Origin of the sequence: Capnocytophaga cynodegmi, assembly GCF_002302475.1 — a bacterium.
Classification (GTDB): domain Bacteria; phylum Bacteroidota; class Bacteroidia; order Flavobacteriales; family Flavobacteriaceae; genus Capnocytophaga; species Capnocytophaga cynodegmi.
Map to the genome: position 1 here is coordinate 1 of NZ_CP022378.1, position 57,671 is coordinate 57,671.

The 57,671-nt window shown below is 33.2% G+C and carries 51 protein-coding genes and 1 tRNA gene (1 of these 52 running past the window's edge); 25 read left to right on the forward strand and 27 right to left on the reverse strand.

The window, feature by feature from the left end; all coding sequences use genetic code 11:
• The 9 genes from dnaA to CGC48_RS00045 all read left to right on the forward strand — a co-directional run bounded on the left by dnaA (position 1) and on the right by CGC48_RS00045 (position 11,313).
• The gene (gene dnaA, locus CGC48_RS00005; RefSeq protein WP_095897264.1) at positions 1 to 1,419 is read left to right on the forward strand and encodes a chromosomal replication initiator protein DnaA; all 1,419 of its coding nucleotides are present in this window, start codon (positions 1 to 3) and stop codon (positions 1,417 to 1,419) included.
• A 128-nt stretch (positions 1,420 to 1,547) separates the two neighbouring features.
• The gene (locus tag CGC48_RS00010) at positions 1,548 to 2,012 is read left to right on the forward strand and encodes a low molecular weight protein-tyrosine-phosphatase (protein ID WP_095897265.1); all 465 of its coding nucleotides are present in this window, start codon (positions 1,548 to 1,550) and stop codon (positions 2,010 to 2,012) included.
• A 42-nt stretch (positions 2,013 to 2,054) separates the two neighbouring features.
• Complete coding sequence (locus CGC48_RS00015) at positions 2,055 to 2,756, forward strand: SAM-dependent methyltransferase (protein ID WP_095897266.1); 702 nt, start codon at positions 2,055 to 2,057, stop codon at positions 2,754 to 2,756.
• A 94-nt stretch (positions 2,757 to 2,850) separates the two neighbouring features.
• Entirely contained in the window at positions 2,851 to 3,501 is a 651-nt protein-coding gene (locus CGC48_RS00020) for a phosphatidylserine decarboxylase family protein (RefSeq protein ID WP_095897267.1), read from the forward strand.
• A gap of 60 nt (positions 3,502 to 3,561) precedes the next feature.
• The gene (locus CGC48_RS00025; RefSeq protein ID WP_041991565.1) at positions 3,562 to 4,281 is read left to right on the forward strand and encodes a YebC/PmpR family DNA-binding transcriptional regulator; all 720 of its coding nucleotides are present in this window, start codon (positions 3,562 to 3,564) and stop codon (positions 4,279 to 4,281) included.
• A 108-nt stretch (positions 4,282 to 4,389) separates the two neighbouring features.
• Positions 4,390 to 5,358 carry a polyprenyl synthetase family protein gene (locus tag CGC48_RS00030; protein WP_095897268.1) on the forward strand — a complete coding sequence of 323 codons (969 nt, stop codon included), beginning with the start codon at positions 4,390 to 4,392 and terminating at the stop codon, positions 5,356 to 5,358.
• A 38-nt stretch (positions 5,359 to 5,396) separates the two neighbouring features.
• Positions 5,397 to 6,263 carry an agmatinase gene (gene speB, locus CGC48_RS00035; RefSeq protein ID WP_098029705.1) on the forward strand — a complete coding sequence of 289 codons (867 nt, stop codon included), beginning with the start codon at positions 5,397 to 5,399 and terminating at the stop codon, positions 6,261 to 6,263.
• A gap of 291 nt (positions 6,264 to 6,554) precedes the next feature.
• On the forward strand, positions 6,555 to 9,674 hold the full coding sequence (locus CGC48_RS00040) for a SusC/RagA family TonB-linked outer membrane protein (RefSeq protein WP_095897269.1): 3,120 nt from the start codon (positions 6,555 to 6,557) through the stop codon (positions 9,672 to 9,674).
• Between the two features lie 10 nt (positions 9,675 to 9,684).
• Positions 9,685 to 11,313 carry a RagB/SusD family nutrient uptake outer membrane protein gene (locus CGC48_RS00045; protein ID WP_095897270.1) on the forward strand — a complete coding sequence of 543 codons (1,629 nt, stop codon included), beginning with the start codon at positions 9,685 to 9,687 and terminating at the stop codon, positions 11,311 to 11,313.
• Positions 11,314 to 11,354: 41 nt separating this feature from the next.
• Here the strand turns inward: CGC48_RS00045 and CGC48_RS00050 are convergent, their stop codons facing one another.
• From CGC48_RS00050 to ychF, 3 genes are all read right to left on the reverse strand, one after another.
• Positions 11,355 to 12,410: an endonuclease/exonuclease/phosphatase family protein gene (locus CGC48_RS00050; RefSeq protein WP_095897271.1), complete on the reverse strand. Its 1,056-nt coding sequence runs from the start codon at positions 12,408 to 12,410 to the stop codon at positions 11,355 to 11,357.
• 31 nt (positions 12,411 to 12,441) lie between these two features.
• Positions 12,442 to 14,001, reverse strand: coding sequence for a beta-N-acetylhexosaminidase (locus tag CGC48_RS00055; protein ID WP_095897272.1), 1,560 nt, complete (start codon positions 13,999 to 14,001; stop codon positions 12,442 to 12,444).
• 156 nt (positions 14,002 to 14,157) lie between these two features.
• Positions 14,158 to 15,249: a redox-regulated ATPase YchF gene (gene ychF / locus CGC48_RS00060; RefSeq protein ID WP_095897273.1), complete on the reverse strand. Its 1,092-nt coding sequence runs from the start codon at positions 15,247 to 15,249 to the stop codon at positions 14,158 to 14,160.
• 321 nt (positions 15,250 to 15,570) lie between these two features.
• Between ychF and CGC48_RS00065 the strand changes: the two genes are divergently transcribed.
• A complete protein-coding gene (locus tag CGC48_RS00065) occupies positions 15,571 to 15,999 on the forward strand; it encodes a hypothetical protein (RefSeq protein WP_095897274.1) in 429 nt (142 codons plus the stop codon).
• A gap of 66 nt (positions 16,000 to 16,065) precedes the next feature.
• On the opposite strand, the gene typA is transcribed toward CGC48_RS00065, so the two are convergent.
• On the reverse strand, positions 16,066 to 17,874 hold the full coding sequence (typA, locus tag CGC48_RS00070) for a translational GTPase TypA (RefSeq protein ID WP_095897275.1): 1,809 nt from the start codon (positions 17,872 to 17,874) through the stop codon (positions 16,066 to 16,068).
• A 267-nt stretch (positions 17,875 to 18,141) separates the two neighbouring features.
• On the opposite strand from typA, the gene gyrA reads away from it, so the two are divergent.
• The 4 genes from gyrA (at position 18,142) to CGC48_RS00090 (ending at position 23,511) form a co-directional block, all read left to right on the forward strand.
• Entirely contained in the window at positions 18,142 to 20,664 is a 2,523-nt protein-coding gene (gene gyrA / locus CGC48_RS00075; RefSeq protein WP_095897276.1) for a DNA gyrase subunit A, read from the forward strand.
• Between the two features lie 109 nt (positions 20,665 to 20,773).
• Positions 20,774 to 22,036, forward strand: coding sequence for a tetratricopeptide repeat protein (locus CGC48_RS00080; protein WP_095897277.1), 1,263 nt, complete (start codon positions 20,774 to 20,776; stop codon positions 22,034 to 22,036).
• Positions 22,037 to 22,182: 146 nt separating this feature from the next.
• On the forward strand, positions 22,183 to 22,533 hold the full coding sequence (gene panD, locus CGC48_RS00085; RefSeq protein WP_095897278.1) for an aspartate 1-decarboxylase: 351 nt from the start codon (positions 22,183 to 22,185) through the stop codon (positions 22,531 to 22,533).
• A gap of 24 nt (positions 22,534 to 22,557) precedes the next feature.
• Positions 22,558 to 23,511, forward strand: a complete 954-nt coding sequence (locus CGC48_RS00090) for a lysylphosphatidylglycerol synthase transmembrane domain-containing protein (protein WP_095897279.1) — start codon at positions 22,558 to 22,560, stop codon at positions 23,509 to 23,511.
• Here CGC48_RS00090 and CGC48_RS00095 read toward each other — a convergent pair.
• The 3 genes from CGC48_RS00095 to pyrE all read right to left on the reverse strand — a co-directional run bounded on the left by CGC48_RS00095 (position 23,508) and on the right by pyrE (position 25,838).
• Positions 23,508 to 24,656, reverse strand: a complete 1,149-nt coding sequence (locus tag CGC48_RS00095; protein WP_095897280.1) for a class I SAM-dependent methyltransferase — start codon at positions 24,654 to 24,656, stop codon at positions 23,508 to 23,510. The two genes, CGC48_RS00090 and CGC48_RS00095, sit on opposite strands and share 4 nt — an antisense overlap.
• 51 nt (positions 24,657 to 24,707) lie before the next feature.
• The gene (locus tag CGC48_RS00100) at positions 24,708 to 25,100 is read right to left on the reverse strand and encodes an orotate phosphoribosyltransferase (protein WP_095897281.1); all 393 of its coding nucleotides are present in this window, start codon (positions 25,098 to 25,100) and stop codon (positions 24,708 to 24,710) included.
• Positions 25,101 to 25,196: 96 nt separating this feature from the next.
• A complete protein-coding gene (gene pyrE, locus CGC48_RS00105) occupies positions 25,197 to 25,838 on the reverse strand; it encodes an orotate phosphoribosyltransferase (RefSeq protein ID WP_095897282.1) in 642 nt (213 codons plus the stop codon).
• Between the two features lie 9 nt (positions 25,839 to 25,847).
• On the opposite strand from pyrE, the gene CGC48_RS00110 reads away from it, so the two are divergent.
• From CGC48_RS00110 to CGC48_RS00125, 4 genes are all read left to right on the forward strand, one after another.
• The gene (locus tag CGC48_RS00110) at positions 25,848 to 26,432 is read left to right on the forward strand and encodes an NUDIX hydrolase (RefSeq protein WP_018279070.1); all 585 of its coding nucleotides are present in this window, start codon (positions 25,848 to 25,850) and stop codon (positions 26,430 to 26,432) included.
• Positions 26,433 to 26,475: 43 nt separating this feature from the next.
• Positions 26,476 to 26,850 (forward strand): fluoride efflux transporter CrcB, encoded by a 375-nt coding sequence (crcB, locus tag CGC48_RS00115; protein ID WP_095897283.1) that lies wholly within the window; start codon positions 26,476 to 26,478, stop codon positions 26,848 to 26,850.
• A gap of 17 nt (positions 26,851 to 26,867) precedes the next feature.
• Positions 26,868 to 28,454 (forward strand): apolipoprotein N-acyltransferase, encoded by a 1,587-nt coding sequence (gene lnt / locus CGC48_RS00120; protein WP_095897284.1) that lies wholly within the window; start codon positions 26,868 to 26,870, stop codon positions 28,452 to 28,454.
• 87 nt (positions 28,455 to 28,541) lie between these two features.
• Positions 28,542 to 29,417 carry a DUF6929 family protein gene (locus tag CGC48_RS00125; protein WP_095897285.1) on the forward strand — a complete coding sequence of 292 codons (876 nt, stop codon included), beginning with the start codon at positions 28,542 to 28,544 and terminating at the stop codon, positions 29,415 to 29,417.
• A gap of 6 nt (positions 29,418 to 29,423) precedes the next feature.
• Here CGC48_RS00125 and CGC48_RS00130 read toward each other — a convergent pair whose 3' ends face one another.
• From CGC48_RS00130 to CGC48_RS00170, 9 genes are all read right to left on the reverse strand, one after another.
• Positions 29,424 to 30,200 carry a hypothetical protein gene (locus CGC48_RS00130; protein WP_095897286.1) on the reverse strand — a complete coding sequence of 259 codons (777 nt, stop codon included), beginning with the start codon at positions 30,198 to 30,200 and terminating at the stop codon, positions 29,424 to 29,426.
• 180 nt (positions 30,201 to 30,380) lie between these two features.
• Positions 30,381 to 31,334 (reverse strand): transketolase family protein, encoded by a 954-nt coding sequence (locus tag CGC48_RS00135; RefSeq protein WP_026193825.1) that lies wholly within the window; start codon positions 31,332 to 31,334, stop codon positions 30,381 to 30,383.
• 5 nt (positions 31,335 to 31,339) lie between these two features.
• The gene (locus CGC48_RS00140) at positions 31,340 to 32,236 is read right to left on the reverse strand and encodes a hypothetical protein (protein ID WP_157909829.1); all 897 of its coding nucleotides are present in this window, start codon (positions 32,234 to 32,236) and stop codon (positions 31,340 to 31,342) included.
• A 353-nt stretch (positions 32,237 to 32,589) separates the two neighbouring features.
• Positions 32,590 to 32,979, reverse strand: coding sequence for an HU family DNA-binding protein (locus tag CGC48_RS00145; protein ID WP_095897288.1), 390 nt, complete (start codon positions 32,977 to 32,979; stop codon positions 32,590 to 32,592).
• Positions 32,980 to 33,115: 136 nt separating this feature from the next.
• A complete protein-coding gene (locus CGC48_RS00150; RefSeq protein WP_095897289.1) occupies positions 33,116 to 34,369 on the reverse strand; it encodes a pyridoxal phosphate-dependent aminotransferase in 1,254 nt (417 codons plus the stop codon).
• A 60-nt stretch (positions 34,370 to 34,429) separates the two neighbouring features.
• On the reverse strand, positions 34,430 to 34,861 hold the full coding sequence (locus CGC48_RS00155) for a hypothetical protein (RefSeq protein ID WP_157909830.1): 432 nt from the start codon (positions 34,859 to 34,861) through the stop codon (positions 34,430 to 34,432).
• Between the two features lie 18 nt (positions 34,862 to 34,879).
• Positions 34,880 to 36,301 carry a DUF389 domain-containing protein gene (locus CGC48_RS00160; protein ID WP_095897291.1) on the reverse strand — a complete coding sequence of 474 codons (1,422 nt, stop codon included), beginning with the start codon at positions 36,299 to 36,301 and terminating at the stop codon, positions 34,880 to 34,882.
• A 16-nt stretch (positions 36,302 to 36,317) separates the two neighbouring features.
• Positions 36,318 to 37,196: a mechanosensitive ion channel family protein gene (locus CGC48_RS00165; protein WP_095897292.1), complete on the reverse strand. Its 879-nt coding sequence runs from the start codon at positions 37,194 to 37,196 to the stop codon at positions 36,318 to 36,320.
• A gap of 33 nt (positions 37,197 to 37,229) precedes the next feature.
• Positions 37,230 to 38,075, reverse strand: coding sequence for a transketolase (locus tag CGC48_RS00170; RefSeq protein WP_095897293.1), 846 nt, complete (start codon positions 38,073 to 38,075; stop codon positions 37,230 to 37,232).
• A 211-nt stretch (positions 38,076 to 38,286) separates the two neighbouring features.
• On the opposite strand from CGC48_RS00170, the gene CGC48_RS00175 reads away from it, so the two are divergent.
• The 7 genes from CGC48_RS00175 (at position 38,287) to CGC48_RS00205 (ending at position 45,475) form a co-directional block, all read left to right on the forward strand.
• Positions 38,287 to 38,769, forward strand: coding sequence for an ABC transporter ATPase (locus CGC48_RS00175; protein WP_095897294.1), 483 nt, complete (start codon positions 38,287 to 38,289; stop codon positions 38,767 to 38,769).
• Positions 38,770 to 38,829: 60 nt separating this feature from the next.
• Positions 38,830 to 38,902: transfer RNA gene (locus CGC48_RS00180), tRNA-Pro, on the forward strand.
• A gap of 170 nt (positions 38,903 to 39,072) precedes the next feature.
• Positions 39,073 to 40,122, forward strand: a complete 1,050-nt coding sequence (gene queA, locus CGC48_RS00185) for a tRNA preQ1(34) S-adenosylmethionine ribosyltransferase-isomerase QueA (RefSeq protein ID WP_098029706.1) — start codon at positions 39,073 to 39,075, stop codon at positions 40,120 to 40,122.
• 244 nt (positions 40,123 to 40,366) lie between these two features.
• Entirely contained in the window at positions 40,367 to 42,121 is a 1,755-nt protein-coding gene (gene rpsA / locus CGC48_RS00190) for a 30S ribosomal protein S1 (RefSeq protein ID WP_095897295.1), read from the forward strand.
• Positions 42,122 to 42,299: 178 nt separating this feature from the next.
• The gene (locus CGC48_RS00195; protein WP_095897296.1) at positions 42,300 to 43,574 is read left to right on the forward strand and encodes a glycosyltransferase family 4 protein; all 1,275 of its coding nucleotides are present in this window, start codon (positions 42,300 to 42,302) and stop codon (positions 43,572 to 43,574) included.
• 1 nt (position 43,575) lies between these two features.
• Positions 43,576 to 44,919, forward strand: coding sequence for an MATE family efflux transporter (locus CGC48_RS00200; RefSeq protein ID WP_095897297.1), 1,344 nt, complete (start codon positions 43,576 to 43,578; stop codon positions 44,917 to 44,919).
• A gap of 13 nt (positions 44,920 to 44,932) precedes the next feature.
• Positions 44,933 to 45,475, forward strand: a complete 543-nt coding sequence (locus CGC48_RS00205; RefSeq protein ID WP_095897298.1) for an RsmD family RNA methyltransferase — start codon at positions 44,933 to 44,935, stop codon at positions 45,473 to 45,475.
• 56 nt (positions 45,476 to 45,531) lie between these two features.
• On the opposite strand, the gene CGC48_RS00210 is transcribed toward CGC48_RS00205, so the two are convergent.
• From CGC48_RS00210 to CGC48_RS00260, 11 genes are all read right to left on the reverse strand, one after another.
• On the reverse strand, positions 45,532 to 46,812 hold the full coding sequence (locus CGC48_RS00210) for a Glu/Leu/Phe/Val family dehydrogenase (protein WP_095897299.1): 1,281 nt from the start codon (positions 46,810 to 46,812) through the stop codon (positions 45,532 to 45,534).
• A gap of 182 nt (positions 46,813 to 46,994) precedes the next feature.
• On the reverse strand, positions 46,995 to 47,798 hold the full coding sequence (locus tag CGC48_RS00215; protein ID WP_098029707.1) for a CPBP family intramembrane glutamic endopeptidase: 804 nt from the start codon (positions 47,796 to 47,798) through the stop codon (positions 46,995 to 46,997).
• Positions 47,799 to 47,828: 30 nt separating this feature from the next.
• Positions 47,829 to 50,180, reverse strand: coding sequence for a TonB-dependent receptor (locus tag CGC48_RS00220; protein WP_095897300.1), 2,352 nt, complete (start codon positions 50,178 to 50,180; stop codon positions 47,829 to 47,831).
• A 289-nt stretch (positions 50,181 to 50,469) separates the two neighbouring features.
• The gene (locus CGC48_RS00225) at positions 50,470 to 51,606 is read right to left on the reverse strand and encodes a helix-turn-helix domain-containing protein (RefSeq protein ID WP_095897301.1); all 1,137 of its coding nucleotides are present in this window, start codon (positions 51,604 to 51,606) and stop codon (positions 50,470 to 50,472) included.
• 128 nt (positions 51,607 to 51,734) lie between these two features.
• Positions 51,735 to 52,793, reverse strand: coding sequence for a nucleoid-associated protein (locus tag CGC48_RS00230; protein ID WP_018278910.1), 1,059 nt, complete (start codon positions 52,791 to 52,793; stop codon positions 51,735 to 51,737).
• Between the two features lie 100 nt (positions 52,794 to 52,893).
• Entirely contained in the window at positions 52,894 to 53,403 is a 510-nt protein-coding gene (locus tag CGC48_RS00235) for an IS1096 element passenger TnpR family protein (protein WP_095897302.1), read from the reverse strand.
• A gap of 8 nt (positions 53,404 to 53,411) precedes the next feature.
• Complete coding sequence (gene folD / locus CGC48_RS00240) at positions 53,412 to 54,290, reverse strand: bifunctional methylenetetrahydrofolate dehydrogenase/methenyltetrahydrofolate cyclohydrolase FolD (RefSeq protein ID WP_095897303.1); 879 nt, start codon at positions 54,288 to 54,290, stop codon at positions 53,412 to 53,414.
• A gap of 74 nt (positions 54,291 to 54,364) precedes the next feature.
• Positions 54,365 to 54,787, reverse strand: a complete 423-nt coding sequence (locus tag CGC48_RS00245) for a DUF2750 domain-containing protein (protein WP_095897304.1) — start codon at positions 54,785 to 54,787, stop codon at positions 54,365 to 54,367.
• Between the two features lie 57 nt (positions 54,788 to 54,844).
• A complete protein-coding gene (gene ffh / locus CGC48_RS00250; RefSeq protein WP_041993324.1) occupies positions 54,845 to 56,176 on the reverse strand; it encodes a signal recognition particle protein in 1,332 nt (443 codons plus the stop codon).
• Positions 56,177 to 56,339: 163 nt separating this feature from the next.
• Positions 56,340 to 56,879 carry a DUF4199 domain-containing protein gene (locus CGC48_RS00255; protein WP_095897305.1) on the reverse strand — a complete coding sequence of 180 codons (540 nt, stop codon included), beginning with the start codon at positions 56,877 to 56,879 and terminating at the stop codon, positions 56,340 to 56,342.
• A 91-nt stretch (positions 56,880 to 56,970) separates the two neighbouring features.
• Positions 56,971 to 57,671 carry the final stretch of an efflux RND transporter permease subunit gene (locus CGC48_RS00260; protein WP_095897306.1) on the reverse strand. Its footprint extends 1,702 nt past the window's final position, so the window shows 701 of its 2,403 coding nt (coding positions 1,703–2,403); its start codon lies off the right edge, out of view — the gene reads right to left on this strand; its stop codon occupies positions 56,971 to 56,973.

A 57,671-nucleotide genomic window follows, 5' to 3' on the forward strand; every position in this document is an offset into this window, starting at 1 on the left:
ATGAAAGATTTAGCCGAAAAAGTTTGGGGTAGGTGTCTTGATTTTATTAAAGACAACATTGATGAGCAGCCATTTAATGTTTGGTTTGCTCCTATTGTGCCTGTGGGATTAGAAGGTAATACGCTTAAAATCAAAGTTCCAAGTAAGTTTTTCTACGAGTTTTTGGAAGAAAATTACATATCATTACTTAAATCGGCATTGACTTTTGCTCTGGGAGCTAATTCTAAATTAACGTACATCATAGATGCTTCTGTTAAGGAGCAAGTACCAAGTACAAACCGCCCTGAATTGGCAAAACAATCAGTAACTGTATCTGTTCAAAACAAAAATCCAGAGCTTAAAAATCCATTTATTATTCCTGGAATTCGCGAGATTACAATTGATCCACAGCTTAATCTCAATCAAAACTTTGACAATTTTGTTGAGGGAGCTTCCAATCGCTTGGCTCGTTCTGCAGGGATAGCTGTAGCTAACAAACCTGGTGGTACATCATTCAATCCTTTGTTCATTTTTGGCGGTGTGGGACTTGGAAAAACACATTTAGCTCACGCTATTGGCGTGGAAATCAAGGAGAAACATCCTAAGAAAAAGGTGTTGTATGTTTCCGCTGAAAAATTTACGCAACAGTTTGTAAATGCTACAATGTCAAAAGACAAGGATAAAAATACATTGAATGATTTTATCCATTTTTACCAGTTAATTGATGTGCTTATTGTTGATGATATCCAATTTTTATCATCAAAAATAAAAACTCAAGATGCATTTTTCCATATTTTCAATCATTTGCATCAAAATAATAAGCAGGTTATTTTGACATCAGACAAAGCTCCTGTGGATATGCAAGATATTGAGCAGCGACTGCTATCACGATTTAAGTGGGGACTATCCGCAGAGTTACAGGCTCCTGATTATGAAACTCGTTATAAAATTTTAAAAAATAAGTTCTACACAGATGGAGCTGAAATTAGTGATGAAATTATTGCATATTTAGCTCATAATGTAAGAACTAATGTACGTGAATTAGAAGGAGTTAGCAATTCATTGATAGCTCAAGCTGCTTTCAATCGTAAGGAATATTCAATTGAATTGGCTCAAAGCATTATTGAAAAATCTATAAAAAATCATAGAAAAGAAATAACTATTGACCAAATACAACAGATAGTTGTAGATTATTTTCAAGTAGATTTAGAAGCATTGCAATCAAAAACACGTAAAAGAAATATAGTACAGGCACGTCAGTTGGCGATGTTTTTTGCTAAGAAGTACACTAAAAATTCACTTACCACTATTGGTTCACAAATAGGGCAACGTGATCACGCAACTGTTTTACACGCTTGTAAGACGGTTGAAAATCTGGCGGAAACTGATCGTGAATTCAAAAAATATGTAGATGATTTGACTTTGAAAATATCCAATTAAAATTATATTCCCAAGTTCAAAAGCTTGGGATTTTTTATATGAAGAATTTGCAAAGAAGCGTAACTTAATTTGTTTTTCTTTATAAAAAATGTAACTTTGCGATGCTTAAACTTACTATAAAATTTTAAATGAAAACAAAAATATTAATGGTTTGCTTAGGGAATATTTGTCGTTCTCCATTAGCAGAAGGGGTTTTAAGGTCAAAACTTGATTCTGAGAAGTTTGAGGTAGATTCTGCAGGAACTTCAAACTACCACGTAGGAGCAGCTCCTGATCGTCGTTCCATAGAAGTCGCTCGTAAAAATGGAATTGATATCTCTAACCTAAAGGGGCGTCAAATTTCGGTTGATGATTTTGATAAATTTGATTACATTTTTGTAATGGACAGAAGCAATTATGCTAACGTTTGTGAATTGACAGAAAATGCCAAACATCGAGAAAAAGTTTCTTTTTTATTAGATACGCTTGGCAAAGCAACCTTGAAAGAAGTTCCCGATCCATACTATGGAGATAAAAATGATTTTCGAGCTGTATTTACTATGATTGACGAGGCTTGTGATGTGATAAGTGAAAAGTTAAAAAGTATTCACTAAAGTATCATTTTTAACTTATTCCATATTTAGTTTTCTGAATTTATGTCGAGTATCTATCTGATTCCTAATTTTTTAGGAGAGAGTTCCGCTGATATGGTTTTACCAAATCAGATTGAGAGTGTTGTTCGTTCATTGAAACACTTTATTGTGGAAAATGAAAAATCAGCAAGAAAGTTCATAAAACAAATTGCTCCCGATAAATCACAACAAGAGTTAGTCTTTTTTACTATTAATAAACATACTTCTCCAGATGAATTGCCTTCTTTTCTGGAGTCTTGTACAAATGGATTTTCGATGGGAATTATTTCAGAGGCAGGGTGTCCTGGAATTGCAGATCCAGGTGCGGAAATTGTCAAAATAGCTCATAAAAAGCAAATTAAAGTGATTCCTTTAGTAGGCCCTTCTTCTATATTATTGGCTATGATGGCAAGTGGACTAAATGGACAAAGTTTTGCTTTCAATGGTTATCTTCCAATTGATAAATCAGATCGAAGAAAAACATTGAAATCTCTCGAGAAAAAAGCAGTAGAGAGTAATCAAACTCAAATTTTTATTGAAACTCCTTACAGAAATGATAAAATGTTCGCTGATTTAAAAGAAATTTTACAGCCAACAACTATGTTATGTGTTGCTTGTGACATTAGTTTGGAAACTGAGGAAATAAAAACTCAAACTATAGCTCAGTGGCGAAAAACGAATATTTCCTTTCAAAAACGACCTGCTATTTTTATTATAGGTAGTTAAAAAATATTCGTATTTTTCAATTTTTTATTTATATATTTGCCGAAAAGTTTTTCTTCTTACACATTAAATTGATTTTTTTGAAAATTTTACATATATGTTTCATAAAGAAGGTTTTAAAATAATTCTTGTTACTTTTGCAATAACTGTGGGAGTTGCATTATTAGCTCATTTTTTTGTTGATATTTTTTGGCTACAGAAACTCATTCAAGCCGTCGCAATAGTATTATTGGTGTTAGTACTTCAGTTTTTTAGAAATCCTAAAAGATTTACGCAAAAGAATGATAATCATATAATTGCACCAGTAGATGGAAAAGTTGTGGTTATTGAAGAAGTTGAGGAAAAAGAATATTTTAAAGATAAGCGTTTGCAGGTTTCTATTTTTATGTCACCTATCAATGTACACGTAACTCGTTATGCTTTAGGGGGAAAAGTGATTTTTAGTAAGTATCACTCTGGAAAATATTTGGTAGCTTGGCACCCGAAGGCTTCTGAAGAAAATGAAAGAACTACAATTGTTGTTGAAAATCAAATATTTGGAAAGGTATTATATAGACAAATAGCAGGAGCTTTGGCTAAACGTATCGTGAATTATGCAAAAGAAGGAGATGTGGCTATTCAGGGAGCTGATGCTGGTTTCATTAAATTTGGCTCACGTGTGGATTTATTCCTCCCTTTAGGAACAAAGATAAATATCGAGCTAGGGCAAACTGTTAAGGGAGGCGTTGATGTAATAGCTGAAAAATAGGAAGTTAAACACAGAAATTATTTTTTAATTTAATTTTTTAGAAAAAAGTAAAAGAAATTTATGGGAAGAGCATTTGAGTTTAGAAAAGCCCGAAAGTTTAAGCGTTGGGCTGCGATGGCAAAAACATTTACACGTATTGGAAAGGACATCGTGATGGCAGTGAAAGAGGGAGGTCCTCATCCTGAGTCTAACTCAAGATTAAGAGCTGTAATTCAAAATGCTAAGGCGGCAAATATGCCAAAAGAAAATATAGAAAGAGCTATCAAAAAAGCGTCTGAAAAGGATACCGCAAATTACAAAGAGGTTCTTTTTGAAGGCTACGCTCCTCACGGAATTGCGATTTTGATTGAAACGGCGACCGATAACAACAATCGTACAGTAGCAAATATCCGTAGCTATTTTAATAAATGTAACGGAACTCTTGGTACTTCTGGTTCAGTTGAATTTATGTTCGACCATACCTGCAATTTTAGAGTAAATGCAGAAGGTATTGACCCAGAAGAACTTGAACTTGAAATGATTGACTTTGGAGCAGAGGAGGTTTTTGCTGATGAAGACGGAATTCATATCTACGCACCTTTTGAAAGTTTTGGGGCTATCCAGAAAGAACTGGAAGGTAGAAACATAGAAATTTTATCTTCTGGATTTGATCGTATCCCTCAGGTAACTAAGGAATTATCTGCTGAAGAACAAGCTGATGTAGAAAAGCTTCTTGAAAAAATAGAAGAGGACGATGACGTCCAAAATGTCTATCACACTATGAAAGAAGCTGAGGCTTGATTTTCTAATCAAATAAATTTGTGAATATTCAAAACTAATATACAAAAACTGTGAAAGATCGCTGTTTAGGCTTTCTTTGGCAGTTTTTATTTTATTACATATATAATTATGTCATTTATAGAAGATTATAAAAAGGTATTTTTAAATCATCTGGAAAAATCAGTCATTAAAACAAAACCTGAAAATCTATATGCACCAATGCATTATATTTTGGGATTAGAAGGAAAACGGATTCGTCCTATTTTAACATTAATGGGGGCAGATCTTTTTGGAATAGATTATAAAAAGGCTCTTCACGCAGCTTTGGCAGTAGAGGTTTTTCACAATTTCTCATTGGTTCACGATGATATTATGGATAATGCACCCTTAAGAAGAGGAAAACAAACAGTTCATAGCAAGTGGAATACTAATACGGCAATTCTATCAGGAGATGCAATGTTAATCATTGCCTATCAATTGTTTGAAAATTATAAACCAACTATTTTTCAGGAGTTAGCAAAATTGTTTAGCAAAACAGCTTTGGAAGTTTGTGAGGGACAGCAATTGGATATGGATTTTGAAACTCAGAATGATGTAACAACTGAGCAATATCTGTTGATGATAAAATATAAAACCGCTGTGTTAGTGGGAGCTGCTTTACAAATGGGAGCAATTGTGGCAGAAACTTCTGAGGAAAACAAGAAACTTGTGTATGACTTTGGGGTTCAGTTAGGATTGGCTTTTCAACTTCAAGATGATTATCTTGATGCATTTGGAGATAGCTCTTTTGGTAAACAAATAGGTGGTGATATAATGGAAAATAAGAAAACAATGCTTTATTTGAAAGCTCTGGAATTATCTGATAATGAAATGAAAAGTGAATTACATTTCTTGTATAATAATACAGAAGAAAACCCTGATAAAGTTGAAAGAGTAAAACAAATTTTCATAAAAACCAAAGCTACTGATTTTGTAAAAAAAGAAATTGAAAAACATACAAAAAAATCTTTGGAATCACTCGAAAGATTGAATATTCCTGAAAATAAGAAGATTGAAATCAGAAAATTTGCTATTGATTTGATGGATAGAAAAATATAAGTAAGAATTGCAATAAAATTATCTAAAATATGGAAAAGATAGAAAGAACATACGCAGGAATTCCTGAAGAAAATGCAACTTTTGAAAATTCGAAAGTAATGTTGGTGACAGTTCCTTACGACGGAACATCAACTTGGGGAAAAGGTGCAGATAAAGGTCCAGAACTTTTTTTAAATGCTTCTGAAAATATGGAACTCTATGATATTGAAACAAATTCAGAGCCGTATTTAAATGGAGTTTATATGGCAGGAGAAATTTCAGAAAATAGTTCTCCTGAAGCAATGACTGAGGCAGTTTATCAAAAAACGAAAGAACTCTTAAAACACGAAGATAAATTATTTACACTTTTCGGAGGGGAGCATTCTGTTTCAATTGGTTCAATTCGTGCAGTAGGGGAGAAGTATGAGAAACTAACAGTACTTCAGTTAGATGCTCACACAGATTTGCGTCCTGAATTTCACGGCTCTACATCTAATCACGCTTGTGCTGTTTTTGAGGCCAATCAAAAGCATAAGTTGGTACAAGTGGGCATTCGCTCAATGGATGCAGAGGAAAAACAATATTTGCCTAAAGGACGCGTATTTTTTGCTCACGAAATTGCTAAAAATAAAAATTGGATAGATGATGTACTGGACAAAGTTTCTGGAAATGTGTATATAACTATTGACTTAGATGCTTTTGACCCTTCAATAGCTCCATCAACGGGTACTCCAGAACCAGGCGGACTACAATGGTATCCCACATTGAAGTTGTTACGTAAAGTTTTCAAAAAATGCAATGTTGTAGCTTTTGATATTGTGGAACTTATGGATAGCCCAATGGCTAAACCAACTGCTTTTCTGGCTGCAAAATTGTATTATAAAATGTTAGCGTATCACTTCAAATATAAAATGAAAAGAAAGTAGAAAAATAGCTTTTTATTAATAATATGAAAAAATCCTCTTTTAAAGAGGATTTTTTATTTTTATGCAAATTCGTATAAATTAGTTACAATAAGGACATTTTGATGATTAAGATTTGTGTGCTTTTTTATTTGCTTATTTTGTTTTCATATTATAAAATAATGAAGCATTTCGAAGTGTTTTTATTTCGTATATTAGTTTTATAATTTCGATTTTTTTCTATTTATTTTGTAAATGTAAAAAAATATATTAATTTAGTCCTCAATTTTATTAATTAACATAAATAAGCAAAAAATGATGAAAACAAAAAGAATTTTACTGCTTTCATTTGTTTTAGGATTATTTTTTAGTTCTATAATGGCACAAACGAAAGTATCTGTAACAGGTACTGTTACAGACGAGAAGGCGATGCCCTTACCAGGGGTAAGTATTATTATTAAAGGAACAGCAAAGGGAGTTTCTTCTGATTTTGATGGAAAATACACCATTGAAGCTGTCCAAAATGAAATTTTAGAATTTAGTTCTATTGGTTTTGTATCGCAGCAAAGAGTGGTTGGAGCAAATTCTAAACAAATCATTAATGTAATCTTGAAAGAAGAAACTCAACAACTTGACGAAGTAGTGGTTACTGCTTTGGGTATCAAACGTTCCGAAAAAAGTTTATCTTATGCAACGCAGAGTGTTTCAGGAAAGGAACTTACTGATGTTCCTTCAAGCAATGTTTTGAATACTCTAGCTGGTAAAACTGCAGGTATGACTGTAACAGGTTCAGGTTCAGGATTAGGAAGTTCTGTTAAAATTGTGCTTCGTGGTAATCGTTCCATACAGGGGAATAATCAACCTTTGTATGTTGTTGACGGAACTCCTATAAACACAGCTTCTTTTTCTTCTACTGGAGCTGAATGGGGTTTTGGTGGAGGTGTTGATACTGGTGATGGTATGGCGGGGATTAATCCTGAAGATATTGAAAGTATTAACGTGTTGAAAGGAGCAACTGCAGCGGCTTTATATGGTAGTCAAGCTGCGAATGGAGTAATATTGATTACCACTAAGCGAGGGAAATCAGAAAAGATGGCTGTTTCAGTCACCTCATCGGTACAGGCTGATATTCCTTATCTAACTTACGAGTTTCAAGATCGTTATGCAATGGGAACTAATGGTGTGAATCAGCAAACACGAGATGCTTGGGGAGCTGCTCGTACTACTGAAGACCTAAGTAATGACTTTGTGAGAGACTTTTTCAATACGGGATTTATGATGCAAAATGGGATTTCAGCAAGCGGTGGGAGTAATACTTCAAAAAATTTCTTGTCTTATCAAAATACTTCTGCATCAGGTATTATGCCTATGAACGAATTTAAAAAGCACAATTTGAGTATACGTTCTACAACAAATTTATTTAATAATTTCGTAGAAGTAGACGGAAGTATTGCTCTTACTAAGCAAGATACTGAACACGCTCCAACGGCTCCTGGACGTTATTATAACCCTATAGTAGGATTATATTCATTTCCTGCGGGGGCATCAGTTTTTAATCAGTATCGAGATGCGTATGAAATCTCTAATCCTAATCGGAATGGATTGATGACAATGAATTGGATTAATGAAGAAGATGTTTACAAAAATCCGTATTGGCTTATCAATCGTCATAATTATTCATTTGGAGTAGAGAAAGTAATCGCTAAGTTAAACACAAAACTCAATTTCACACCTTGGTTAAATCTACAATTACGTGGAAGTTACGATAGAACTGCTACTATTGGCGAACGGAAAATCCATTCAGGTGTTGTTACAATAGCGGGAGCCAATGGACGTTATGATTACAATACAACAGATGATGCTTTGCTTTATGCCGATGCACTTTTATCTGCTAATAAATCTTTTGAACATTTTTCAGTAAGTGCAACTCTGGGATCAAGTATTACAGACAGAAAGTACGAGGGTAAAGATGTTTTAATTGGAAATTTAGTTATTCCTAACTTATTTGATCTTCGAAATTATACAGGTATTGATGGAGGAATAACACCTACAAGAACACATCGTCAGTTACAATCAGTTTTCGGAACAGTTTCTTTGGGATATGACGAAATGGTGTTTTTAGATGTCACAGGACGTAACGATTGGTCTTCTACATTACCCGCAAACAATCGAAGTTATTTTTATCCTTCATTAGGAACATCAATAGTGTTTACTGAAATGTTAAACAAGTCAGAAGCTAAACCCATTTGGCTTGATTTTGGTAAACTTCGTTTTTCTTGGACGCAGGTAGGTAACGATATGCCTTGGGGACTTACAGAGCCATACGACAGACTGAAAAAAGGAGGTGTTATCGTAGCTAATACAGTAAAACCTTTTGATGATTTGAAACCAGAACGTTCAAATTCACTCGAAGCGGGAATAAACTTACGTATGTTTGCTGGTCGTTTAACCTTAGATGCGGCTGTTTATCAAACTATTACAGAAAATCAGTATTTTGAAGTAGCTAATACCTCTGGTTCAGGATATTCCAGTTATTATATTAATGCAGGAAAAATTAGAAATCGTGGACTGGAAACTACTCTCAGCTTCATACCTATTCAAACCAAAGATTTTTCTTGGACAGGAACTATTAACTACACCTTAAATGAAAATTTTGTAATGACATTACCTTCTCAGTACGCTGATAAGGGATTTGATTTGAATGGTAACACTTATTTTATAAGACTTTATGAAGGTCAGGAATGGGGAAGTATGTATCAAAAACGTTTAAAAAGGGACGATAAAGGTAATATCCTTCTTACTCAAACCATTGATAATGGTGTTGATAAAGGAATTCAATTACAACAAAGTGATGATTATGAGCACATAGGAAATATTAATCCTAAGTTTCTGTTAGGATTCAAGAATGAATTTACATATAAAAATTTATCTCTTAGTTTCTTAATTGATGGTCGTTTTGGAGGAAACGTAATTTCTACCACACAACATTATTTGGACTCTTACGGACGTACTGAACGTACCGCAGATGCTCGTGACAATGGAGGAGTTCCAATAAAGGGTATTCTAACACAAACAGTCAAAACTAATGGTAATGCAGATGTGGTAACCACAAGTGATTTTGATGGATTAGTAAACGCTCAAACATATTACAAAATAGCTCCTTCGGGGGAAACTTCTGTTTATTCAGCAACTAATGTACGTCTTAGGGAACTTTCACTATCCTATTCCCTTCCAAAATCTATCATTGATAGATTGAAACCTATAGAAAATATCCGTTTATCACTCATTGGACGCAATTTGATGTTTTTCTACAGAGATGCTCCTTACGATCCCGAAATTACACTTTCTACTTCAATAAATGGAGCTTCAAACACTGATAATTTCAGTATACCAGCTTCCAGGAGTATAGGTTTTAGCGTTAATATTAACTTATAATTACAACAAAATGAAAAAGATAACTTCAATAATATTATTAACTGCCATATCAATTGCAACTTTTGTAGGTAGTTGTACAGGCAACTTCGATGAGTACAATCGAGATGATTTTGCACTTACAGAAGAACTCAAAAAAGCTGATTGGATTCACTTAAAAGCATTTATTTCTCAAATGCAACAATCCATATATTATAATAATAGTGGTGGTGATTGGGAATTTCAACTTATACAAAACTTAAACGCAGATATATTCAGTGGATATCTTACACCACCTACACCTTTTAATGGAGATGTTTATAACGCTAATTATTATATGATGGAAAACTGGAATCATTATGCGTTTGATTATTACAATAATAACATATTGAAACCTTGGCTTAATGTAAAAGCAAAAACCTTGGATTTGAACGAGTCGTTGGACGTTTATGGAGTGGCTCTAATTTTGAAAGTAGCAGGGCTTCATCGCTCAACTGACCTTTATGGACCAATCCCTTATTCCAAATATGGGCAAGGAGGAATAACAACTCCCTATGATTCTCAAGAAGATATTTATAATCAGTTTTTTAAAGAATTGGACGAAGCTGTAGGATATCTAACTAACCACCTTGAAAAGAATAAAGATATCAATAGTTTGGGAAATGCTGATCTTATTTATAAGGGTAACTACGAAAAATGGCTGAAATGGGCTAATTCATTACGATTACGATTAGCTATTCGTATTTCAAAAGTAAATCCTTCTTTAGCAAAAACCGAAGCTGAAAAAGCTATGAGTAATAAATATGGTGTTCTTGAAACTAATAGCGATAACGTTATGGTTCCTACAACCAACATTGGGCATCCGCTTATTGTCCTTGCTAATGATTATAACGATACGCGTATGAGTGCTGATATGGAATCTATTTTAACAGGATTGAAAGACCCTCGTATATCTGAATATTTTTCGGTAGCTACAGATGAAAATGTAAATGTTAAAGGAAAGTATAAAGGTGTTCGTCAAGGTATTAATTTTGTTAGTAAGGATTTACGTTCAGGTTACTCTACTTTGGGCGATCGTTTCAATATTTCTAACTATTATTCTACTCCCATCACTTTAATGACTGCAGCAGAAGTTTACTTTTTACGTGCAGAAGGAGTTTTGCGAGGCTGGAATAATATGGGAGAAACAGCTGAAAATCTTTACAATAAGGGTATAGAAATTTCTATGCAACAATGGGGATTACCAGTTACTAAAGCTTATATTACAGATGATGTTAATAAACCAGCTGATTATGTTGATCCTAAAAATGCTAATTATAACGTATCAGCCGCTTCAAAAGTGACTGTAAAATGGGATAATAGTGCAGACCCTGAAACTAATTTGGAGAAAATTATTACGCAAAAATGGATTGCGATGTTCCCTGAAGGTAAAGAAGCTTGGGCTGAATTTCGTAGAACAGGTTATCCTAAGTTACTTCCCATAGAAGTTAATAATAGTGGTGGTGAAATTGACTCTAAGGTAATGATTCGTCGTCTTCGTTTTCCTCAAAATGAACGAACAGGGAATAATAGAGATGAAGTAACTAAAGCTATTCAATTACTAAAAGGAGCAGACTCTCCAGGCACACGCCTTTGGTGGGATACAGGAGGTAGCAATTTTTAGAATAATAAACTAACAAAGTCACTCATAATGAGTGACTTTTTTTATCTTTTGGATTTTTTTGAAGGGGTGATTTTGAACTTCATCCAAACCCCTTTATGGTCGCTGGGATATATCCCCAAAGGTTTTATAATTGTGTCCTGAAAATCATCTTTAATAGGCTTTGACCGACAAACAGAACTATCCGTTCCAAAAAGTTTAGCTTCTAATACTTTAATTCCTTTTCCTTTATAATAAATCAAATCAATACGTTCGCGTTCATCTGCTTTAGGCGCCCAAGTAAGTTTTTTGATGTCTGTATCTGCATTATAGCAAGGATATGTAAAACCAGGGTGTGTTAAAGGATTAGGATACAACTCTCTATAACCATCTTTATATTCTGCTTGTTCCAATAATTTTGATATTGTCCAAGGAACAATCATTCCCTTATGGTCGTAGAGTTGAGCTGTTGCTTCTGTCCAATCCAAATGAGAAGGTTCATTGAAGTCACCTCCAAAAATTACATATCGTCCTGCTTCTATATCGTGTCGAGCTTCGTTTAGAAAAACTCGTATTTGGTCATCACGCCACGATAAATCATTGAGTCGTAACAGTTCACTAACAGAAGTTGGAGGTGAAGTTTCTTTCCAAGTATATCCATCATAACCACGAACATTATAATATGCACAATCCAAATAATCAAGATGCCCTGTATAGATAGCAAACTCACATCCATTAATTTCTGCAACTAATTTGTGGATGCTTCCGTGGTCTTTATTGACAGGAAAAACCACTACCGAATCTTTTATAGGATGTTTACTTATAAGTCCGCTATCATCTGAATAAAAAGAATAATAAGTCAATCCTTTTTTTTGTAATGATTTTGTTAATCGTTCTGTGAAATTAGATTGATTGTAGTTGCGTACTTCGCTAAGGGTTACAAAATCAGGTTGTAATCGTGCTATTTCAGCCACAATGACATCGTATCCTCCTGAAATAACTGTTCCTTCTTGCCAAACATTCCATTGTAAAACAGTAACTTCAAAATCTTTTTTTGATTGAGCAGAAGACTGTACAAACGGGATAAAAAATAGTAGTAAGATTGCTAAACTCTTATTCATAATATTTCAAAAAATTATTCTTTGTTTTTATTTATTTCCTAACTTCTTTGGTTATATCGAAAGAATTGTATCCAAGAGATTTCAATATTTGCATCATTTTTATAACTCTTTGTTTGAATTCTGTATAGTTGGACTTGTAACCCCATCCTATTTCAGCTATTGCTGTTATGCGAGGATATATCATATATTCAGCGTGTTGTTCAGTTTCAACGTATTCCGTCCAAAGATTTCCTTGTATCCCGTCTATGTATTTTGTGTATTCAGTATCTTTAAGTTGTGTTGGTATCGGGTCATAACTATAAACTTTTTCTAACGGAATGTATCCACCAAAAGCTTTAGGTTGAGTAGATGGATTGTCTTGATACTGATCTAAATAACAAAACTCTGAAGGTGACATTACTGCGTGATGCCTCAATTTTGCTGCAGTAACCCCTCCAGTTTCACCTCTCCACGAAAGAACTGTAGCTCCTGGCGATACTTGATTTCCTTCTAAAATTTCGTCCCATCCCATCATTTTGCGACCCTTTTTTGTAAGGAATTCGTCTATACGCGCCATAAGATAGCTTTGAAGTTGAATTATCTCGGTCATATTTTTTTCTTTATAAAGAGCCATACATTTAGGGCATTTTTTCCAATACATCATTGAGGCTTCATCACCTCCCACATGTATATATTCGGAAGGAAATAATTCTATTACTTCCTGAAGCACTTCGGTTAAGAAAACATACGTTTTTGGGTTTCCTATACATAAATCAAAGCCATCTCCCTTTCCTGTACACGATAATTCAGGATACGCATAAATAACTTCATTACTATGTCCAGGCATTTCTATCTCTGGGATAACTGTAATATAGTTTTTTTGAGCATAGGTAACTATTTCTCGTATGTCATCTTTTGTGTAATAACCTCCATATGCGTTTGGGGTGCCTTTGTAGCAGTATTTCCACTTCTTATCCCAATCTGAAGAAGTTCGGTAGGCAGTTTTGTTTATCAAATCTGGATATTTTGTTACTTCAATTCGCCAGCCTCCTCCATCAACAAGATGCAAATGAAGGCGATTGAGTTTAAGGTAAGCCATAGCATCTATTTGTTTTTTGATAAATTCTTTTGACCAAAAATGTCGAGAACAATCTATCATCAGACCACGATGACGAAACTTGGGTTTGTCAATAATTTCTGCACAATGTATTTTTCCGTTGTTTGTAAGCTGACGAAGGGTTTGTAATCCATAAAACAGACCCATAGAGGTAGGAGATTGGATTTTTATAGTATCAATACCTATACTTAGGGTATAGGCTTGTAATTGGGGGTCGTTCCAGGCCTCTTCTTCTTTTTCTGGTTGGGTTACTTTTAGCTCAATAATACTATTTTTCTTTTGTATATTACTGACTATTAGATTTTTATTGATAAATTCTTCTAAACGCTTTTCTTTTTCTTTAGGTAGATTAGTAACTATCTTTATAGTTTTTGACAATTCAAAATAGCCTTCTCCTTGTAAATAATTTTCTGGAAAAGGAATAACATTCTGACCGTAAGTAAAAAATGAAACCCAAACGAATCCTATTAGGATAAAAAATTTCTTTTTGCTCATAAGAAGTAAATTTATTTATAATCTGCAAATTGAAATATTCTGATTTTTAGTATGAAATATATACTATTTGAAGATTTAGTTATGTTGAAGCAAATTTACAAAAAGAAACAAAAAAGACAGCTTTTTAGCTGTCTTTTTTATATTTGATATTAAAAATTACACATTAAATCGGAAGTGCATTACATCGCCATCTTTCACGATGTATTCTTTGCCTTCTACGCGCATTTTCCCAGCTTCTTTTACTTTGGCTTCGCTTCCGTAGGTAACAAAATCATCATAAGCGATAACTTCGGCACGGATAAACCCTTTTTCAAAATCGGAATGGATAACTCCTGCGGCTTTGGGGGCGGTATCGCCTTTGTGAATGGTCCAAGCACGAACCTCTTTTACTCCTGCCGTGAAGTAGGTTTGCAAATTTAATAGCTTATAAGCTGCACGAATTAGTTTGGAAGCTCCTGGTTCATCAAGCCCGAGGTCTTCCAAAAACATTTGTCGTTCTTCATAGCTCTCTAATTCAGTTATATCCGCTTCGGTAGCAACAGCCAGCACGATAACTTCTGCATTTTCGTCCTTTACCGCTTCTCTTACTTGGTCAACATATTTATTTCCGTTTTTGGCAGAAGCCTCATCTACATTACAAACGTACAGAATAGGTTTGGCGGTAAGCAGTTGGAAAGAATCCATAAGTTCCTGCTCATCATCAGCTACTTGCACAGCTCTTGCAGAGTTTCCAGATTCCAGCGTAGTTTTAATTCGATTTAAAAGCTCTTGTTCTTTGGCAGCTTTTTTATCTCCTGCTTTGGCGGCACGATTTACCTTATCAAGACGCTTTTCAACGGTTTCCAAATCTTTGAGTTGAAGCTCCACATCAATAGTACCTTTGTCGCGAATAGGATTTACGCTTCCGTCCACGTGAACAATATTATCATTTTCAAAACATCTGAGTACGTGTATGATAGCATTACATTCACGGATATTTCCTAAAAACTGATTGCCCAAACCTTCGCCTTTACTGGCTCCTTTTACCAGTCCGGCAATGTCCACGATTTCAACGGTGGCAGGTAAAACACGTTCAGGTTTTACCAATTCTTCTAATTTTTCCAATCGTGGGTCGGGAACGTTTACTACCCCTAAATTGGGTTCGATGGTACAAAACGGAAAGTTTGCACTCTGTGCTTTTGCATTTGATAAACAATTAAATAAGGTGGATTTCCCCACATTAGGAAGCCCTACAATTCCTGCTTTCATATTATGTTTGTCTGTTTTACAGCTTTTTGATGATTTAAAATACTCATTTTTAGCTGTTTTACTTTTTACTAAAATTCCTGCAAAAGTAAGAAAAAATCTTGAAACTCAAAAAAGTAAAACAAACATTCCTGACAAAAGAATTTTCAAAATCTTTTAGTAAACATAATAAGGAATATTTATAAATAAATAGTTGTAAATTTTAACATTTGAAACCATTTAGATATGAAAAATTAGTATATATTTGCTGTGTAACAATTATTATTAAATTTTATGTATTTATTCATAAAAGTAAAATATTAAACATTTAAAAATTAGTTAATTATGAAAGTTATTTTAATAGAAGGTGAGGAAAATACTGGTAAAAGTACCCTATTTAGGAAAATCCGTGAGGAGTTAATTAATGGAAAAGGTATCATAATTAAAGAGGAATATGAACAAGATTTTTGGGGATTTTATGAGATAGAAGAAAAAAAAGTTATATTAAACTCTTTTTCAGATCAATTTAAAATTATCCGAGAGTTTAAGGAGTTTTATGAAAAATATAGAGATGAATGTAATGTGCTAGTAACAGCTATAAGACCTAAAGAAGTTAACCCTAGATTACATAACGCTATGAAAAAAAAAATATATGAGGCAGATAAAAGTGAACAAGAAATTGTTATTAGATTAGAAAAAAAGCATAAAATAGAGCAAGATAAATACCTTGAAGAAAAGTATGACGAATTTTTATCAGAGTGGAGCAAGATTTAACAAAAAAAAGCCGAAAGTATTGCACTTTCGGCTTTTTTTATTACTTCTTTGAAAGAAATCTTAAAATTATTTAAACTCTTTTTCGTAGCGTTTGCGGTCGTTTTCGTTTAGGTAGATTTTACGCAGACGCAATGATTTTGGTGTAACTTCCACGTATTCATCTTTTTGGATATATTCCAAAGCTTCTTCCAAAGAGAATTTAATAGCAGGAGCAATTCGCATTTTATCGTCCGCACCCGCCGAACGTATGTTAGTGAGTTTCTTGGTTTTGGTAACGTTCACCACCATATCATCACCACGTGAATTTTCACCTATTACTTGTCCTTCGTACACATCTTCGTTCGGGTCGATAAAGAATTTTCCTCTATCTTGCAGTTTATCAATAGAATACGGAATAGCTTTTCCGTTTTCCATAGAAATTAACGAACCATTGATACGCCCAGGTATTTCGCCTTTGTAAGGTTGATATTCCAAGAAGCGATGTGCCATAATGGCTTCTCCGGCAGTAGCGGTAAGTATCTGATTACGAAGACCTATAATTCCTCGCGATGGAATGATGAACTCAATAACCATTCGTTCACCTTTCGGGGTCATTGACAACATTTCACCTTTACGGAGAGTTACAAATTCAACGGCTCTCCCTGACAGGTTTTCAGGTAGGTCGATAGTCAATTCCTCAACAGGTTCGCATTTTACTCCGTCGATTTCTTTTATAATTACCTGTGGCTGACCGATTTGTAATTCATAACCTTCACGACGCATCGTTTCGATAAGTACTGAAAGATGCAATACACCACGTCCGAAAACCATAAATTTGTCGGCACTATCGGTAGGTTCTACGCGAAGGGCAAGATTTTTCTCCAATTCTTTCTCCAAACGTTCCTTAATGTGGCGTGAAGTTACGAATTTTCCTTCTTTTCCGAAGAAAGGAGAATCGTTGATAGTGAATAACATACTCATTGTAGGCTCATCGATAGCGATGGTAGGTAAAGCTTCCGGATTTTCAAAATCGGCAATGGTGTCACCGATGTCAAAACCTTCTAGCCCTGCGATGGCACAGATGTCACCCGCTTGTACTTCATCGATTTTTTTACGTCCTAATCCGTCAAAAGTGTGTAGCTCCTTAATTTTTGATTTTGTGATAGTTCCGTCCCGTTTTACTAACGAAACATTCATTCCGCTTTTTAGCACACCACGTTGCAAACGCCCAATAGCAATTCGACCTGTAAAAGAAGAATAGTCTAATGAAGTGATAAGCATTTGTGTGGTTCCTTCCTCTACTTTGGGCGATGGAATATGCTTGATAACCATATCTAAAAGCGGGTCGATAGAATCAGTTTGGTACTTCCAATCTTCTGACATCCAATTGTTTTTAGCAGAACCGTACACGGTAGGGAAATCCAACTGCCATTCTTCGGCACCGAGTTCAAACATTAGGTCGAACACTTTTTCGTGAACTTCATCAGGGGTACAATTCTCCTTATCCACTTTGTTTACAACCACAATAGGTTTGAGTTTCATTTCGATAGCTTTTTGAAGCACGAAACGCGTTTGTGGCATTGGACCTTCAAAAGCATCTACCAAGAGAAGTACTCCGTCCGCCATATTAAGCACACGTTCCACCTCACCACCGAAATCGGCGTGTCCTGGGGTGTCTATAATATTGATTTTCGTTCCTTTATAATTTACAGAAACGTTTTTAGAAAGAATGGTAATTCCACGTTCACGCTCAATGTCGTTGTTGTCCAAAATCAATTCGCCTGATTCTTGGTTTTCTCTAAATAACGCACAATGGTGCAAAATTTTGTCCACTAAAGTGGTTTTGCCGTGGTCAACGTGGGCAATAATAGCTATATTTTTGATAGCAGTCGTCATATAATATATTTAAAATTTGAGGAGGCAAAGATATAACTAAATGGGAAAAAATGAAAAACGCTTCCAAAAAGTTTTCATAAGTTAGTTGTTTAATCCTTGTGGAGAGTGTTATTTTTTCTGCTTTGATTTCATTTATAATTATCTTATTATCAAAATAAATAGGTTTTGCATCTAAAAAAATAAATCTTTTTTTGATGCTATTAACAATATTTTTCGTACATTAGCCCATTAATTTGTTTAAGGAATAAGAAATAGTATACATTAATTATGACAGAAGGAGAAAAACTCATTCCAGTAGATATTGGTGATGAGATGAAATCCGCTTACATTGATTATTCAATGTCGGTAATTGTTTCGCGAGCACTACCAGATGTTCGAGATGGTTTAAAGCCTGTACATCGTCGAGTTTTGTTTGGGATGTATGAGTTGGGGGTATTGAGTAACAGAGCACATAAAAAGTCTGCAAGAATTGTAGGGGAGGTATTGGGTAAATATCACCCTCACGGTGATTCGCCTGTGTACGAAACAATGGTTCGTATGGCTCAAGGCTGGAGTATGCGTTATATGCTAGTTGATGGGCAAGGAAACTTTGGTTCTATTGACGGAGACTCCGCTGCTGCGATGCGTTACACGGAGGCCAGAATGCGAAAAATATCGGAAGATATGCTTGCTGATATTGATAAAGATACCGTTGACCATCAGCTTAACTTTGATGATACATTGCAGGAGCCAACAGTGTTACCGACCCGTATTCCTAACTTATTAGTAAATGGTTCATCGGGAATTGCTGTCGGAATGGCAACCAATATGGCACCACATAACCTAAGTGAGGTAGTAGATGGTACTATTGCTTATATTGACAACCCAGACATTGAAATAGATGACCTCATTAAATACATAAAAGCTCCTGATTTTCCAACAGGTGGTATCATTTATGGGTATGAAGGAGTGCGTGAGGCGTTTAAAACAGGTCGTGGTCGTGTGGTAATGCGAGCAAAAGCCGATATTCAGGAAATTAAAGGAAGAGAGTGCATTGTTGTTACAGAAATTCCGTATCAAGTGAATAAGGCTTTGATGGTTAAACAAACTGCCGACCTTATTAAAGACGGAAAGTTAGAAGGCATTTCCGAAATTCGTGATGAATCCTCAGGACGTGACGGAATGCGTATTGTTTACGTAATGAAAAGAGATGCTGTTTCTAACGTAGTTTTAAATAACTTGTTTAAACACACTGCATTACAATCTTCTTTCAGTGTAAATAATATCGCACTTGTTAATGGCAGACCGCAGTTATTAAACCTGAAAGATTTAATTCATCATTTCGTTGAACATCGTTATGATGTGGTTTACCGAAGAACAGAATTTGAACTTCGTAAAGCTAAAGAAAGAGCTCACATATTAGAAGGTTTAATCATTGCTTCAGATAATATTGATGAAGTTATTGCGATAATTCGTTCGTCAGAAAGTCCTGATGAAGCACGTACACGTTTGATGGAGCGTTTTGAATTGTCTGAAATTCAGTCACGTGCTATTGTTGAAATGCGTTTGCGTCAACTTACAGGTCTTGAGCAAGATAAGTTACGAGCTGAATATGATGAGCTTGTAAAACTAATCGTTGATTTGGAAGACATCTTGGCTCGTAAAGAACGTCGTACAGAAATCATCAAAGAAGAACTTCTTGAAGTAAAAGAAAAATATGGTGACAGTAGACGTTCACAAATTGAGTACGCTGGAGGAGAATTTAGCGTAGAGGATATGATTCCTGATGAGACGATGGTAATTACTATTACACACGCAGGATACATCAAACGTACTTCACTTACTGAATACAAAACACAAAATAGAGGAGGAGTGGGACAGAAAGCATCAAATACTCGCGACCAGGATTTCTTGGAGCATTTATTTGTGAGTTCGAATCACCAATATATGCTTTTCTTTACTCAGAAAGGAAAATGTTTCTGGATGCGTGTTTATGAAATTCCTGAAGGAAGCAGAACAGCTAAAGGACGAGCTATTCAAAATCTTATCAATATTGAGCAAGATGATAAAGTGAAAGCTTTTGTAAGCGTTCAAAACCTTAAAGATGAGGAATATATCAATAATAATTATTTGATTATGACCACAAAACAGGGAATTGTCAAGAAAACGTTATTGGAACAATATTCTCGACCTCGTCAAAATGGTATTAACGCAATTACAATTAAGGAAGGAGACGAGCTTCTTGAAGCTAAACTTACTTCAGGAAAAAGCCAATTAATGTTAGCTGTTAAATCAGGTAGAGCTATCCGCTTTGGAGAAGAAAAAGTACGTGCTGTAGGGCGAAACTCACAAGGTGTACGCGGAATTGATTTGGATATTGAAAATGATGAAGTTATTGGTATGATAGCCATCGAAAATCCATCAGAAGAAACTGTGCTTGTGGTTTCGGAAAACGGGTACGGAAAACGTTCTTACATTGATGAGCCAGAAACAGGAGAGGCTGTATACCGAATTACGAATCGTGGAGGAAAAGGAGTAAAAACCATTTCGATAACTGAAAAAACGGGTAATTTGGTCGCTATCAAAAGCGTACTTGCAGGTGAAGACCTAATGATTATCAACAAGTCAGGAATTGCGATTCGCTTACCAATTGATGATTTGCGTATTATGGGACGTGCTACACAAGGTGTACGATTGATAAACATCAAAGGTAACGATTCTATTGCTGCTGTTGCCAAAGTGATGAAAGAAGATGAAGATGAGACTATGCCAGGAGAGAATCAAGATTCTGAAATAGAAAATAATACATAGATAATGAGTTTTGCATAAATCTTACTAAAAAAACATACTTTGGCAAGGTTTATGCTTACTTTGTCTGAAAAATCAAAAAATTATAAAATAACTTACAAAAACAAATCAAATGAAAAAATCATTATTATTTGCATCAGCATTATTGGTTTCAGCTGTTGCATTTGGACAAAAAAAAGAGCTTAGAGAGGTAGAAAAACAAATCAAAAAAGGAGATTTAACAAACGCTAAAAGTGCTTTGGAAAGTATTAAGGGGGTAGCTACTTCAAATAAGGAGTTTGCTCCACAATATTACTTCTTAGAAGGACAATTAAATCTTGCTAATGCCAAAAAGAATGTAAATGTGGCTTCTTCTTTACAAAATGCTTCAGCTGCGTTTGCAAAAGTTAGAGAATTAGAGGGAGGAAAAGGAAAATATGTGTCAATGTTACAGCCTCTTTTAGATGATGCAACCAATATTGCTCTTACTCAAGCACAGGAATCTTATGGTAGAAAAGACTTTAAAAATGCAACAACAGCTTTTGAACAAGTTTATCGTTTAAGTCCAAGAGATACTGTCTTTTTGTACAATGCTGCTTTAGTGGCAGTACAGGATAAAAATTACGATGCTGCTCTGAAATATTATAAGGAATTGAAAGATTTGAATTATGATGGCACAGAAGTTCTTTACTTTGCGAAAGAAAAACAAACAGGTAAAGAGGAAACTTTTCCAAATAAAAATCAACGTGATTTGATGGTAAAAGGAGGAACTCACACAAATCCAAGAGATGAGAAAACTCCTTCAAAACGTGCAGAAATCATCAAAAATATTGCATATATCTACGTAGAACAAGGTAAAAATGATGAGGCTTTAGCGGCATTTGCAGAGGCTAGAAAAAGATATCCTAATGATGCAAATTTGATAGTTCAGGAAGCTAGCATTCATATGCAGTTGGATAATAAAGATAAGTTTAAAGAATTAATGCAGGAAGCAGCTAAATTGGAGCCTAAAAACCCTGATTTACAATACAATATAGGTGTTATTAATATGCAACAAAATCATTTGGAAGAAGCTCGTAAAGCATTCCAACAAGCATTGAGTATCAAGCCTGATTACGCTGATGCTGTGTTGAATATTTCAACAACTTATATTAATGAAGGAAATGCTTTAGTTGAGCAAATGAATTCTTTGGGAAACTCAAAAGCTGATATTGCAAAATATGAAGAATTGAGAGTCCAAAAAGATAATTTATTCAAAAAAGGAGCTGAAATTCTAGAAAACTATTACAAAACACAAGGTAAAAATGAAAATATCTTAGAGCAATTAAAAAATATCTATGGAGCTTTAGGAGATAGTGCTAATTTCCAAAGAGTTAAAGGATTATTAGGACAATAGTTCTTTTTAATGCATTAACATATAAAAGCATAAAGTATTAACTACTTTATGCTTTTTGTTTTTTTAATAAAGAATAAATAACATACGCTTCATTTTTAACTTTCGACTTTTAGTTCTATCTTTGCCCGAATTTTTAAAGAATAAAAATGCAAATAGAAGTACTAAAATCTAAAATTCACAGAGTTACAGTTACTGGAGCTGATTTAAATTACGTGGGAAGTATCACGATTGACGAAGAGTTACTTGATGCTGCTAATATGATTGAAGGAGAGAAGGTTGCGATTGTAAATGTTAATAATGGCGAACGTTTAGAAACCTATATTATAAAAGGAAGACGAAATTCTGGGGAAATTGTATTGAATGGTCCTGCTGCTCGTAAGGTGCAAAAAGGCGATGTAATTATTATTATTTCTTACGGAATTATGGACTTTGAAAAAGCAAAAACATTCAAGCCATCAATTGTTTTCCCAAATGAAAAAACAAACAAGATAGAATAACATAATAAACTAATTACCAAAAATATGAAGGTTTTAAAAACGTTTATTCCTTTGTTATTGGGTGTTTTTCTATGTTGGTATGCATATAACCAATTTACTGAGGAACAACTCGTTGAAATTAAGACTAAATTTATAGATGCTAATTATTTTTATATTGGTTTGTCTGTCTTTTTGGGATTTTTGAGTCATATTCTGAGAGCTGTGCGTTGGCAGTTATTTATCAGTCCATTAGGATATAAGGCGAAAACTACTAACAGAATTATGGCAGTTTTTATAGGTTACTTGGTAAATATAACAATTCCTCGTTCGGGCGAAATTTCACGAGCTTTGGTAATTAATCGCTATGATAATGTTCCTTTCGATAAGTCCTTTGGAACAATTATTTCGGAACGTGTTATTGATATGATATTGCTGTTATTATTCACATTATCAGCATTTTTTATTCAATTTGATTTGATAAGTGACTTTCTTATTTCAAGAGTTCCTTTTAAAAAATTAGCATTTATTGCAGGGATTGGATTAGTTCTTTGTGGTGGAGTGTTATGGTGGCTTTATAAATCAAAAAATTTGTTTGCAGATAAAATCAGTAATTTTCTTTTAGGATTAAAAGAAGGAATTTTTTCAATCATAAAGTTAAAGCAACGAAAATTGTTTATAATACATACACTTTTAATTTGGGCGATGTATTTTTTGATGTTTTACGTTTCATTTTTTGCTTTGCCTGAAACAAGTACGGTTGATTTATCAACCATCTTAACAGCTTTTGTCGTGGGTAGTTTTGCGATTGCTTTTACAAATGGTGGCTTCGGTTCGTATCCGTTTTTTATTGCAGAAATTCTTTTACTATTTGGAATTCCATTAGTTATAGGAACTGCTTTTGGTTGGATTGTTTGGGTTTCGCAATTTTTTATGACTTTATTCTTTGGAGGTGTTTCTTTTCTGTTACTTCCTATATTAAACAGAAAAAGAGCTAATTAAATTGGTTTTCCTAAAATAATTTCTTTCCCTTTAACAGATTGTGTAAAAATTAAATATTTATCACTTCCATCTTTAATTTTATATTTTTTCTTAATTTCATCAACTGACAAAGGATAATTTTTAGAAATAATATTATATCTATCATTTTTTTTAATATTTTTAGCTGAAAAAGCCTCTGATTTTAAGATTCTTCCTGGAAAATTAGTATTTACTTGGTTGGAAGTGTACAAGTGCGTGTTAGGATGTAACTTTTTTAAACTAAAATATTTAGAAATCAGGTTAAAGGCCCCAGATTTTAAAAGAGTATTATTTGGAATATATATATACTTTTGAGATTCTGAAAAAGAAGCTACTGCACTTTCTACATCTTCAAAAAAGAAAGAAAAAATTGGCTCGTTTGTATCTAAATTTATACATCGACAGAGTGTTTTTTTATCTGTTTTATCTTGATTTTGCAAAATAACAACTTCTTTTACTTCATTTTTGATGGCTACTATATCAATGCGTTCTATGTTATAGAGTGTTGAAAGTAAATATTTTAAATCGATTAAAGGTGATAATTTTATCAAAATTTGATTTGTAATTTCCCATAATGCCGATTGAATTTCTAACAAATTAGGAGAGAGGTCTTCCAATAAAAATTTCTTTTTATTATTTTCATCTCTTCTGGCAGGATCAATAAAAATCAAATCAAAAAAAATTGAATTTTTCTCCAAAAACTCATCTAAGGATTGCTGATGAAAACTTGCTTTTCTATTTAAAACCAACCAGTTGTGTCTTACTAATGTTAAAAGTTCTGGATTTTTCTCTACCAAATGTACCTCTTCAAAATTTTGGGATAAAAAAAATGCATCAATTCCAAGTCCACAAGTTAAATCCAAAAAACGCTTACCAAACATTCCAATAGCTTTAAATTCAGCTGTTTGTTGTGAAGAGGCTTGTTCTAAATTCAATTGTGGAGGAAAAATAATATCTGGTTGATTTAAAAAAGGAAATTTTTTAGAAGCAACGTTTCTTCCAATAATTTGTTGAGCTAAATATTTATTACTAATTTCCTCAAAAACAGGTTTTTTGAGCAATAAATCAGAAATACTAATCTGTAAGTTTTTGGTAATAAAATCCTGAATTTTTTTATCTAAAATCATATCAAAAAACGAAACAATGACCTAAAAAAATTAAATCATTCTTTTTCAGCTCTATAAATCTTTCATTTTGGTTGCTAAAGTTTCAATAAATTTTGAAATAGGAGATTTAATCATCATTGCCATCATCGGATTAAAATTTCCTTCAAAAAGAAGTTGTACTTCTGTCTGATTTTCACTCTTTTTTAATAAATTAGTAGTAAGCGTGAATGGTATTTTATCACTTTTTGCTCCTAAAACAATCTGTGAATGAGGAGTGTTTCCTTTCTTTTCTAAAGCAATTTCAGGCATTCCTTTCAGTGCAAATAAAAAAGATTCTTCATTGATTACCTGAAACTTACTTATAGAATCGGGCATTAATTTTTCAAAATTTTCTACATTTTCCAATAATCCAAACAATTCTTGTTGGTCTTTAGAAACGATTACTTTTGGGCTTTCTAAATTCATTATTAAAGGGGTCTAAAGTTTGATAAAATATGTAGTTTAATCAAATGGAAATTTTATCTTTTACTTAACCATTTTTATCATATTTCTTGATTTATTTTATTGTTTCCATTGAGAAGGATTTTCTCGCCATTCTTTTAAAGTTTCTAACTCATTTTCAGAAATATAACCTATTTTCAAAGCTTGTAAAAGTAAATTTTCATAATCACTTAACGTATACAAATTTACCTTTTCATTTGTAAAATTAGAATTAGCAACATCAAATCCATAAGAGAAAATAGCTATCATTCCCAATACATTTGCTTGACTGTCTTTCAGAGCTTTAATAGCATTTAAGCTGCTCATTCCCGTACTGATTAGGTCTTCAATTACGATAACGTTTTGGCTAGCTTCTAAAAGCCCTTCAATTTGATTTTGTCTTCCGTGTTTTTTAGGTTCAGGACGAACATAAATAAAGGGCAGTCCCAGCTGATTTGCCACAAGCATACCAATACCTATTGCTCCTGTAGCAACCCCTGCAACCACTTCTGTATTTGGATATTTTTCTTTGATTTGTTTTGCCATTTGTGAAGCTACAAAATCTCTAACTTCTGGATATGAGAGAATTATGCGGTTATCACAATATATTGGAGATTTCCAGCCCGAAGCCCAAGTAAAAGAATTTTCAGAATTCAATTTTATTGCTTTTATTTGCAACAAGAAATCAGCTGTTTTTTGTGCTGTATTAGTATCTAAAATCATTTTTAAATTATGTATGAAATTTTTGCTAACGATAAATCTATTATTCTGACAAATGTAGAGGAAAATATTAACAATGTCAAATTTTTTCGACTAAAAGATGTAACAATTGATTTCATTATGTCAGAATTGAATAAAAAAGGCGTTGAAAAAATCTATCTTTACCACCCCAAAGAGGAAAAACTACTTAAAAAATTTAAGAAAAAACTATCCGTAATTAAGGCTGGAGGAGGAGTTGTCACCAATAAAAAAGGTGAAATTCTAATAATGAAAAGGCGAGGAAAATGGGATTTACCCAAAGGGAAAAAAGAAAAAGGAGAAAATATTGCCGTTTGTGCCTTGCGTGAAGTAGAAGAAGAGACAGGAGTTAAAAAGCTAAATTTGATGCGTTTCAGAACCATAACATATCACATTTTTAAGCAAGATGGACAATATTTTTTGAAAGAGACTTATTGGTATGATATGGAAACAAAATATAAAGGCGTTCTTAAAGCTCAGATTGAAGAAGATATAGAAATGGTTTGTTGGAAAAAGCCAAGTGAAGTGAAAGAACTAATCAAAAAGTCCTATAAAAATATCCAGAAAATATTTGAATAGTTTTTTCAATTTACTGATTTAAAACTTTAATTTCAATAGTGAAATGATTAAATTGGTTTTGCTAACAGGTTTGGGAAGTTTCATTGGTGGAATTTTGAGAGTATTTGTTTCTTTTATTTTAAACATAAAATTTGACAAAACGTTGCATTTTCCTATCAGAATTATGGCTGTGAACATCATTGGGTGTTTCCTGATAGGTATTTTTTTCGCTTATTTTAAAGAAAAATCTCAATTTGGAGAATTACAATATTTTTTAATGACAGGAATTTTAGGAGGATTTACTACTTTTTCAACTTTTTCACTCGAAACATTACAACTTCTTCAAAATAATGAGCCGATAAAAGCAATTTTTTATGTTTTGGGAAGTGTTCTTTTGGGAATTACGGCTTGTTTCTTAGGAAGTAAAATACATTTTTAACAAAATTGTAAGATAAAATGAAAAAAAATCTACTATTAGCAATAGTATCGGGATTACTTTTAGCTTTTTCTTGGCCTACATATGGCTTTACTGTACTGATTTTTGTCGCTTTTGTTCCATTATTATTAGCAGAACAAAACATACGTAAAAATTATAAGCAAACTAAAAGGAAAACATTTGTAATCAGTTATTTATCTTTTCTAATTTGGAATATAATCACTACGTGGTGGCTATGGTATTCAACTCAAGGAGGAGCTGTTTTTGCAATCTTGGCAAATACACTACTGATGACTATCACATTTTTGCTATATCACATTGCTGCAAAGAGATTACCTCAAAAAATAGCTCTTATTTTTCTGATTTCGATATGGTTATCATTCGAGAAATTTCATTTAACGTGGGATGTTTCGTGGCCTTGGCTCAATTTAGGAAATATTTTTTCAGGGCAAATCACTTGGATTCAATGGTATGAATACACAGGAACATTTGGTGGTAGTTTATGGATTTTACTTATAAATATTCTACTTTTTTCCTTTTTAAAATCATATTTTGAGATAAAAAACAGAAAAAATCTTGCAAAAGGTGTCGGAATTTCAGTTTTATGTTTTGCTATACCTGTTTTGGTGTCTTATTTTATGTATATTAATTACAATGAGAGAGAAAATCCTATTGATGTAATCGTTCTACAGCCAAATATTGACCCTTATTTCGAAAAATATCAAATTTCAAACCAAGAAATAGCACAATTATTGGTAAATCTTTCCGAAAATTCATTAGATGAAAAAGTGAATTTTGTTGTTACTCCTGAAACTGTGTTTGCTGATAACATTAAGTTAGAAAATTTACAAAATTCGTGGGAACTTGCCTTTTTACGTTCTATGGTATTGAAATATCCAAATTTGAACATCGTTGGAGGGATAGCTATGATTGATTTCTTCAAAGAAAAATCTAAAATAACCAAACAAACGAATTATCTGGAAAGGGCAGACATTTGGTACAATGACTATAATTCTGCATTTTTATTAAATACAAATGATTCTATTCCGCTATATCACAAGTCAAAATTAGTAGTTGGGGTTGAAAATTTTCCTTATCAGAGTATTCTAAAGCCTATTTTGGGTGAAACTTTGATAGATTTGGGAGGAACTGTAGCCTTAAAAACTACACAAGAGGAGAGAAGTGTCTTTTTGGGTGAAAAAACAGAAGGAAAAGCAGCTCCCATCATCTGTTATGAGTCAATTTATGGTGAATTTGTAACAGATTATATCAAAAAAGGAGCGAATTTTTTAACAATTCTTACAAATGATGCTTGGTGGAAAAACACGCAAGGGCATAAACAATTGTTAAGTTATGCTCAATTACGTGCAATTGAAACTCGCCGTAGTATCGCCCGAAGTGCCAATACAGGAGTTTCAGCGTTTATAAATCAAAAAGGAGAGATTACAAAATCATTAGCTTATGAAAAGCAAGGAAGTTTGCGAAATACCATAAACTTAAATGATAAAATAACATTCTATGTAAAAATGGGAGATTATTTTGCTCGTATTTCGTTGTTTTTGAGTTTATTTATATTTTTGTATGCAATTGCAAAAAAACGTGGATAAAAATATATTAGGTTGCGTATGAATAATTTTTTAAGTCTTTTGATAATAATTTGTTTTTGTACTTTGAATGTATATTCTCAGAAAAAAATGAAGATAGAAATACAGAAAATTAGCAATATAGAAAACTTCCCTAGTGGGTCAGGATTAGCTGCAAATGGTGAAAAATTATATGCAATTGGTGATGATAGTCCGTTTTTGTATGTGATAAATTCTAACTTTCAGGTTGAAAATAGAATTTCATTATTGGAAACTTCAGCAGATAATTTCAAAGGAAATCGTATCAAAAAGAAAATTAAACCTGACTTTGAAACTTTGGAAATGATTTCTGAAAATGAGCTTGTTGTATTTGGTTCTGGTTCAAAATCTCCACAACGTGATGTGTTTGTTCGAGTTTTATTAAATGAAAATTCAACAATAGAAAGTCATTCAATAACAGAGTTTTATGAATATTTAAAACGTTTTCCTTTATTGGCAAATACGGAGCTTAATATTGAAGCAAGTGCTTTTTCTGATGGATTTTTATACTTATTTAATAGAAGTAACAATGTTATTGTAAAGTTTGATTATCAAGATTTTTTATCATATTTAAAAACAGGAAATCTTCCCAAAATAGAAATAAGCCGAATTTCTCTTCCTGAGATAGAAAAAATTGAAGCAGGTTTTTCGGGAGCAACATTTAAGGAAAAATCGAAGATTATTTTTACGGCTTCGGTAGAAGCTACTGATGATGCTTATAACGATGGGGAAATTATCGGGAGTTTGGTTGGTGTAATTGATATTTCTGATTTTCAAAAACCTAAAGTAATCCGATATAATTTAATTCCGAATAATGGCGAAAATCCTATAAAAGTAGAGTCCATCACGATATTATCTTCAAAATCAAATGGTAATACTGAAGTTGTTTTTATAACAGATGATGATAACGGAAATACAAAGCTCATCAAAGCAAGTTTAAAAATGTAACTTATTTTATTTCAAATTAAGCTCCAATTTTCCATAAAGTAAATCCAAATAATAGCGAGTTTCTTCCGTAAGATTGGTATTTTCAAAATATTCTTTTTCAATAATGGGAAGCACAATTTTAGCAAGCTTAGTACTTGTTATCCAGTTTTGTACTTCGTTGTTAAACTCGGGATTATCTGAAAAAGGACAAGAATAATACCCATCAGAATCAACATAATAATACATCATTACTTGTAAATGTTCGAGAGCGAGTGGGGAAGAGGTCAGTTCATTTTCCCAAACATCAAATAAATGCTTGGTAGGAAGTCCCGCTAAATTGAACATCAAAATATAGCTTATTGCATTATCTCCTCGGTTTTTATTATAATTTGTAAGTACATATCTTATAAATTCTGTCGAGAAACGTTTCATAAAATCCAATTCGGTTTGTTGCCAACAGCTTTTTTCAAAATGGCATTTGTCTAATATAAGTTCGGTAGAATGTCTTATTAGAGCGCCTTCTGTCAAGAGTTCAAGTATTCGAGGTAAGAAGTGCTTTATTTCATATCCTACTTCATCATAATGTACAGCATCTAAATAATCATAAATAGCAGATATAGAAAGTTCATACACAGGAGTCTGTAAAAGTTCTTGTATTTTCTCAGGAGATACACAACACGGAGTACATACATTTAATTTTCCATTGAGTGAATGTTTAAAAAGACTATATGCTTCCTCTATCAGTGACTCAATAGTTTTAGTTCTTTTAGGTGTATTTTTCTCAGGACGTATCTTTATTTTCATCAGATATATTCTCTATTGATTACATTGCAAAATTATATAAGTGATACGTAATCTTTTTACGTAATTGATTTTTTCCCATTAAAAAATTGTAAAGATTTAGGATTATAATCAAAAAATCAGGTTGAAAAATACTAATTCCAACCCGATTTTTTTTCTCAAAATTTATATATTTCTCCTGATTTACTTCCTTTTGAGTACTTTTTCTACGGCTTTTAGTACGCCATCTTTGTCGAGTCCGTATTTTTTCATTAGTTGTGAAGGTGTTCCTGATTCTCCGAATGTGTCATTCACCGCCACGAATTCTTGTGGAATAGGGAACCTTTGTGTAAGTACACGTGATACACTTTCGCCCAATCCTCCGTAGTAATTGTGTTCCTCACAAGTAACGATACATTTGGTTTTCTTTACGGAATTTAAAATAATTTCCTCGTCCAAAGGTTTGATAGTGTGAATGTTAATTACTTCGGCAGAAATACCTTGCTTTTCCAATTCATCGGCAGCAAGTAAGGCTTCCCAAACCAAATGTCCTGTGGCAACAATAGTTACATCTTTCCCTTCTGTGAGAAGAATACCTTTACCGATTTCGAACTTTTGGTCTTCCGGAGTAAAATTTGCTACTGTCGGACGCCCGAAACGTAAGTAAACCGGTCCTTGATAATCGGCAATGGCAATAGTGGCCGCTTTGGTTTGATTATAGTCACACGGATTGATAACTACCATTCCAGGGAGCATTTTCATCAGACCGATGTCTTCCAAAATTTGGTGCGTTGCTCCGTCTTCCCCTAAGGTAAGTCCTGCGTGTGAAGCACAAATCTTTACATTTTTGCCCGAATATGCAATCGACTGACGGATTTGGTCATACACCCTTCCGGTTGAAAATGCGGCAAATGTACCCGTAAACGGAATTTTTCCTCCTATGGTAAGTCCTGCTGCGATGCCCATCATATTGGCTTCAGCAATACCAATTTGGAAGAAACGTTCAGGGTTTTCTTCAATAAATTTCTCCATTTTGAGCGACCCGATAAGGTCAGCACACAACGCCACTACGTTAGGATTGGTACGCCCAAGCTCAGCCAATCCTGCCCCGAAGCCGCTTCGAGTATCCTTTTTTCCTGTGTCTGTATATTTCATAATTGTATTTATTCAATAATTTTCCCGTTGTTAATATCTATTTTAATTTTTTTTATTCCTTCTTCAAATTGCTCTTGTTTTTCATTATCTTCGTATCGAAGTGTGTAATTTATTGTAAAAGTCCAAATATTTTTCGATTTATTTAGCTCAGTTACTCTACTGAGAAATACTGTTTTGGAAGGGAAAATTTTCTCAGAATCCACCTGCCAAATTGTATTATTATCCTTAATATTTATCCTTTTAAACAACTGTTTTTCATCTCCAAATAGAATAGCTTCTTCCTGATTTAAAGTATATATCTTATCAGGATTGATTAAGAATTTTGAATTTGATTTAAACAAAAATTGCCATTTATCGCCGTAAATATAAAAATCTCTATCAGAATTTCCTGTTACTTGAACCAAAAAATTAGTTTCATTCCAAGTACGTATATCGATAATATCCCCATTCCAATCATACGAGCTATTATCTATTTTAACAAAAGTATCCTTATGAAGCACAAAAGAGAAAAGAACATAATACGGATTTACCGAAGTATTTCCTTGTTCCGCCCAATCACGTGTTATATCAATCCAAATGAAACCATCTTCTTTTAATCGACTTATGTTAGGTGTAAAACCCTTTACTAAATACGTTTTTTCTCCTTTTTTTACTTCTTTAGGAATAGACTCTTTGTGTGAAACTACGATTTTTTTATTCTGAATTTTATATAAAAACAACTCAAAATCTTTCTTTCCTACAACAATTTCAAAATCTTCCCCTAACGAAATTCTTTCGATAGAAATATCTTGTGGAATATTTCTTTCTTGTTTAAAAACTTCAAGAAATTCTTGTCTGTTTGGTTCACTTTCTTTATTGCACGATAACATAACTATCGACAATAATATAAAAACTAATCTTTTCATTGTGTTGAATTTTAAAAATCATATAAAGAACTGTAATACTCTATAGCTATAAAAATTCTGTCAGAATAGGCAAATTCTTAAAAATTAATATTTAAACGAATATAAACATCTATAAAGATTCGACTTTACTCAAACTGACAATTAAAATAATTAAATTACTTTTTAAAAGAAAAATTTAATCTTGTTTTGTAAATTAAATATATATCCAACTTATTTTATATATAAAACTTAGTCAACTTGTATATATATTTTTAGAAACTTATATATACTTTTTTGATAAGATATATACATATAATTTTAAGAATATATCTATCTGTATAACAGCAGGTTTATACTTCTTTCCGAAAAGAAAATTATTTTTTATATTTTTCGTACTTGATAACGCGTTGCATTTCCTTTAAATCTATTCCAGGGGTAAACTGAATTTTATTGCTTTTAATTAAAGTAGGATTGAATTTCTCCGCGGTTTCTGCTCCCTCGCTCGAAATAGTAATTCTAAAACTTCCGAAATCACCCAAACGAACAATACGTCCTTCTGAAAGATGTTTTACTAATACTTTGGTTAAATCATTGAGAACCGCTAAAACATCTGTGTCGGATACGGTTGATGAACCTGTCGCAATTTCTTTAGCAAGAGCACGGAAAGATATTTCACCATCTGCCTTTGCACTTGCATAAAATTTAGGTTGAGCTTCTTTATCCAATAGATTTTTTTGCTCTACGATGTTGTATTTTACTGCCATAATAAATAAATTTTTTAGTGATATAATATATGTAAGGTGTAATATTTTTGTATTTGTAATAAAGCAAACAAACCGAGCAAAGCCTGATTGCTTTTATTTTTCTTTTTAGACTTTGCTCTATTTGTTGCTTATTCTTTTATTTTAGTTCGCTCAAAGCCTTCTCTAATCTTGGGAGAACGTCCTTAATATCTTGCAAAGAACATCCACCTGCCGAAGCTCTAAACCAAGGCATTGTTCGGCTATTTCCAAAGGCAGAAAACGGAACTAATGCCATTCCTGCTTCCTTAATAAGGTAGAAAACCAAGTCAGTAGTATCGTTAAGTTTGTCGCCTTTCGGTGTAGTTTTCCCAACATAATCTAACTGAATGGTCAAATACAAAGCTCCCATCGGACGAATGCTCTCCACTGCATATCCCTTTTGTTTCAATGCCTGAATGCCCTCGTGCAGGGTTTCTAAACTGTGTTTAATCTTTTCTTTGAAATCATTTACGAACGAGTCAACCGCTTTTGTGTTGGTAAGGAACTGAGCCATCGCCTGTTGTTCAGGTTTCGGAGCCCACGCCCCAACGTGCGTAAGTAGAGCCGCCATCTTTCCGATGATTTCCGAAGGACCAAAAGCCCAGCCCACGCGAACGCCCGTAGCCGCAAAACATTTGGAAGAACCGTCAATAAATATGGTATAAGGCTTCATTTCAGGGACTAAACTTACCGGATTAAAGTGTTTTTCTCCGAAGGTAAGCATCGCATAAATTTGGTCATACATCAAGTAAAGAGGCTTTTCGTTGGCTCCACGTTTGCGGTTTTCTTCCACAATAAGTTCGCAAATTTCTCTGAGTTGATGCTCGGAAAACATCGTTCCTGTCGGATTAAGTGGCGAACAAAGTGCTAACAGAACGGCATCTTTCAGGTGCGGACGTAGCTCTTCCGCCGTAGGTAAGAAGTTGTTTTCAGGCTTAACTTCCAGTTCTATTTTCTGAGCAGAATTCAAATACGAATAGTGATTGTTATTCCACGAAGGTACGGGATAAATTACTTTATCTCCCTCATCTACAATGGTTTTAAAGGTTGCGTAAATCAACGGACGCGAACCTCCCGCGATAAGAATATCTTTCGCCGAGTACTCCAATGCGTAACGTTGTTTGAGGTCTTTCGAAACATTTTCCCGAAGCGAAAGGATACCACTCGCAGGAGGATAGTTCGTAAGGTTGTCGGCATACGCTTGTTGAATACCCTCTTTAAGCTCATTGGGAATGGGATAAATATTCGAATCCAAATCCCCAATGGTTAAATTTGTGATTTTTTCGCCTTTTGCTTTGAGGTCGTTTACTTCGTTTCCAATCTTTACAATCTCAGAACCGATTAAATTTTGTGCTAATTTTGATACTTTCATAACGTTTTGATATTTTAAAGTTAAGGTTTTACAAATAAATATGTAACCTAAAATGTTTTGCTATTTACAATACGGAACGGTATATTTTCCTTCGGCTTTGTGTCCTAAAATTGTTTTCGCCTCTACCCAAATGGTTATCTGTTCACCATTGTGTTCGTAACGAATTTTGCTGTTTAGAGCATTCATAGGTGATTTACCTTTAGCCTGAAAAACAACATTATAACCTTCCGTTTTTGAATTTTTCGGAATTTCAACATTCAAATAATTTTCAAAGCTATATTCCTTAGATGAACAGTCACTCTGATGTGGAGTTACAAACACCGAAATAGAATTTCCATTATCAAAAGCCTTTCCTCCTTCTGCTGTAAAACGTTGTCCTTCCATTTCCCAGTAAAGTTGTTGTGTGTTATCGTTTTTGTCCTCGTTTTTTGAACAAGACATCACTAATGTGGCAGTAGCAACACAAATAATTGTTGTTAATTTTTTAATCATAATTACTTTTTTTACATTTTAATCTTCTTGTTTTACTATAACTTTTTTGCTATCCAAGCGAGTTGAAAGCCATTTTTTTAGTTTTTCTGTTTCAGCTTTTTTATCAACTTTTTTTGAATCTTTTTTCCATTGAATACGAAAAACAGGAATTGTATCTATCTTTTTGAAATTACTTTTTAATTCATTTGCAAATGAAACAGAAGCAATATCCTCATAATTAACCGCAATTTCTTTAGTAATTTGTTGAAATTTGGAGGCTTCTCTGTTGTATTTTCCAAGAGTCTCAACTTGGTCTTGCAACAACTTTATTTTACTTTGGCTAGAGATAAGTTGTTCTTTATTAGTGTTATACAATTCTTGAACGTACTGGCTTTGGTCACGTTCCTTACCATCACTCACAATGTGTAATTCTGCATTTTTAAGATATGGATAGGTATCTTTTTGATTGTTCCATAAATTTTTCATCTCAGCTGAAATAGGCGTATCTCCAAAGAAAACAAGTTCAATGTAAGGCTTTCCGTCATTGTATTCCACTTTTGAGAGGTCTTTCAAAAAGCGTATTCCCTCAATTTCTGATTTTTCGATACTAGTTTCAATAAAAGTATTTGCATTATTCTTAAATTGAGAAACTTTCCAAACTTGGTAAAAAGTATATCCAGCAGGAATCATTACCAATGTAGCACAAATGTAAGCTATATTTGAAATTCGTTTACGTTTGGAAGAGTTTGCATAAACTACCATCGGCAAACGCAAAAAACGAAGCACTAAAAATGTAGCCAATCCGATAAAAATAGTATTAATTAGGAATAGATACAATGCTCCTAAAGCTAATTTCCAATTCCCAACAGCCAAAAAGAAACCAACAGTACAAAGTGGAGGCATCAAAGCGGTAGCAATCGCTACACCGAAAATGACACTTGCTACAGTTCCTCGTTTTGCTCGAGCAATCACTAAGGCTAATCCTCCAAAAAAGGCGATTAATACGTCACGAATATCGGGAGAGGTACGTGCCAAAAGTTCTGAAGAAGTATCACGAAGAGGAAATAGCCAGAAAAATACAAAAGCTGAAGTAACACTCAAAACGACCATAACTCCAAAGTTTTTTACGGCTCGTCTTAACAAATCTACGTCATTGATAGCCAAGGAAAGAGCCATTCCTAAAATAGGTCCCATCAGCGGAGAAATTAACATCGCTCCAATGATTACGGCTGTTGAATTGGCATTCAACCCTAATGATGCAATTACGATAGAACAAATCAAAATCCAAGAAGTATGTCCTTTGAAAGAAATATCGGCTTTTATACTTTCGATAGCTGCTTCTCTGTCAGTATCTTGACGGATATTCATCAATTCAGAAAGAAATTCCTTTATTTGTTCCCAAATGCTCTTGGAATTCTCACTTAATATTGATTTTTCATTTGTGTTATTAATTTCACTCATAGTTACTTGTTTTTTTTTAATCTTTAATAGTGTTTAATCCTGAACGGATGTGCAAATCGCGTTGTGGAAAAGGAATTTCAATGTTATGTTTTGTGAATTCTTTAAAAATTTCGTAGTACAACTCGCTTTTTAGAACTACAGGTTTTTGAATGTATGTAGATGTCCATACCACTAATTCAAAATTCAGAGAATTATCTCCATACTCCACAAACCAGAAAGCAGGAGCTGGGTCTTTCAATACACCAGAATGATTTTTAGCAATTTCTAAGACAATATCTCTCACTTTTTCTGGGTCTTCTTTGTAGGCAACTCCCACGGGATAATGAAATCGAACAAGTCTGTCGTTATGCGACCAATTGGTTACATTTCCATTAATAAACTGAGAATTAGGAACAATTACTGAAATATTATCATTAGTGACGATTGTTGTAGAACGCATCGAAATAGAAATAACATCTCCTGAAATATCTCCTACTTGAATTCTGTCGCCTACTTTTATGGGTCGTTCAAACAAAATGATAATTCCTGAAATGAAATTATTGGTTATATTCTGTAAACCAAATCCCAAACCGACCCCTAAAGCTCCTAAAAGCCAACTAAAAGCTCCCAATTCAAAACCAGCGGATTTAAAAATGAATAAAAATCCAAAGACTAAAATTAAGTATCTGATAATAGTAACAATAGCCGACCTATTTCCTCTTTCTGCAATACGACTTGCGAAGAATTTATGTTCCAAAAAGTGTGTAATCTTCTTAGATGCGAAAATTAGAATAGTAATAGAAATAACTAAGTATATCAATGTCAGTAAAGTAAAATTACTCCCCTGAACATCGAAAATAACATAGTTCATTACTCCTTTCAGATTTTCTAAAAACTCGAATGTTGTTTCTTTCATTTTGAATGGAACTTGTGTAAAGTAGTTAGGTTTTTAGTAGTCCCCTAATGTTTCAGGATTTTGTGCGAGAGCTTTGGCAAGTTGTTCATCGTTTGGAGCTTTTCCGTGCCAAACGTGAGTTCCCATCATAAAATCAACACCATTACCCATTTCGGTATGCAAAAGCACACACACAGGTTTTCCTTTGCCCGTCAATGATTTGGCTTTTTTCATTCCTTTCAAAACAGAAGTGATGTCGTTTCCTTTTTCAATATCAATTACTTGCCAACCAAAGGCTTCAAATTTAGCCCGTAAATCGCCCAAAGGTAAAACGTTATCGGTGCTTCCGTCGATTTGCTTTTTGTTATAATCAACGGTAGCAATTAGGTTATCAACCCCTTTTCCTCCAGCATACATTGCAGCTTCCCAGATTTGTCCTTCTTGCAATTCGCCATCACCGTGAAGGGTGTACACCAAATGCGTATCACCATTGAGCTTTTTGGTCAGTGCTGCTCCAATCCCAACTGAAAGCCCTTGCCCTAAAGATCCTGAAGCAATACGAACACCTTCCAATCCTTCGTGTGGCGTTGGGTGTCCTTGTAAACGAGAATTTAGCAAACGAAATGTGTTTAATTCGCTAATAGGGAAGTAACCTCTTCGAGCTAAAACGCTGTAAAATACAGGAGAAATATGCCCGTTTGAAAGGAAAAAGAGGTCTTCGTTTTTGCCGTCCATTGCAAAATTTGTGTTGATTTCCATCAATTCGTTATAGAGGCAAACTAAAAATTCAGTACAACCTAACGAACCGCCTGGGTGTCCTGAATTTACTTTATGAACCATTCTTAAAATATCTCTACGTACTTGCGTAGTTAAATCTGTAAGTTGTTGAATATTCGACATAGTTATTTTAAATTTATCCGCACAAATGTATATCTTTTTATTATCGTGTGCAAGAAGATTTAAAAAAATGGAAATACAGCAAAATCAAAAAACTACTTTCTAAACAAGGTGAATTTCATTTTATTATCTATAAATATAATTAATACGTAAAAATGTTGTAACTTCGCACCCCAAAAGATTTTACTTTTAACATACTAAAACAAACAAAGCAATGTACATAGATTTCAATGAATTACCAGAAAATTCACGGATTTGGATATATCAGAGTAATCGCAGTTTTACTGAAAAAGAACAAACAGAATTACACCTTAAAATTAAAACATATTTAGAAAATTGGACTGCTCACGGCATAGGGCTAACTGCTTCGTATGAAATACGTTACAATAGATTTATCGTAATAGGAGTGAACCAAGATTTACACGCAGTTTCAGGGTGTTCGTTGGATAATTTGGCTCAATTCATTCAACAATTAGAAAAAGATTTTCAGGTTGATTTACTCGACAGAATGAACGTAAGCTATCGACAGGGTGATTTTATAGCATACAAAAACTTAGCTGACTTTAAAAAGATGGTAAAAGAGAAAGCTGTTTCTGCCAAAACAATTGTATTCAATAATTTAGTAAATACAAAAGTTGAATATGAAACAGATTGGGAAATTCCAATGGAGGAGAGTTGGCATAGTCGTTTTCTATAAAAAACTTATCAAAATTGTTTTCATTTTTAGAAAAAGATGTAAATTTGCATCCGAAAAAATCGGGGTGTGGCGCAGTTGGTAGCGTACACGTATGGGGTGCGTGTGGTCGCTGGTTCGAGTCCAGTCACCCCGACTTTTATTTTTCTTCTTCATAGATAGTCATCTCATTTTATTTACACATAACTCATTTGTTTATACTATTTTATGAAATAAAACTCAAATTATTTTATAAATTACTTGACAACGCCTATTTGCAAGATGTATATTTGCACACTTTTACAAAAAAATATACACTTAATTGAGATGAAATTATCTAATTTTAACTTCGAACTTCCAAAAGAATTATTGGCAGAGTACCCAAGTGAGAATCGTGATGAAGCTCGTTTGATGGTTCTGCACAGAAAAACTGGAGAAATTGAGCACAGATTATTTAAAGATGTTATCGATTATTTTGATGACCAAGATGTTTTTGTTCTTAATAATACCAAAGTTTTCCCTGCTCGATTATATGGAAATAAAGAAAAAACGAAAGCAAAAATTGAAGTTTTCTTGCTTCGAGAACTCAATGCTGAACAGCGTTTGTGGGATGTTTTAGTTGATCCTGCCAGAAAAATTCGTATAGGAAATAAACTTTATTTTGGAAAAGATGACAGTTTAGTTGCCGAAGTTATTGATAATACTACATCAAGAGGAAGAACGCTTCGTTTTCTGTACGATGGTTCCTACGAGGAATTTCGTGATAAATTAACAGAATTGGGGCAAACGCCTCTACCTAAGTATATTTCACGTGCCGTAGAACCTGAAGATGAAGAAAGATATCAAACTATCTATGCAAAACACGAAGGAGCTGTTGCTGCTCCAACGGCAGGTTTACATTTTTCTAAACATTTGATGAAGAGACTTGAAATCAAAGGAATAAATTTTGCAGAAGTAACATTACACGTAGGATTAGGAACGTTTAGCCCTGTAGAAGTAGAGGATCTTTCAAAACACAAAATGGATAGTGAGGAAGTTTTTATTCCTGAAGATCAAACCAAAATCATCAATAAGGCAAAACTTAACAAAAAGAGAGTTTGTGCTGTTGGGACAACTGTAATGAGAGCTCTGGAAAGTTCTGTTTCATCAGAAAATACAGTTAACCCGTATATCGGTTGGACGAACAAATTTATTTTTCCTCCATACGATTTCAGTGTTGCTAATGCAATGATTACCAATTTTCATACTCCAAAGTCAACCCTTTTGATGATGGTTTCCGCTTTTGGAGGTCACGATTTGGTGATGAGAGCTTACAAAGAAGCTGTAGCTGAAAAATACAAGTTCTATTCGTATGGCGATGCAATGCTGATACTTTAATATGTCAATATCTAACGAGAAGATTTTTTATAAGAAATCAGACATAGGAAAAAGTCAGGCTAATCTCATAATTTTCATTGGTGAAAACAAAATAATTTGGTAGATAACAAAATTATTTGTAATATTGCACTCCCTTAGTGAGCGTTTGAAGAGTAAAGGGATAATTTTAATGTTTAATTCTTTCTGATGAAAAGACGCTAAACTCTTGATTTTCAAAAGAAATACAAATTTAATTTATCAGCAAATGGCTGAACAAACACACACACAAGACGAGTTCTTGAAAAATTTTGATTGGACAAAATACGAAGAAGGTATTGAAAGTGTTCAAGAAGACAAGTTGAAAAACTTTGAGGATTTAGTAAAAAACAATTTTGTTGACACTCAAGACAATGAAGTTGTTGAAGGAACAGTTGTTAGAATTACTGATAGAGAGGCGATTATTGATATAAATGCCAAATCAGAAGGTGTTATTTCTTTGAACGAGTTTCGCTATAATTCAGGATTAAAAGTAGGTGATAAAGTAGAAGTTTTGATTGATATCCGTGAGGATAAAACAGGACAATTAGTACTTTCTCACAGAAAAGCACGTACAATTAAAGCGTGGGATCGTGTGAATTTAGCTCACGAAAACGGAGAAATTGTAAACGGATTTGTTAAGAGCAGAACAAAAGGTGGTATGATTGTTGATGTATTCGGAATTGAAGCATTCTTACCAGGTTCTCAAATTGATGTAAAACCAATCCGTGATTATGAGCAATATGTAAACAAAACGATGGAGTTCAAAATTGTGAAAGTAAATCACGAATTTAAAAACGTAGTTGTTTCACATAAAGCTCTCATCGAAGCTGATATTGAAGAACAGAAAAAAGAAATCATCGGACAACTTGAGAAAGGTCAAGTTCTAGAAGGTGTAGTTAAAAACATTACTTCTTATGGTGTGTTTGTTGATTTAGGAGGTGTTGATGGATTAATCCACATTACAGACCTTTCTTGGTCAAGAATTAATCATCCAAACGAAGTGGTTGAGTTAGACCAAAAATTGAATGTAGTTATCTTAGATTTCGATGATAATAAATCTCGTATTCAATTAGGACTAAAGCAATTAAGTAAACACCCTTGGGATGCTTTAGCTGACGATTTAAAAGTTGGGGATAAAGTTAAAGGAAAAGTAGTTGTTATTGCTGATTACGGAGCTTTCATAGAAATTGCGGAAGGTGTTGAAGGTTTAATTCACGTATCAGAAATGTCTTGGAGTACTCACCTTCGTTCAGCACAAGATTTCGTAAGTCTTGGTGATGAGGTTGAGGCAGTTGTGTTGACATTAGATAGAGATGAGCGTAAAATGTCTTTAGGAATCAAACAATTAACATCTGATCCTTGGGCTGATATCGCTACAAAATATCCTGTGGGTTCAAAACACGTAGGAACAGTTCGTAATTTTACAAACTTTGGTGTTTTTGCTGAATTAGAGGAGGGAATAGATGGATTAATCTATATTTCAGATCTTTCTTGGTCTAAAAAAATCAAACATCCATCAGAGTTTGTTAATGTAGGAGACAAGTTAGATGTAGTTGTACTTGAGTTGGATGTAGAAGCTCGTAAACTTTCTTTAGGACACAAACAAACTACTGAAAATCCTTGGGATAAATACGAGGTTGAATTTGCAGTAGGAACTGTTCATAATGGAACTATTTCCAAAATGGTAGATAAAGGAGCTACAGTTGAGTTTAATGAAGATATTGTTGCGTTTATACCTACACGCCACTTGGAGAAAGAAGATGGTAAAAAACTAGGAAAAGGCGATACAGCCGATTTCAAAGTGATTGAATTTAATAAAGAATTCAAAAGAGTTGTAGCTTCTCATACTGCTATATTTAAAGAAGAAGAGGAAAAGATTGCTAAAGAAGCATCAAATTCTACAACAGCTGTCGAAAAATCAACTTTAGGAGACTTAGAAGCTCTTCAAGAGTTGAAAGACAAAATGGAAAGAGGAAAGTAATTTAGTTTTTTTCATAATTTTTTGTTTTAATGAGGAAAAGCCGTTGCTGGGAAGTGACGGCTTTTTTGTATTTCAAGTTTCAAAAAATATTTTTTACAAATTTATTATAAAGTTTATGGTTTGATTTATTATATTTTTCTTACATTTCTAACTATAAATCACAGATAATTAAACAAAAATGAAAAAAGTTTTAATCATTACATATTATTGGAAACCCGCAGGTGGTCCGGGAGTACAGCGATGGATTAAGTTCGTGAAATATTTACGTGATTTCGGAGTTGAACCCATTGTATATGTGCCTGAAACCCCAATGTATCCTATGATAGATAAACAAATGGGAGAAGATTTACCCACTAATATTCAGGTAATAAAACAACCTATTTGGGAGCCATACGGATTAGCTTCTTTATTTTCTAAAAATAAGACACAAAAGATAAGTTCAGGAATTATTTCTCGCAAAAAGGTATCTTTCATAGAAAAAATGATGCTTTGGGTTCGTGGAAATTTATTTGTTCCTGATGCTCGGAAATTTTGGGTAAAGCCTTCCGTAAAATTTCTTTCAAAGTTTATACAAGAAAATGAAATTCAAACAATTATAACTACCTCACCACCACATAGTATACATTTAATAGGCTATCATTTAAAGAAAAAAATTCCAAAGTTAAAATGGATTAGTGATTTCCGTGACCCTTGGACAACTATTGGTTATCATAAGGATTTACGACTAACCAAATGGGCAGCAAATCAGCATAAATTTTTAGAAAAAGAAATTCTACAGACATCTGATTTGGTAATTACTACAAGTTTTAAAACAAATAAAGAGTTTTCATTATTAACAAATAAACCTATTCATACGATCACTAATGGCTATGATATTCAGACATATACAAAAAGAAATCTTTTTGAAAAGTTTTTAATATCTCATATAGGTTCGTTACTTTCTGATAGAAATCCAAAAATCTTATGGAAGGTATTAGCTGATTTAGTCTCTAAAAATGAATCATTTGCTCAAGATTTTGAATTATGTTTTGCAGGAAAAATAAGCAATGAAATATTAGAATATTTAGTTACTTTAGGTTTAAGTAATTATATAACTAATAAAGGTTATATTTCTCATAAAGAAGCAATTGAATTACAAAATCAATCTCAAATACTTTTACTTATAGAGATAAACTCGAAAGAAACTGAGGGAATTATTCCAGGAAAATTATTTGAATATATGATTTCCGGTCGTCCTATTTTAGCTATTGGTCCGGAGTATTGGGATGCGGCACAGATTGTAAAAGAAACCAATACAGGAGAATTTTTTAGATACGATGACTATCAAGAAATAAGAGAAACTATCCTAAAGTGGTATGACCTTTACAAAAGGGGTGAGTTAAAGTCCAATCCAATAGGTTTAGCTCCCTATAGTAGAAAGAATTTAACCCAGAAATTAGCCGAATTGATATAAAATGTTAAGAGTTTCTTTAAAAGAAATAAATCGTTTGGCTATTCCTGCAATTATTTCGGGAATTATAGAGCCTATAATTTCATTAACTGATACAATTGTAGCCGGACATATTCCTCTGAATACGCAAGAAATTCTTGGTGCAGTAGGGATTGTAGGCTCTTTTATAACTGCAATTATATGGATTTTTGCACAAACTTCCTATGCAATAGCCTCACAAGTAGCTCAAGGATATGGACAAAGCCGACTAAACAGATTAAAAAGTTTGGTCGCTCAGATTTTTTGGTTTAGTGCAGCTATTTCATTATTGGCTTCTGGAATAAGTTTTTTCTTTGGTGATGTTATTTTCAAACTTTACGGGGCAGAACAGAAGTTATTGGATATTTGCTTGACATATTTCAATATTCGCGTCTGGGGATTTCCTATAACACTTTTAACTATAACACTTTATGGAGTTTTTAAGGGGCTTCAGAACACATCTTGGGCAATGATTATCAGTGTTATAGGAGGTTCTTTAAACGTTATTTTGAATTTGATTTTTGTTTTTCAATTTCAGTTTGGTGTAGAAGGACTTGCTTGGGCAACGTTAATTTCACAAATTACGATGTTTGTGTTAGCTTTAATATTCTTATATCGAAAAACTAATTTTAAGTTATTTTATTTCAGTAAACTACACCCTGAATTCTTTCGTAACTTACTAATGAGTTTTAATCTTTTAATTCGTTCACTTTCATTGCAAATCACATTATTTTTTGCTTTTCGAGTGGCAACTAACTTAGGAAATGAAACGGATAACGCATTTGTAGCAACACACACATTACTTGCTCAAATTTGGTTGTTTTCGGCTTTTTTTATTGATGGTTATAGTAGTGCAGGAGGGGTCCTTTCAGGAAAATTATATGGAATGAAGCGGTTTGATACGCTTGTTATTTTAGTAAAGGATTTATTGAAGATTACAATTTTTATAGGATTACTCTTGGTTCTATGTTACTCTATTTTGTATTTTCCAATAGGTCGGATTTTAACCAAAGATGAGCGTGTACAATCTTTATTTTTTGCAACTTTCTGGATAGTTGTATTAATGCAACCCATCAATTCTGTTACGTTTTTGCTTGATGGCGTTTATAAAGGTATTGGATTTACGAAAATTTTACGAAATGTTTTACTGATAGCTTCTTTCGGAATATTCTTGCCGTTTTTATACTTATTTCAAAGCTTTGAATGGGAATTAAAAGGTATTTGGTTTACCTTTTTTGCTTGGATAACTACTCGAGGATTACTTTTGGCTCTTCATTTCAGAAAAAATTTTATTCAAAAAATAGAATTAATTAGTTATTTTTGCAAGTAGAAATTAAGTAAAAATGCGAATCATTTCAGGAAAAAACAAAGGAAAGCACCTCATCGCTCCAGCCAAACTGCCCGTGCGTCCTACAACGGATTTTGCAAAAGAAGCATTATTTAATATATTGAATAACAATTACTATTTTGATGAAATTTCAGTTCTTGACTTATTTTCAGGCACAGGAAATATCAGCTATGAGTTTGCAAGTAGAGGATGTCAAAGCATCGTTTCGGTAGATAATCATAGTGGTTGTATTCAATTCATAACAAAAATTGCTAAAGAATTAGAATACTTTATAACACCTTTAAAATCAGACGTGTATAATTACCTAAAAAAAACAAATCAAAAGTTTGATATTATTTTTGCAGATCCTCCTTATGAATTTACTCAGGAAAAATTTTCCGAAATAGTAGGTTTGGTTTTTGAAAGAGAATTGCTAAATGAGGAAGGAGTTCTCATTGTAGAACATTCAAAGCAAACCGATTTAGAAGAAGTACCAAATTTTTCATTTTCAAAAAAATACGGAGGAAATATGTTTAGTTTCTTTGAGTTAGAAAGTTAAAAATAAAAAAGTCACTCTTTTAAAAGTGACTTTTTTATTTTTTAAAGCATTATCTATTAAGGGAAAACTCCTCTTTCTTTGTATACTTGTTCTATTTTAGCCAAAGCAACAATATATGCCGCAGTTCTGTAATCTGTTTGATATTTTTCGGCTGAAGCTACCACAGCATCAAATGCAGTTTCAATTTTTTGTTTGAGCTTAACTAACACCTCATCAATTTGCCAAATTTCGGCACGTTTATTTTGTAACCACTCGAAGTATGAGCCTATTACTCCACCACTATTACAAAGGATATCAGGAATAATGGCAATACCTCGTTTCATCAAAATTTCTTCTGCAGCACTATCTGTAGGCCCGTTAGCCCCCTCAGCAATTAGTGAAGCTTTGATATCATTGGCATTTTCTGTGGTAATCTGGTTACCCAACGCAGCAGGAACTAAAAGGTAACAATCTGTTTTCCAGAATTCTGAATTATCAATAGCTTTTGCTTTGCTGTATCCGCTTACACCACCTTTATTCGTTTTTGTGTAAGCCAACAAATCTTCTGAATCAATTCCTTCAGTATTAAGAATTGAACCCGTATGGTCTTGAACAGCAATAAGTTTAGCTCCCAATTCTTGAAGAAAATGTGCAGCCCAGTAGCCTACATTTCCAAAACCTTGAACGATAAACGTTTTTCCTTTCAAATCAACACTATTTTTCTTAGCCCATTTTTGAATGGAAACAACAACGCCAAATCCAGTAGCACGATCTCTACCTTGTAATCCTCCTGACAATACAGGTTTTCCTGTAACCACGTGCAAATTTACTGAACGATTAGCAGGAGATTTAGCAGAAGCATAGGTATCTGAAATCCAAGCCATTATTTGAGCGTTTGTATTTACATCTGGAGCTGGAATATCATAATCAGGTCCAATATTATCACCCAAAGCATATGTAAACCTACGTGTAATTCTTTCTAATTCGCCTTTTGAATATTTAGAAGGGTCTAATTGAATTCCTCCTTTTCCGCCACCATAAGGAAGCCCAGCAATGGCAGATTTCCAAGTCATCCAAGTAGCCAAAGCTCTTGCAGCATCGATATCTACAGTTGGGTGGTAACGCAATCCTCCTTTGTAAGGCCCTAAAGCATTATTATGCTGAACGCGATAGCCAGTAAAAACCTCAATAGAGCCGTCGTCCATTTTTACAGGGAAATGCACCACAATTTCGTTCTGAGTAGAAGCTAAAATTTTACGCACTCCAGCATCTAAATTCATTTTATCAGCAGCTTTGTTGAACTCGTGCATCACGTTTTCATACATTCCAGTTCTTTTCTTTTCTGTATTGTTACTCATAATTTGTAAATGTAATAAAATAAGGGTAAAAGTATGTATTAAAATTGATATAAACAAAATTTACAGATAACATTTTTTTCATTTTAATAAAAATATACTGACAATTATCATATTATCAATAGCTTATAAATACATAAAAACGAAAATAAACGAAAACAAAGTTTATCAAAACGAAATTATTTTCAACTACTAAAAAAGAGATTCTTTTCTTTAACTAATATGTAAACGACTAATATCAGTAGGAGGGAAGTTTGAATAATTTTGCTGTCAGGGTGTGTTGCAAAAATTTCATTAGAAATATTACCTACCAAATGAAAAAGTATAGTAATAAAAACATTTCGACCAGATTTGTAATATAACCAATTCATTATGAAAACAAAAACGAATAAACTCATTACAAAATTCAGTGTATAAATTAGTCCCTCAGCTTGTACATTATTTTGATAATAACCTTTTACAAAAAATAAAGGCAAATGCCAAAAGCCCCAATAAATAGCAAACAGAACAGAAGTTGTAAAAAGAGAAAAACGCTGCCGCAATGCGTCCGTTCCATAGGAATGCCACGCTAACTCTTCCACTATAGGAGCGATAAATAACAATAGCCAAGGAGAAAATGGTTTTGATGTAAATGAGGGTTGCCCTGAAATGTAAAATTGCTCAAAACTATATCCAAAATCTACTGAAAGTAATTGAGCCATTACGATAGAAATTGGAGGGAGTAACAAAGCTATCCAAAAATATTTGTTTGATAACAAGTCTTTACCCCAAAATCGTTTTTTAAGGTCAGAAAGTAAGTATTCATCCCTCAAAAAGAAACTTCCCGCAACTAACATTGGAGCAAATAGTCCTGCAAGTTGTAAAAATCCTTGTAGAATAATACTTTCATTATCAGTTTTATGACTTAAATAAGCCGCATAAAACCACAACAACCAAGGAATTATCAACGCCAAACTGAAAAAAACAAAAGGTTTATCGTATTTTTTTATGATGTGATTCATTTTATCTAATTTTTATCATTAAAATTCAATTTTATAACTTAAGTTTGGAATAACTAACGTGCTTTTACTTAGTTCAATTTGTTGATTTTGAAAGTTATAATTATGTCCTTCATAGATAGGAGCTCCCAAAATATTTTTCATTTGAAAGGAAAAAACACTTGAACTTTTACGATGATTGATGCGATAATTTAATGTTAAATCAGCATATATCAATGTTGGAAAAGATTTTTCGAATGCTCTGCTTTCATCTTTGATAATTATTTTATTATCAATAGATTTATTTTCTATAATGGGACTATAACGTTCACCTCCAGTAACGGAAATCCGAGCATTTACATCAAACACACGACTATTATTTTTAAAGAAAAATTCTTTTCCAAACAAAGCATTTAACACGTAATTTTTGTTGTAACGCGTATTATGCCACACATTGTCTCCAGCTTTGTATTTTGCATCAAAGAGAGAAGCTGTTAGCAAATAATAATAATTGTTATTCAAGAATCTTTCGAGTGTAATGTCGATACCGAAATTTCTCCCTATAGTATTGTTTATTAAAGTTTTATGAAGTGCGTAATCTTGTTTAAAGTTAATAAGCGAGTATGAAGAATTTGCTTCCCCTGGCACGTCATAAATGTGTTGGTAATAGAGTTCTGTTTTCAATCGTAAATTTGAATTCAAACGCCAATCGTGTCCTACAATGAAATGATGTGCTTTGGAGAGTTTCAAGTTTTTATTAGGTTGTTGTTCATTGATTTTTAACATATAAATATTGATAGCTTCAGGACGACTATGTTTTCCATATCCTAAATTCAAACTATGTTTTGGAAGAAAATTCCATTGAAATCCTAAACGAGGTTCGATGACAAATTCATTACTCAAATCGAAATATCCAGTATATAATCCCGTATTAATAACCATTGATGGAGATAAATTGTATTGCATTTGTGCAAAAATTTCTGACATATTAGTAGTTCCTTTATCATCAATAAGTTGAGCATATGTCAGAGGTAGATTATGGTCTTGAGTACTGCTTAAATCATATTTGTAAAAAAGTTGCTTGTGGGTAATTCCGGTTTTAAATGTAGTTTTTGAAGAAAAACGATGGTTAAGAGTTGTTCCAAAGGTAAATGTACCCGTGATATTTTTTAAATCCATATCTGGTGTAAAATTTTGTAAATCATCTGCAATTCTTTTAGTTATAATCGTAGTATTTACACCAGAAAGAGCCAAATTCGATTGTAAAAAAGAGTTTTTTCCTGTTTTAATTCGATGTGAAATTCCCGTTGCTCCCAAGTATGTTTCCCATTTGTTTTCAATGCGGTCAAAATCAATTTTCCATTCTGTTGGATTAGTTTCAGCTTTTTTACTGGTATTGTCTGTTCCACCAATTCCCCAGAAAGAAAAAGTTCCCATTCGTTGAGTTGAAAAATTCAGTTTGAAAGAAAGGTCTTGATATTTTAATCGTTGTTTAGACGGAATAACATCCAAATCACCCAATAGCCCAAAAGTGGAATATCGATAATTGAATAAATAAGATGATTCTCCTGTTTTAGAAAAAGGTCCTTCAGAGGCAAAATCAATTCCCAAAACACCAATTTGAGCTGTATGTTCTCGTTTAGAAGTATTTCCTGTGCGTAATTTCATATCAAAAATGGCAGCCGTAGCACTTCCGTATTCAGCTGGAAATGCTCCTGATAGAAAGTCAGAATTTCCCAAAACTTGATTACTAAAAAGCGTAACAATACCGCCACCAGCTACGTTTCCTCCCGAAAAGTGATGTGGAGTAGGGATTTCAACCCCTTCTAATCGCCATTGCACACCTTGCGGGGCGTTCCCACGAACAATAATTGAATTATCTTGTAAATTACCTGTGGTGACTCCTGCATAAGCAGAGACCATACGCGCTGGGTCATTCATTCCTCCTGCATAACGAGAAGTTTCTTCTACTGAAAATGACCTCGCACTTACTGTTGCCATTGTATTTAATGGACGTTCCTTTTGGAGTGAAGCTTTTACAACTACTTCATTGAGAACAGTAATATCTTCTTTCAAAGCAATTTCAATCACAACTTCTTTTCCTGAAGTAACCATTACTTGAGTCAAAATAGTTTCATAGCCCACGAATGATATTTGTAAATTATGTCGTCCAACAAGAAGATTTGAAATAACAAAATTTCCGTTTTCATCAGTGCTTGTCCCAATAGCAGGATTTGAATTTTTTATCAAAATAGTAGCTCCCATTATTGGTTCGTGGGTGGCTTGGTCAAAAACTTTTCCTTTTAAAGTCTGCTCTATGGACTGACCTTTCACAGAAAAAGAAATCAATAATAAAAAAGTGAATGCGTAAAAATGTGTAAAAAAAGTTTTCATTTGTTCTTTGTTTTAGAATTCAATGCAAAGATGAAACAATAGTTTACACATATCGTCCAAACCCATATAATTGGACAATAAAGAAGTCCTAACCGATAGGCTTATACAATTAATATTCAGTTAATCAGCTAAATATGATTTTTATTGAAATAGAAAAATAATTAGAGAAATTTTTAAAAATATTCTTTTACTCTTGATTTTTTATAAATTTCAAAGTGGAATACAAGCAGAGAAGGGGAGAATTATGATTAGAATTGTCCTAACTTTATTGAAAAAGATTATAGAATTTTTAAGTATTTCGTGATTTTATAAATTCGGAAGGGGTTTCACCTGTAATTTTCTTAAACACCTGATTGAAAGAAGATTTAGAATTAAATCCTGAATCGAAAGCTATCGCTAAAATATTTAAGTTTTTATTTTTAGGGTCATTAGTGCGTTGAATAAATTCTTTTATACGATAGGAATTCACGAAATCATAGAAATTTTTTTCTTCGTATTGATTGATAACTTGTGAGAGGTTATTTGTTGATACTCCCACTTGTTCAGCTAATTGTCCCAAAGTGAGTTTAGGTTCAAGATACAATTTCTCGTTATCCATTATCGTGAGTAATTGCTGATGTATTGCTTGTGCTTCAGTCTGTTTTAATCCTGACTTTCTGTATTCAGTAGGTTTACTTTCGATAATAATATCTTGAGGTTTTATATTTTTTGCACCAAAAATCCCTTGCTGACGAATGCCTAAAAATCCCATTGAAGTAACAAGTAACACTATCAAAACAAAACCAATTAAATCAGAATTAAATCCAAAATTTAAATTAAAAACATATTGTAGCAACAAAATAATCGTTACTGACAGGAAAATAATTCCAATACCAAGAATAATGAAACGAAGCCATTGTAAACTTATTGTATCTCTATAAGCAAAATTCTGACTTATAAGATTCTGGTAATTAGTGATTTTCTTATAAGCTAAAACAGAATACACAATTCCCAAAATAATATAAAGCAGAAATGTAGCTACAAAAAAATATTGATACGAACTATTAAAATCTTCATTATCAATTATTTGTTTTTGTTCAGCAGTATATCCAAAGAAAAAGGGAAACATACAAAGGTACGTTACTACAAAAGGCATAAAATGAAGATAGTCTCTTAAGTGGAAACGCTGGTTAGCACGCAAAGAAAAAACAACATAGAGATACAAAAAAGGAGCATAAAGCAACGGAAAAGGATGTGTAATTCCCACTAAATGAGGATATTTTTGCCAGTATCCTAAATAGTACATATAGTAACTAAGCAAATGCACAGATATAAATATCAGCCAAGTACCTAAAATATTATCTGACAGGGTTTTACCTTTCTTTGTAAACAGCAGAATTGACAAAAAAGAAGAAAGAAAAATTCCAATAGTGAAAATTGTATTCATTTCATTTACTAATGTTATTCTAAAGTCACCAAAAAACAACAACAGAGAAAGGGCAAACAAAACTACAAAGCTACCTTTATCAAATTTTGATTTCGTTTTGATAAAGGTAACTTATTGATAATTAGAGTTTAATTTTTCTGTTCTCGATTGAAATAAACCAAATAGTAATACATTTGCTTTTCCTCGTCCCAACCTTTTTCAATAAATTTTTCAGCTGATTCGGGGTTGACAAAATCCATTCGTATTTGAATATTAGTATCTAAATCAATTACATTTTTAATTTTTTTTCGAACATCTGAAACTGCTTTATTTGCTATCGGAAAGCTCGAAACATCTTCAATCTGGTATTTAGGTCCTTTTTCAACTTTATAATGCTTAAATTCAGGAATAAGTTCCGGATTATCAATTACTTCATTCACAAAAGAAGTTTCTTCAAACTCATCGTTTTTTGCAAAATAATTAATCGCTCGATTCATAAACATCACTTCTTGCTTTTTATCTTCTGCTGGAAGAATTACGTCTTTTGCAAAATCTTGACTGAATTTCAGATATTTTTTTGTGTAAAAATTCTCATCAATCAAAGCATCTACACCAAGAAAATTTTCGAGCCAGTATTTCGTATCATAACGATTGCTATCCACCGAAAGCAACTTGTAACCGTCTTCTTTATTGACGTTGAAAATGATACACCCTTTATCCAATTTATGAATATTTACACCTTCTTGAATAATGATATCCAACTGATTTTGATTCTCTTCGAACTGCAAAAAACTGTGTTTCATTTCCGATTTGAAAATCCCCACAGCAGTTACTTTATTGTTATCCAAATAAATATCGTGAAGGAGCGTAACATACAACTCTCCACTTTTAATGTGCGGATGATTAGACTGATTATAAAGATGTTGAGCTATTTTTTTTGAAACGGAATGTATATTATTTTCATTTTCAAAAATTTCAGAAACTAACTGATAAAGTTCATTGAATTCCACATCTACATCGTGTGTAAATCGGAAATAGTTTTCTTCTTTTTCCCGAAAGGGTTTGAAGAAATATTCTTTAAGCAAACCTACTATTTCATCATTGAGTGAATAAGGTTGCTCGGAGAGAAATAAAGGTTCGTTTTTACTCTGATTTCCAATACGATGAATAGATAAACTATCTATGTGTGTGGTGTAAAGATTTAGCATAAATTTTTAATACTTTTTCTGAAAGAAAATTGATTTTCCAATTAATAATTATTTGTAAAATAGCCAAAACATTGCTTTACTTTTTGTTCAGTTAGGAGAATTAATAATAATCTTCTTCTCTGAAATTGTCGTAATCCTCTTCGTCCATATCAAAATCGCTGAACTCATCTTCAAATTCATTAAAATCATCAGATTCGAAGTTTTTTTCAGGAGCTTCAGCAGGAATTGAACCGTGTGCAAAAAGTAGGGAAGGGTAGGTAACTCCGTTTTCTTCTTCAGCAATCTCTACGAGTTCGACAAAGAAAGTCCACATTGAGAAGAAGTCATACACATACAATAATTTAGGCTCTTCCTCACTTACCACAGAATCAATAGAGGTTTCCTCCATCAAACGAATTTCACCACTTTCTGAAAGGTCAAAAAGTGTGATTTCCTCACCTTGATTCCAATCATCATCGGTTAAGTAAAACGATGCCATTTCGTCACCCGCAAACCCAAACGATTGTACAATAACGTTATGGAAGTCTTCCAATGAAGCCTCTCCTTGAATTACGATATCACGAAAAACGTCTTCTTTAACATCAAGTATAACTCTGAATTTATATATCATTTCAAATTTTATTTATCTTTCCATTTTCTTGCTAAAAGTGTGTTTTTCAGTAGCATAGCAATTGTCATAGGTCCTACACCACCAGGAACAGGAGTGATATAATCTGCTTTTTCTTTAACTTGCTCAAAATCAACATCTCCTACAATTCGATAACCTTTCGGAGCATTTTCATCTTTCAAGCGAGTTATTCCCACATCAACTACTGTAACCCCTTCTTTAACCATATCAGCCTTTAAAAATTCAGGAATTCCCAAGGCCATAATGATAATATCAGCCTGTTGTGTAATTTCTTTTAAATTAGGTGTATAGCTATGTGTAAGCGTTACAGTTGCATTACCTGGATTTCCTTTTTGGCTAAGTAAAATACTCATCGGGCGACCCACAATATGCGAACGACCAACCACCACCACGTGTTTGCCTTTGGTTTCTACATTGTGGCGTTTCAAAAGTTCCATAATTCCAAAAGGAGTAGCAGGAATGAAAGCCTCCATATCCAATGCAATTTTCCCAAAGTTGGCAGGATGAAAGCCATCTACATCTTTTTCAGGGTCAACGGCCATCAAAACTTTTTGACTATCAATATGTTTTGGCAAAGGAAGCTGAACTATATATCCATCAATTTCTGGATTTTTGTTCAGTTCTTCAATTTTTCTTAGTAACTCTGCTTCAGTTATTTCGGCTGGAAGTTCTATCAAAGTAGAATCAAAGCCAACCTTTTCACAAGCTTTTACTTTGCTATCCACATACGTAAGACTTGCTCCATCTGTTCCTACCAAAACCGCTGCTAAGTGAGGAACTTTTCCACCTTTAGCTTTAATTTCTTTTACTTCTTCAGCGATTTCTTGCTTAATTTGCTCCGAAGTTTTTTTTCCGTCTAATAGCTTCATATCATTAAATATTTATATTATCAGTTTGAGGTTAGTTAGTTATTTATCAATTTCTTATATATGGAATTTTAAAGTTATTCTTCAGTTTCCAAATAGTTCTTTAAATGCTTGATTGATTTAAAATTTTTGAAAGTTATTTTTGTATTGCTTTTTTCAATTTCATTAATTATTTTTTTTAGTAATTCCATTGGATTTTCCTCTTGTCCGTACAAATTTTCATCAAAATTGATTCCAGCAACGATGCTATCTTCATACATTCCCAAACACCAAAATTCTATGAATTCTGAAAGTGGAATTTCAGAAACTTGATAGCTTTTCCATTCTTCTTTTTTACAACTTTCAGCCAATGATTTATCTGACCAAAAAGGAAAAACAGCGAGTGCTTCTCCCGTCTGTTCTATAATAAAATCATTAGAAGAACAAACTGCCTGTTCTTCATTTTTTTTTAATGTAAAAAGTAGTTTATTTTCAATTATTTTTTGGATAAAATCGTGCATTATTTGAAATCGTAATTTTATAGATTTATTCAAGATGATTAAGATATTTCAACAGAATTATCGTCGCATTCCTTGCATCATTTGCATCATTTTTCTGCCTCCACCACCTTGCATCATTTTCATCATTTTGCTCATTTGCTCAAATTGTTTCATCAACTGATTTACTTCTTGAATTTCTCTACCACTGCCTTTTGCAATTCGTTTTTTTCTACTTGCATCAATAATAGAAGGCGTACTACGTTCTTTTGGCGTCATCGAATAAATAATAGCCTCAATATGTTTGAATGCATCATCATTGATATCAAGGTCTTTGACAGCTTTTCCAACTCCAGGGAGCATTCCTAAAAGGTCTTTCATACTTCCCATTCGTTTAATTTGCTGTATTTGTTCAAGGAAATCATCAAAACCAAACTGATTTTTAGCGATTTTTTTCTGTAATTTTCGTGCTTGTTCTTCATCAAACTGCTCTTGGGCTCTTTCTACGAGTGAAACCACGTCTCCCATACCCAAAATACGGTCAGCCATACGCTCTGGATAGAAAATATCAATAGCGTCCATTTTCTCACCCGTACCAATGAATTTGATAGGTTTGTTTACGACAGATTTAATGGTTATGGCAGCCCCACCTCGTGTATCACCATCTAACTTTGTGAGGATAACCCCATCAAAATTAAGCACATCGTTGAAAGCCTTTGCTGTATTTACAGCATCTTGCCCAGTCATTGCATCAACTACAAATAACGTTTCTTGTGGATTGATTGCCTTATGAATGTTTGAAATTTCATTCATCATTTGCTCATCAACCGCTAATCGACCTGCTGTATCGACAATCACAACGTTATGACCATTGGACTTGGCGTACTGAATTCCTTTCTGAGCAATATCAACAGGATTGTTATTTCCTTTATCAGAAAAGACCTCTACACCAACTTGTTCCCCAACAATATGAAGCTGGTCAATCGCAGCAGGACGATACACGTCACAAGCAACGAGCAATGGTTTTTTATTTTTTTTCTTTTTAAGGAAGTTAGCTAATTTACCCGAAAAAGTAGTTTTACCCGAACCTTGCAAACCTGACATTAAAATAACGGACGGATTCCCTGATAGATTTACCCCAGAGGCATCTCCTCCCATAAGTTCAGTAAGTTCGTCCTTAACGATTTTAACCATCAACTGACCTGGTTGCAAAGACGTTAATACACTTTGCCCGAGTGCTTTTTCTTTTACTTTATTGGTAAAATCTTTTGCTATTTTGTAGTTAACATCGGCATCAAGCAAGGCTCTACGTACCTCTTTAAGCGTTTCAGCAACGTTAATTTCGGTAATTTTTCCGTGCCCTTTAAGGTTATGTAGGGCTTTTTCTAACTTATCACTTAAATTATCAAACATAATTTCCTATTTATTGAATATGCAAAGATACTAAAAAAGTGAAAATGAGAAAGTGAAAAATGAAAAAGTTTTGAGAGGCAGAAAATTGTGATAAATTACGACAAAAAAATAAGCAACAAGTAATAAACTTATTGCTTATTTGTATGATACAAAGTATGTTACTTTAGTATGTTTGTTCTTTTTTCTGCATTACAGCTCCTGCAATGAGAGATATGATTAAACCTAAGAATAGATTCCATACAATTGAAATTGGTAAGGCAAATACAGGAGACATAAATTTCCTACTTATTTCGATAGCTCCATCTAACTGCTGTTGTGTTAAATTTGGATTTGCTTCAATCATAGCAGCTCTCTGAACATCAAGTATCTTATTATTAAAATCTGGTTCAATTACCGTAGTGAAAAGTAGGGAATAAACAGCTTCAATAATAGCCATAACAAGTGCGATTCCAATACCTACTTTTAATGCCTGACTTAATCTTAAAAAATCTGAATTCTCTGTCTTAAATTGTTTTATACCCAAAACAATAAAAAATATCATCAAGGCAAATTTTAGTATTGTACTAATTATTCCCATTAATGTATTTCCAGAGTAAGTCATTCCTGAAACATACATAATAACATTGACAAGAACTATTGCAAGTCCTAAATACAATCCATTTTTAAGCATAATGTTTTTGCTGTTTACTACATTTGTTTCCATAAAAATAAAATTTTAGTTAAAAATCATTTGCCAAATGTATAAAAATAAATTTCAATTACAAATTATTCCTAAAAAATGTTTTAGATTATAATTATTCTGATTTTATTTCTTCTTTTTCTTCCTCTGGAAAAATTTCTATTTGAGGTTCTTTCAAAGTTTCTTTGTTAGCAATACTTCGTTCGAGGGCCAACAACAGACTTGGCAAAAACAATAAATTCGTAGCCATTGCAAAAAGTAGTGTTACAGAAACCAACCCTCCAAGAGCTTTTGTCCCACCAAATCCTGATAGTAAAAACACTGAAAATCCGAAAAGTAACACCACAGAAGTATAAAACATACTAACCCCCGTTTCACGTAATGCTGCATAAACCGATTTACTAATTTTCCAATTTCGGGCAACCAATTCCTGACGATATTTTGCCAAAAAGTGGATTGTATCATCTACCGAAATCCCAAATGCAATGCTGAAAACTAATATTGTAGAAGGTTTCAGTGGAATTCCCAAAAATCCCATCATTCCAGCTGTTATTAATAATGGTAAAATATTTGGTATTAAGGATACTACAATCATTTTGAATGAACGGAACATATAAGACATTATCAATGCAATCAAGAAAATTGCCAATGACAATGAATAAATCAAGTTTGTTACTAAATACGTTGTACCTTTGGTAAATAAGTAAGCTTTTCCTGTAATTTTCAGCTCATATTTATCCTCAGGAAATAGTTTTTTAGCTTTTGTATAAATACTTTCTTCAATCTGTTGCATCTTTTTCTCCGTACCAATGTCTT

Excerpts from the sequence above, each read along its gene's own strand:
- CGC48_RS00160 (WP_095897291.1), bottom strand. The coding sequence starts at position 36,301 with ATGAGTGAAATTAATAACACAAATGAAAAATCAATATTAAGTGAGAAT.
- CGC48_RS00165 (WP_095897292.1), bottom strand. The coding sequence starts at position 37,196 with ATGAAAGAAACAACATTCGAGTTTTTAGAAAATCTGAAAGGAGTAATG.
- CGC48_RS00210 (WP_095897299.1), bottom strand. The coding sequence starts at position 46,812 with ATGAGTAACAATACAGAAAAGAAAAGAACTGGAATGTATGAAAACGTG.
- CGC48_RS00130 (WP_095897286.1), bottom strand. The coding sequence starts at position 30,200 with ATGAAAATAAAGATACGTCCTGAGAAAAATACACCTAAAAGAACTAAA.
- panD (WP_095897278.1), top strand. The coding sequence starts at position 22,183 with ATGCAAATAGAAGTACTAAAATCTAAAATTCACAGAGTTACAGTTACT.
- CGC48_RS00020 (WP_095897267.1), top strand. The coding sequence starts at position 2,851 with ATGTTTCATAAAGAAGGTTTTAAAATAATTCTTGTTACTTTTGCAATA.
- CGC48_RS00230 (WP_018278910.1), bottom strand. The coding sequence starts at position 52,793 with ATGCTAAATCTTTACACCACACACATAGATAGTTTATCTATTCATCGT.
- CGC48_RS00140 (WP_157909829.1), bottom strand. The coding sequence starts at position 32,236 with ATGAAAAGATTAGTTTTTATATTATTGTCGATAGTTATGTTATCGTGC.
- pyrE (WP_095897282.1), bottom strand. The coding sequence starts at position 25,838 with ATGATTTTAGATACTAATACAGCACAAAAAACAGCTGATTTCTTGTTG.
- CGC48_RS00200 (WP_095897297.1), top strand. The coding sequence starts at position 43,576 with ATGTTAAGAGTTTCTTTAAAAGAAATAAATCGTTTGGCTATTCCTGCA.
- CGC48_RS00155 (WP_157909830.1), bottom strand. The coding sequence starts at position 34,861 with ATGATTAAAAAATTAACAACAATTATTTGTGTTGCTACTGCCACATTA.
- rpsA (WP_095897295.1), top strand. The coding sequence starts at position 40,367 with ATGGCTGAACAAACACACACACAAGACGAGTTCTTGAAAAATTTTGAT.
- CGC48_RS00040 (WP_095897269.1), top strand. The coding sequence starts at position 6,555 with ATGATGAAAACAAAAAGAATTTTACTGCTTTCATTTGTTTTAGGATTA.
- dnaA (WP_095897264.1), top strand. The coding sequence starts at position 1 with ATGAAAGATTTAGCCGAAAAAGTTTGGGGTAGGTGTCTTGATTTTATT.
- CGC48_RS00055 (WP_095897272.1), bottom strand. The coding sequence starts at position 14,001 with ATGAGCAAAAAGAAATTTTTTATCCTAATAGGATTCGTTTGGGTTTCA.
- crcB (WP_095897283.1), top strand. The coding sequence starts at position 26,476 with ATGATTAAATTGGTTTTGCTAACAGGTTTGGGAAGTTTCATTGGTGGA.
- ychF (WP_095897273.1), bottom strand. The coding sequence starts at position 15,249 with ATGAAAGCAGGAATTGTAGGGCTTCCTAATGTGGGGAAATCCACCTTA.
- folD (WP_095897303.1), bottom strand. The coding sequence starts at position 54,290 with ATGAAGCTATTAGACGGAAAAAAAACTTCGGAGCAAATTAAGCAAGAA.
- queA (WP_098029706.1), top strand. The coding sequence starts at position 39,073 with ATGAAATTATCTAATTTTAACTTCGAACTTCCAAAAGAATTATTGGCA.
- CGC48_RS00080 (WP_095897277.1), top strand. The coding sequence starts at position 20,774 with ATGAAAAAATCATTATTATTTGCATCAGCATTATTGGTTTCAGCTGTT.
- CGC48_RS00145 (WP_095897288.1), bottom strand. The coding sequence starts at position 32,979 with ATGGCAGTAAAATACAACATCGTAGAGCAAAAAAATCTATTGGATAAA.
- CGC48_RS00125 (WP_095897285.1), top strand. The coding sequence starts at position 28,542 with ATGAAGATAGAAATACAGAAAATTAGCAATATAGAAAACTTCCCTAGT.
- CGC48_RS00255 (WP_095897305.1), bottom strand. The coding sequence starts at position 56,879 with ATGGAAACAAATGTAGTAAACAGCAAAAACATTATGCTTAAAAATGGA.
- gyrA (WP_095897276.1), top strand. The coding sequence starts at position 18,142 with ATGACAGAAGGAGAAAAACTCATTCCAGTAGATATTGGTGATGAGATG.
- CGC48_RS00050 (WP_095897271.1), bottom strand. The coding sequence starts at position 12,410 with ATGAATAAGAGTTTAGCAATCTTACTACTATTTTTTATCCCGTTTGTA.
- CGC48_RS00175 (WP_095897294.1), top strand. The coding sequence starts at position 38,287 with ATGTACATAGATTTCAATGAATTACCAGAAAATTCACGGATTTGGATA.
- CGC48_RS00220 (WP_095897300.1), bottom strand. The coding sequence starts at position 50,180 with ATGAAAACTTTTTTTACACATTTTTACGCATTCACTTTTTTATTATTG.
- ffh (WP_041993324.1), bottom strand. The coding sequence starts at position 56,176 with ATGTTTGATAATTTAAGTGATAAGTTAGAAAAAGCCCTACATAACCTT.
- CGC48_RS00205 (WP_095897298.1), top strand. The coding sequence starts at position 44,933 with ATGCGAATCATTTCAGGAAAAAACAAAGGAAAGCACCTCATCGCTCCA.
- CGC48_RS00170 (WP_095897293.1), bottom strand. The coding sequence starts at position 38,075 with ATGTCGAATATTCAACAACTTACAGATTTAACTACGCAAGTACGTAGA.
- CGC48_RS00065 (WP_095897274.1), top strand. The coding sequence starts at position 15,571 with ATGAAAGTTATTTTAATAGAAGGTGAGGAAAATACTGGTAAAAGTACC.
- CGC48_RS00010 (WP_095897265.1), top strand. The coding sequence starts at position 1,548 with ATGAAAACAAAAATATTAATGGTTTGCTTAGGGAATATTTGTCGTTCT.
- CGC48_RS00245 (WP_095897304.1), bottom strand. The coding sequence starts at position 54,787 with ATGCACGATTTTATCCAAAAAATAATTGAAAATAAACTACTTTTTACA.
- CGC48_RS00090 (WP_095897279.1), top strand. The coding sequence starts at position 22,558 with ATGAAGGTTTTAAAAACGTTTATTCCTTTGTTATTGGGTGTTTTTCTA.
- typA (WP_095897275.1), bottom strand. The coding sequence starts at position 17,874 with ATGACGACTGCTATCAAAAATATAGCTATTATTGCCCACGTTGACCAC.
- CGC48_RS00150 (WP_095897289.1), bottom strand. The coding sequence starts at position 34,369 with ATGAAAGTATCAAAATTAGCACAAAATTTAATCGGTTCTGAGATTGTA.
- CGC48_RS00030 (WP_095897268.1), top strand. The coding sequence starts at position 4,390 with ATGTCATTTATAGAAGATTATAAAAAGGTATTTTTAAATCATCTGGAA.
- CGC48_RS00015 (WP_095897266.1), top strand. The coding sequence starts at position 2,055 with ATGTCGAGTATCTATCTGATTCCTAATTTTTTAGGAGAGAGTTCCGCT.
- CGC48_RS00110 (WP_018279070.1), top strand. The coding sequence starts at position 25,848 with ATGTATGAAATTTTTGCTAACGATAAATCTATTATTCTGACAAATGTA.
- lnt (WP_095897284.1), top strand. The coding sequence starts at position 26,868 with ATGAAAAAAAATCTACTATTAGCAATAGTATCGGGATTACTTTTAGCT.
- CGC48_RS00225 (WP_095897301.1), bottom strand. The coding sequence starts at position 51,606 with ATGAATACAATTTTCACTATTGGAATTTTTCTTTCTTCTTTTTTGTCA.
- CGC48_RS00195 (WP_095897296.1), top strand. The coding sequence starts at position 42,300 with ATGAAAAAAGTTTTAATCATTACATATTATTGGAAACCCGCAGGTGGT.
- CGC48_RS00095 (WP_095897280.1), bottom strand. The coding sequence starts at position 24,656 with ATGATTTTAGATAAAAAAATTCAGGATTTTATTACCAAAAACTTACAG.
- CGC48_RS00045 (WP_095897270.1), top strand. The coding sequence starts at position 9,685 with ATGAAAAAGATAACTTCAATAATATTATTAACTGCCATATCAATTGCA.
- CGC48_RS00235 (WP_095897302.1), bottom strand. The coding sequence starts at position 53,403 with ATGATATATAAATTCAGAGTTATACTTGATGTTAAAGAAGACGTTTTT.
- CGC48_RS00100 (WP_095897281.1), bottom strand. The coding sequence starts at position 25,100 with ATGAATTTAGAAAGCCCAAAAGTAATCGTTTCTAAAGACCAACAAGAA.
- CGC48_RS00025 (WP_041991565.1), top strand. The coding sequence starts at position 3,562 with ATGGGAAGAGCATTTGAGTTTAGAAAAGCCCGAAAGTTTAAGCGTTGG.